Source organism: Haladaptatus sp. SPP-AMP-3 (genome assembly GCF_049568665.1).
GTDB lineage: Archaea > Halobacteriota > Halobacteria > Halobacteriales > Haladaptataceae > Haladaptatus > Haladaptatus paucihalophilus.
On sequence record NZ_CP145897.1, the window covers coordinates 111,904 to 167,032 of the forward strand.

General features: G+C 63.2%; 59 protein-coding genes (2 of these 59 running past the window's edge). 32 read left to right on the forward strand and 27 right to left on the reverse strand.

All coding sequences use genetic code 11. From position 1 onward, the window contains the following. On the forward strand, positions 1-166 hold the end of the coding sequence (locus V5735_RS00880) for a redox-regulated ATPase YchF (RefSeq protein WP_423744634.1). It extends 1,016 nt beyond the left edge of the window; the window shows 166 of its 1,182 coding nt (coding positions 1,017-1,182); its start codon lies off the left edge, out of view; it ends in the stop codon at positions 164-166. 49 nt (positions 167-215) lie between these two features. On the opposite strand, the gene V5735_RS00885 is transcribed toward V5735_RS00880, so the two are convergent. Then, complete coding sequence (locus tag V5735_RS00885) at positions 216-1,484, reverse strand: hypothetical protein (protein ID WP_423744635.1); 1,269 nt, start codon at positions 1,482-1,484, stop codon at positions 216-218. 131 nt (positions 1,485-1,615) lie between these two features. On the opposite strand from V5735_RS00885, the gene V5735_RS00890 reads away from it, so the two are divergent. Both V5735_RS00890 and V5735_RS00895 read left to right on the forward strand, forming a co-directional pair. Continuing rightward, a complete protein-coding gene (locus V5735_RS00890; RefSeq protein ID WP_423744636.1) occupies positions 1,616-2,284 on the forward strand; it encodes a helix-turn-helix domain-containing protein in 669 nt (222 codons plus the stop codon). A gap of 113 nt (positions 2,285-2,397) precedes the next feature. Next, positions 2,398-2,751 carry a dihydroneopterin aldolase family protein gene (locus V5735_RS00895; RefSeq protein ID WP_423744637.1) on the forward strand — a complete coding sequence of 118 codons (354 nt, stop codon included), beginning with the start codon at positions 2,398-2,400 and terminating at the stop codon, positions 2,749-2,751. Between the two features lie 89 nt (positions 2,752-2,840). On the opposite strand, the gene V5735_RS00900 is transcribed toward V5735_RS00895, so the two are convergent. The 4 genes from V5735_RS00900 to V5735_RS00915 all read right to left on the reverse strand — a co-directional run bounded on the left by V5735_RS00900 (position 2,841) and on the right by V5735_RS00915 (position 7,727). Continuing rightward, entirely contained in the window at positions 2,841-4,193 is a 1,353-nt protein-coding gene (locus V5735_RS00900) for a lysine N(6)-hydroxylase/L-ornithine N(5)-oxygenase family protein (protein ID WP_423744638.1), read from the reverse strand. A 133-nt stretch (positions 4,194-4,326) separates the two neighbouring features. Continuing rightward, the gene (locus V5735_RS00905; RefSeq protein WP_423744639.1) at positions 4,327-5,499 is read right to left on the reverse strand and encodes an aspartate kinase; all 1,173 of its coding nucleotides are present in this window, start codon (positions 5,497-5,499) and stop codon (positions 4,327-4,329) included. Between the two features lie 150 nt (positions 5,500-5,649). Continuing rightward, the gene (locus V5735_RS00910; RefSeq protein ID WP_264780801.1) at positions 5,650-6,246 is read right to left on the reverse strand and encodes an anthranilate synthase component II; all 597 of its coding nucleotides are present in this window, start codon (positions 6,244-6,246) and stop codon (positions 5,650-5,652) included. Next, positions 6,243-7,727, reverse strand: coding sequence for an anthranilate synthase component I family protein (locus tag V5735_RS00915; RefSeq protein WP_423744640.1), 1,485 nt, complete (start codon positions 7,725-7,727; stop codon positions 6,243-6,245). Before V5735_RS00915 ends, V5735_RS00910 begins: the two co-directional genes overlap by 4 nt. A gap of 324 nt (positions 7,728-8,051) precedes the next feature. On the opposite strand from V5735_RS00915, the gene V5735_RS00920 reads away from it, so the two are divergent. Beyond that, entirely contained in the window at positions 8,052-8,918 is an 867-nt protein-coding gene (locus V5735_RS00920; RefSeq protein WP_423744641.1) for an aminotransferase class IV, read from the forward strand. A 106-nt stretch (positions 8,919-9,024) separates the two neighbouring features. Then, positions 9,025-9,459, forward strand: coding sequence for a VOC family protein (locus V5735_RS00925; protein ID WP_073096498.1), 435 nt, complete (start codon positions 9,025-9,027; stop codon positions 9,457-9,459). A 60-nt stretch (positions 9,460-9,519) separates the two neighbouring features. Here the strand turns inward: V5735_RS00925 and V5735_RS00930 are convergent, their stop codons facing one another. Continuing rightward, positions 9,520-9,831, reverse strand: a complete 312-nt coding sequence (locus tag V5735_RS00930) for a Rieske (2Fe-2S) protein (RefSeq protein WP_423744642.1) — start codon at positions 9,829-9,831, stop codon at positions 9,520-9,522. 327 nt (positions 9,832-10,158) lie between these two features. Here V5735_RS00930 and V5735_RS00935 point away from each other — a divergent pair, with 327 nt between their 5' ends. Then, entirely contained in the window at positions 10,159-11,229 is a 1,071-nt protein-coding gene (locus V5735_RS00935) for an amidohydrolase family protein (protein WP_423744643.1), read from the forward strand. 48 nt (positions 11,230-11,277) lie between these two features. Here V5735_RS00935 and V5735_RS00940 read toward each other — a convergent pair whose 3' ends face one another. Both V5735_RS00940 and V5735_RS00945 read right to left on the reverse strand, forming a co-directional pair. Then, positions 11,278-12,171, reverse strand: coding sequence for a PhzF family phenazine biosynthesis protein (locus tag V5735_RS00940; RefSeq protein WP_423744644.1), 894 nt, complete (start codon positions 12,169-12,171; stop codon positions 11,278-11,280). A gap of 57 nt (positions 12,172-12,228) precedes the next feature. After that, on the reverse strand, positions 12,229-13,143 hold the full coding sequence (locus V5735_RS00945) for a DUF4268 domain-containing protein (RefSeq protein WP_423744645.1): 915 nt from the start codon (positions 13,141-13,143) through the stop codon (positions 12,229-12,231). Between the two features lie 164 nt (positions 13,144-13,307). Here V5735_RS00945 and V5735_RS00950 point away from each other — a divergent pair, with 164 nt between their 5' ends. The 6 genes from V5735_RS00950 to thiI all read left to right on the forward strand — a co-directional run bounded on the left by V5735_RS00950 (position 13,308) and on the right by thiI (position 20,442). Then, positions 13,308-14,768 carry a pyridoxal phosphate-dependent decarboxylase family protein gene (locus V5735_RS00950; protein ID WP_423744646.1) on the forward strand — a complete coding sequence of 487 codons (1,461 nt, stop codon included), beginning with the start codon at positions 13,308-13,310 and terminating at the stop codon, positions 14,766-14,768. 73 nt (positions 14,769-14,841) lie between these two features. Continuing rightward, a complete protein-coding gene (locus V5735_RS00955) occupies positions 14,842-16,341 on the forward strand; it encodes a class I adenylate-forming enzyme family protein (protein WP_423744647.1) in 1,500 nt (499 codons plus the stop codon). A gap of 94 nt (positions 16,342-16,435) precedes the next feature. Beyond that, complete coding sequence (locus tag V5735_RS00960) at positions 16,436-17,368, forward strand: complex I NDUFA9 subunit family protein (RefSeq protein ID WP_423744648.1); 933 nt, start codon at positions 16,436-16,438, stop codon at positions 17,366-17,368. Positions 17,369-17,416: 48 nt separating this feature from the next. Next, positions 17,417-17,956, forward strand: coding sequence for a class IV adenylate cyclase (gene cyaB, locus V5735_RS00965; RefSeq protein ID WP_423744649.1), 540 nt, complete (start codon positions 17,417-17,419; stop codon positions 17,954-17,956). 65 nt (positions 17,957-18,021) lie between these two features. After that, entirely contained in the window at positions 18,022-19,221 is a 1,200-nt protein-coding gene (locus tag V5735_RS00970) for a methionine adenosyltransferase (RefSeq protein ID WP_423744650.1), read from the forward strand. Between the two features lie 51 nt (positions 19,222-19,272). Next, complete coding sequence (gene thiI / locus V5735_RS00975) at positions 19,273-20,442, forward strand: tRNA uracil 4-sulfurtransferase ThiI (RefSeq protein ID WP_423744651.1); 1,170 nt, start codon at positions 19,273-19,275, stop codon at positions 20,440-20,442. Positions 20,443-20,664: 222 nt separating this feature from the next. Here thiI and V5735_RS00980 read toward each other — a convergent pair whose 3' ends face one another. Continuing rightward, on the reverse strand, positions 20,665-20,829 hold the full coding sequence (locus tag V5735_RS00980; protein ID WP_007980440.1) for an HEWD family protein: 165 nt from the start codon (positions 20,827-20,829) through the stop codon (positions 20,665-20,667). Positions 20,830-20,907: 78 nt separating this feature from the next. Between V5735_RS00980 and V5735_RS00985 the strand changes: the two genes are divergently transcribed. From V5735_RS00985 to V5735_RS00995, 3 genes are all read left to right on the forward strand, one after another. Next, positions 20,908-21,525, forward strand: a complete 618-nt coding sequence (locus V5735_RS00985) for a YbhB/YbcL family Raf kinase inhibitor-like protein (protein ID WP_423744652.1) — start codon at positions 20,908-20,910, stop codon at positions 21,523-21,525. 197 nt (positions 21,526-21,722) lie between these two features. Beyond that, positions 21,723-22,046 carry an EthD family reductase gene (locus tag V5735_RS00990; RefSeq protein WP_423744653.1) on the forward strand — a complete coding sequence of 108 codons (324 nt, stop codon included), beginning with the start codon at positions 21,723-21,725 and terminating at the stop codon, positions 22,044-22,046. A gap of 55 nt (positions 22,047-22,101) precedes the next feature. Beyond that, complete coding sequence (locus V5735_RS00995) at positions 22,102-22,590, forward strand: TspO/MBR family protein (RefSeq protein WP_423744654.1); 489 nt, start codon at positions 22,102-22,104, stop codon at positions 22,588-22,590. Between the two features lie 59 nt (positions 22,591-22,649). Here the strand turns inward: V5735_RS00995 and V5735_RS01000 are convergent, their stop codons facing one another. Further along, entirely contained in the window at positions 22,650-23,048 is a 399-nt protein-coding gene (locus V5735_RS01000) for a YlbF family regulator (RefSeq protein WP_423744655.1), read from the reverse strand. Positions 23,049-23,158: 110 nt separating this feature from the next. Here V5735_RS01000 and dph2 point away from each other — a divergent pair, with 110 nt between their 5' ends. After that, on the forward strand, positions 23,159-24,196 hold the full coding sequence (dph2, locus tag V5735_RS01005) for a diphthamide biosynthesis enzyme Dph2 (protein ID WP_423744656.1): 1,038 nt from the start codon (positions 23,159-23,161) through the stop codon (positions 24,194-24,196). 251 nt (positions 24,197-24,447) lie between these two features. On the opposite strand, the gene V5735_RS01010 is transcribed toward dph2, so the two are convergent. Next, positions 24,448-25,353: an esterase/lipase family protein gene (locus tag V5735_RS01010; protein WP_423744657.1), complete on the reverse strand. Its 906-nt coding sequence runs from the start codon at positions 25,351-25,353 to the stop codon at positions 24,448-24,450. Positions 25,354-25,438: 85 nt separating this feature from the next. After that, the gene (locus V5735_RS01015) at positions 25,439-26,383 is read right to left on the reverse strand and encodes a hypothetical protein (RefSeq protein WP_423744658.1); all 945 of its coding nucleotides are present in this window, start codon (positions 26,381-26,383) and stop codon (positions 25,439-25,441) included. A gap of 125 nt (positions 26,384-26,508) precedes the next feature. Here V5735_RS01015 and V5735_RS01020 point away from each other — a divergent pair, with 125 nt between their 5' ends. Then, on the forward strand, positions 26,509-26,901 hold the full coding sequence (locus V5735_RS01020; RefSeq protein WP_423744659.1) for a hypothetical protein: 393 nt from the start codon (positions 26,509-26,511) through the stop codon (positions 26,899-26,901). A gap of 58 nt (positions 26,902-26,959) precedes the next feature. After that, entirely contained in the window at positions 26,960-27,580 is a 621-nt protein-coding gene (locus V5735_RS01025) for an METTL5 family protein (RefSeq protein ID WP_423744660.1), read from the forward strand. A 17-nt stretch (positions 27,581-27,597) separates the two neighbouring features. Here the strand turns inward: V5735_RS01025 and V5735_RS01030 are convergent, their stop codons facing one another. Continuing rightward, a complete protein-coding gene (locus tag V5735_RS01030) occupies positions 27,598-29,232 on the reverse strand; it encodes a rhomboid family intramembrane serine protease (protein WP_423744661.1) in 1,635 nt (544 codons plus the stop codon). A 109-nt stretch (positions 29,233-29,341) separates the two neighbouring features. On the opposite strand from V5735_RS01030, the gene V5735_RS01035 reads away from it, so the two are divergent. Next, positions 29,342-29,731 (forward strand): MaoC/PaaZ C-terminal domain-containing protein, encoded by a 390-nt coding sequence (locus V5735_RS01035; protein WP_423744662.1) that lies wholly within the window; start codon positions 29,342-29,344, stop codon positions 29,729-29,731. Here V5735_RS01035 and V5735_RS01040 read toward each other — a convergent pair. Beyond that, on the reverse strand, positions 29,728-30,186 hold the full coding sequence (locus V5735_RS01040; protein ID WP_423744663.1) for a hypothetical protein: 459 nt from the start codon (positions 30,184-30,186) through the stop codon (positions 29,728-29,730). The two genes, V5735_RS01035 and V5735_RS01040, sit on opposite strands and share 4 nt — an antisense overlap. 192 nt (positions 30,187-30,378) lie before the next feature. Between V5735_RS01040 and V5735_RS01045 the strand changes: the two genes are divergently transcribed. Beyond that, the gene (locus V5735_RS01045; protein ID WP_423744664.1) at positions 30,379-31,380 is read left to right on the forward strand and encodes a DUF4397 domain-containing protein; all 1,002 of its coding nucleotides are present in this window, start codon (positions 30,379-30,381) and stop codon (positions 31,378-31,380) included. A 36-nt stretch (positions 31,381-31,416) separates the two neighbouring features. Here the strand turns inward: V5735_RS01045 and V5735_RS01050 are convergent, their stop codons facing one another. Next, entirely contained in the window at positions 31,417-31,896 is a 480-nt protein-coding gene (locus V5735_RS01050) for an acyl-CoA thioesterase (RefSeq protein WP_423744665.1), read from the reverse strand. Positions 31,897-31,982: 86 nt separating this feature from the next. Here V5735_RS01050 and V5735_RS01055 point away from each other — a divergent pair, with 86 nt between their 5' ends. The 8 genes from V5735_RS01055 to V5735_RS01090 all read left to right on the forward strand — a co-directional run bounded on the left by V5735_RS01055 (position 31,983) and on the right by V5735_RS01090 (position 39,285). Next, positions 31,983-33,656 carry a bacterio-opsin activator domain-containing protein gene (locus V5735_RS01055; RefSeq protein ID WP_423744666.1) on the forward strand — a complete coding sequence of 558 codons (1,674 nt, stop codon included), beginning with the start codon at positions 31,983-31,985 and terminating at the stop codon, positions 33,654-33,656. A gap of 46 nt (positions 33,657-33,702) precedes the next feature. Beyond that, positions 33,703-34,038, forward strand: coding sequence for an ArsR/SmtB family transcription factor (locus V5735_RS01060; RefSeq protein WP_423744667.1), 336 nt, complete (start codon positions 33,703-33,705; stop codon positions 34,036-34,038). Positions 34,039-34,123: 85 nt separating this feature from the next. Further along, the gene (locus tag V5735_RS01065; RefSeq protein WP_423744668.1) at positions 34,124-34,423 is read left to right on the forward strand and encodes a HalOD1 output domain-containing protein; all 300 of its coding nucleotides are present in this window, start codon (positions 34,124-34,126) and stop codon (positions 34,421-34,423) included. Between the two features lie 79 nt (positions 34,424-34,502). Next, a complete protein-coding gene (locus V5735_RS01070; RefSeq protein ID WP_423744669.1) occupies positions 34,503-36,221 on the forward strand; it encodes a TraB/GumN family protein in 1,719 nt (572 codons plus the stop codon). Next, the gene (locus V5735_RS01075; protein WP_423744670.1) at positions 36,218-36,835 is read left to right on the forward strand and encodes a metalloprotease; all 618 of its coding nucleotides are present in this window, start codon (positions 36,218-36,220) and stop codon (positions 36,833-36,835) included. The genes V5735_RS01070 and V5735_RS01075 overlap by 4 nt, the downstream gene beginning before the upstream one ends. 510 nt (positions 36,836-37,345) lie before the next feature. Next, complete coding sequence (gene purM, locus V5735_RS01080; RefSeq protein ID WP_423744671.1) at positions 37,346-38,320, forward strand: phosphoribosylformylglycinamidine cyclo-ligase; 975 nt, start codon at positions 37,346-37,348, stop codon at positions 38,318-38,320. Between the two features lie 54 nt (positions 38,321-38,374). Continuing rightward, a complete protein-coding gene (locus tag V5735_RS01085; protein WP_423744672.1) occupies positions 38,375-38,815 on the forward strand; it encodes a cytidine deaminase in 441 nt (146 codons plus the stop codon). Between the two features lie 53 nt (positions 38,816-38,868). Next, complete coding sequence (locus tag V5735_RS01090) at positions 38,869-39,285, forward strand: hypothetical protein (protein WP_423744673.1); 417 nt, start codon at positions 38,869-38,871, stop codon at positions 39,283-39,285. A 76-nt stretch (positions 39,286-39,361) separates the two neighbouring features. On the opposite strand, the gene V5735_RS01095 is transcribed toward V5735_RS01090, so the two are convergent. The 8 genes from V5735_RS01095 to V5735_RS01130 form a co-directional block, all read right to left on the reverse strand. Then, positions 39,362-39,856 carry a GNAT family N-acetyltransferase gene (locus V5735_RS01095; RefSeq protein WP_423744674.1) on the reverse strand — a complete coding sequence of 165 codons (495 nt, stop codon included), beginning with the start codon at positions 39,854-39,856 and terminating at the stop codon, positions 39,362-39,364. Positions 39,857-39,976: 120 nt separating this feature from the next. Beyond that, on the reverse strand, positions 39,977-40,552 hold the full coding sequence (locus tag V5735_RS01100; RefSeq protein ID WP_423744675.1) for a metal-dependent hydrolase: 576 nt from the start codon (positions 40,550-40,552) through the stop codon (positions 39,977-39,979). 102 nt (positions 40,553-40,654) lie between these two features. After that, entirely contained in the window at positions 40,655-41,194 is a 540-nt protein-coding gene (locus V5735_RS01105; RefSeq protein WP_423744676.1) for a CBS domain-containing protein, read from the reverse strand. Positions 41,195-41,238: 44 nt separating this feature from the next. Continuing rightward, positions 41,239-41,613 (reverse strand): DUF555 domain-containing protein, encoded by a 375-nt coding sequence (locus tag V5735_RS01110; RefSeq protein ID WP_069450198.1) that lies wholly within the window; start codon positions 41,611-41,613, stop codon positions 41,239-41,241. Positions 41,614-41,682: 69 nt separating this feature from the next. Continuing rightward, positions 41,683-42,168: a GNAT family N-acetyltransferase gene (locus V5735_RS01115; protein ID WP_423744677.1), complete on the reverse strand. Its 486-nt coding sequence runs from the start codon at positions 42,166-42,168 to the stop codon at positions 41,683-41,685. 84 nt (positions 42,169-42,252) lie between these two features. Beyond that, positions 42,253-42,525 carry a C2H2-type zinc finger protein gene (locus tag V5735_RS01120; protein ID WP_423744678.1) on the reverse strand — a complete coding sequence of 91 codons (273 nt, stop codon included), beginning with the start codon at positions 42,523-42,525 and terminating at the stop codon, positions 42,253-42,255. Next, complete coding sequence (locus V5735_RS01125) at positions 42,522-43,892, reverse strand: hypothetical protein (RefSeq protein WP_423744679.1); 1,371 nt, start codon at positions 43,890-43,892, stop codon at positions 42,522-42,524. The genes V5735_RS01120 and V5735_RS01125 overlap by 4 nt, the downstream gene beginning before the upstream one ends. A gap of 101 nt (positions 43,893-43,993) precedes the next feature. Further along, positions 43,994-44,527, reverse strand: coding sequence for an Rrf2 family transcriptional regulator (locus V5735_RS01130; RefSeq protein WP_423744680.1), 534 nt, complete (start codon positions 44,525-44,527; stop codon positions 43,994-43,996). A 148-nt stretch (positions 44,528-44,675) separates the two neighbouring features. Here V5735_RS01130 and rocF point away from each other — a divergent pair, with 148 nt between their 5' ends. Continuing rightward, positions 44,676-45,596, forward strand: a complete 921-nt coding sequence (rocF, locus tag V5735_RS01135) for an arginase (RefSeq protein WP_423744681.1) — start codon at positions 44,676-44,678, stop codon at positions 45,594-45,596. Between the two features lie 300 nt (positions 45,597-45,896). Here the strand turns inward: rocF and gyrA are convergent, their stop codons facing one another. From gyrA to V5735_RS01150, 3 genes are all read right to left on the reverse strand, one after another. After that, positions 45,897-48,389: a DNA gyrase subunit A gene (gene gyrA, locus V5735_RS01140; RefSeq protein WP_423744682.1), complete on the reverse strand. Its 2,493-nt coding sequence runs from the start codon at positions 48,387-48,389 to the stop codon at positions 45,897-45,899. Then, positions 48,386-50,302, reverse strand: a complete 1,917-nt coding sequence (gene gyrB, locus V5735_RS01145) for a DNA topoisomerase (ATP-hydrolyzing) subunit B (protein WP_423744683.1) — start codon at positions 50,300-50,302, stop codon at positions 48,386-48,388. The genes gyrA and gyrB overlap by 4 nt, the downstream gene beginning before the upstream one ends. Positions 50,303-50,402: 100 nt before the next feature. Further along, positions 50,403-51,071: a hypothetical protein gene (locus V5735_RS01150; protein ID WP_423744684.1), complete on the reverse strand. Its 669-nt coding sequence runs from the start codon at positions 51,069-51,071 to the stop codon at positions 50,403-50,405. A 230-nt stretch (positions 51,072-51,301) separates the two neighbouring features. Between V5735_RS01150 and V5735_RS01155 the strand changes: the two genes are divergently transcribed. From V5735_RS01155 to V5735_RS01165, 3 genes are all read left to right on the forward strand, one after another. Beyond that, complete coding sequence (locus V5735_RS01155; protein WP_423744685.1) at positions 51,302-53,719, forward strand: DNA topoisomerase VI subunit B; 2,418 nt, start codon at positions 51,302-51,304, stop codon at positions 53,717-53,719. Continuing rightward, a complete protein-coding gene (locus V5735_RS01160; RefSeq protein WP_264780769.1) occupies positions 53,716-54,810 on the forward strand; it encodes a DNA topoisomerase IV subunit A in 1,095 nt (364 codons plus the stop codon). The genes V5735_RS01155 and V5735_RS01160 overlap by 4 nt, the downstream gene beginning before the upstream one ends. A gap of 71 nt (positions 54,811-54,881) precedes the next feature. After that, a complete protein-coding gene (locus V5735_RS01165) occupies positions 54,882-55,091 on the forward strand; it encodes a hypothetical protein (RefSeq protein WP_423744686.1) in 210 nt (69 codons plus the stop codon). 6 nt (positions 55,092-55,097) lie between these two features. On the opposite strand, the gene V5735_RS01170 is transcribed toward V5735_RS01165, so the two are convergent. After that, positions 55,098-55,129: the final stretch of a zinc ribbon domain-containing protein gene (locus tag V5735_RS01170; protein ID WP_423744687.1), read on the reverse strand. Its footprint extends 823 nt past the window's final position; the window shows 32 of its 855 coding nt (coding positions 824-855); its start codon lies off the right edge, out of view; the stop codon is at positions 55,098-55,100.

Below are 55,129 nucleotides of genomic sequence, written 5' to 3' on the forward strand. Positions count from 1 at the left end.
CCTTCTCCAGCGCGGTTCGACGCCCCGCGACCTCGCCTACGCGGTCCACAGCGACATCGGCGACGGCTACCTCCACGCGGTGAACGCCAAAACGAAGCGCGACATCAGCGACGACTACGAACTCGAAGAAGGCGACGTGATTAAAATCGTCAGCACGGCGACGTAGTGCGACGCGAATCGCCGCGAAGGGGAGTTAGAACGGGTCGCGGACGGGTTCAGTCGGCGGCGGACTCGCCCGTCGAGCGAGGACGCTCGGACGCGTTTCCGCCGCGCCCGGAATCGGCGACCAGCGCCGTCCACAGTTCTCGGAGGAAGACGCCCCACGCGAGCGCGACGAGCGAGAACCCGCCGAGCGTGAGCGCGTCGGCGACGCCCGAAAACGGCGGCAGCGCCGTCAGCCAGATGGCAACCATCCCGACGTTCAGGGTGCCGAGTTCGACCCACGACGGAGAAATCGCCCGTTCGGCCGCCGCTTCGAGGTCGAAGGACCACGGTCGACCGTCGGCCGAGGCGGCGGCGACCGGAAGGAACGCCATCGCCAACTGGAGCATCCATCCGAACACCAATCCGTTGATGGCGGCGGTTTCGATGGGGGCACCCGGGACGACGGTCGGAAACAACAGCACCAGCGGCGCGAACGGGACCGGGACGACGAGCCAGAGGTACGCCCCGAGCACGTGGCCGATGCGAGCGTCCGGGCGGCAACCGCTCGCCCGTCTCGTGCCGACGACGTTCACGAGGAGCGCGACGGTCCCGACGACGTACACCGACAAGCCGCCGAACGTCAGGGCGTGGAACGCCAGCCACGGACCGGAGACGAGACCGATTGCGCCGAGCGTCAGCCCCCAGTACGTGACGGGGACGAGCGTCGGATAGCGGAGGGTCGTCCCGTCCAGCGCGGGGACGAGGTGTAACAGGGTCCCGGCGGCGACGAGAGCGAGAAAGCCCCACACGTTCGCGTGGACGTGCGCCTCGATGGAGCCGAAGTAGCCGCCCGGGCCGTGGACGTCGAGCAACATCCCGAACGCCATGGTGACGCCGACGACGAGGAACCACGGAGCCGTCCGGTAGAACCGGCCCAGCCGACCGCGCGGACGGGACGAAAGGCGGAATACCGTGACCGTGAGTGAGACCAGCGCGAGCAGCACGAAACTCCCGCCGACGACCGCAGTCGTCGTCGAACCGGCCGCCATTCCGACGAGGAGGGTCGGAAATCCGACGTTCAACAGCAGCCACTGCCGCCAGCGCGAGGCGTTCGTCGGGCGCGATTCAGTAGCCCCGACCGACGCGAGCAGCGACGGAAGGAGTCCGAACAGCGCCTGTGTCATCGCGCCGATGGTGACGAAGTGAATCAGCAACCAGCGGAGTCGAGGAAGCGTTTCGATGAGTCCCATCCCCGTCGTCAGCCGTCCGAGCAACGCCAGAAGGCCGACGGAGAGATAGAGACTCGCCATCGTGAGGAACGGATCGATTCGTTTTTGCATAGTTCTCCGTGCCGCCGCTACGCCGCCCGCTCCGGTATGGCTTGGCGCGAACCGGTCAGCGTCTCACGAACATGTTCGCACCATCGGTTTCCTTCCCGGCGACCCTCGTGTCCACCACCGACCGATTTCGTATGCCACACACCAAACTCATCGTGACGATACCGGAAGAGACGTGGATTCACGGCGTCTCGACCGCACACCCGGACGTCGAATTCACGGTCGTCGCCACGCTTGCGGGGGAGACGACGGGTATCGCCCTCCTCGAATGCACCGCTTCTAACGGGTCCGAGGTACTCGTCGATATCGAGCGGCGGGAGGACGTAACCGACCTCGACCTGCTCTGGACGCACGACGACGAACTGTTGTTGCAGGTCGAAACGGAAGCCCCCGTGCTTCTGACGCCGGTGTGGCGGACGGGTGTGCTTCCGCAAACACCGTTCGTGGTTCGGGACGGCGAGGTTACGTGGGAACTGACGACGACTTCCGGTCGGTTGTCCCGCCTCGGCGACCGTCTCGCTGACGCCGAGATTCGGTTCGACATCGAGTACGTCCGCACCTTCGGCACCGACTTCGCGAGCCATCTCCTCACCGACCGACAGCGACAACTTGTCCTCGCCGCCTTCGAACGCGGCTATTACGCGACGCCGCGAACGGCGACGCTCACCGAGGTCGCCGAATCGGTCGGCATCTCGAAAGCGACTGCGAGCGACACCCTCCACCGCGCGGAGGGACGCATCATCGACTGGTTCATCGGCGAACACGTCACGAACGACGGCGAGGGCAATCGGCCTCTCGACTAGTCCCACCCGACCGTTCGCCGATTTCACGGCGTTTCGCTCGATGCCGCGGCCGCACCGCATTTATTTTCCGTCCGAACCGAAGCTGTTTATTCTCCGCGAGGCGAGTGTCGAACGTGACCCCTTCAGAGCGCGAGCGAGCCTGTTTCGAGGCGGGTGTGGAAGTCGGAGCGTTGTATCACCAGTTCGTCGGGACGCCGGTCGGTCCGGAAACCACCGCGTCGCTCGAACGAGCCATCGAGGACGCCGGTGAGAACCGACCGAATTGCGGGTCGATAACGGTCGATATCCGTGACGACGAGTTGCTGGACGCCATCGAACACGACAACGGGTACACCGCGCTGGACGGCTCCCTGCTGGCGGTCGAGATGACGGTCCGTCGCGGCGAGACGACCGTCGATGCGACTATCGGGACGACGGACGACGATTCGCTGCTGCGCATCGTCGATATCGAATCCGCTCGCCGGTAAAAAACGCGCGTGCCGGTTCGGTCGGCGTCGCGCCGATGACGGTCGAACCACCGGATAATCGGTCGAACCACCGGACAGTCGAGCCGGTATCAGTCGGTCGAAAACGCCACTTTCTCTATCAGTTCGCTGTTCGGCGACTCCTCGACGAACTGCTCCACTCCGAAGCTCTGGAAGCGCGAGCCGTTCTCGACCGAGTATACTTCTTCCCCGACGATGCTGTTGATGATGACCGCGTTTCGATGCGAACAGAGGGACAGGTCGGCGACGTTGAACCCGTGGGCATCCATCCCATCGTTCTGGACGAACAATCGGCCCGCCAGCCCGTTCGTCTCGACTTCGAAATCGCGGTCGATGGAGAACCGCCCGCTCGCGTCCACCAACGCGTCCTCGACGGGTTCGAGGAAGGAAGGCACCGGACGATGGTAGCCGGTCGCTAGAACCACGACTTCGCTGTCGTGTCGGAACAGGCGGTCTTCCTCCCACTGGTGGCATCGAAGCCGATACCGACCCTTGGATTGCGACTCGATGCTCTGTACCGCCGTCTTCGATAGCATGCCGACATCGACGTCGTTCCGTATCGAACGGCGGTAGAGCGTATCGAAGATTGCGGCGCTGGTCCCCGGGGAAATTCCCTTGTACAACAGGTCCTGTTGGGCAACTCGCCCGTCGCTCACCTCTCGCGGGAGGTCGTAGAAGTAGTCCATGTAGTCGGGCGTTCGAAGTTCGCGGGTGAGCTTCGACGGGTCCACCGGATAGAACCCGTCCGAACGCGTCAGCCAATCGAGGCGGTAGCCGTGTTCCTCCTGTGCGCGCAACAGGTTAAGGAAAATCTCGGCCGAACTCTGGCCGGACCCGACGACGGTGATGGAGTCGGCTTCGAGACAGGCCGCCCGCCGCGAGAGGAATTGCGAGGAGTGGAACACGCCTTCGCCGAGTTCCCCGGAGAGTTCGTCGGGAACGTACGGGCGGGAACCGACGCCGAGGACGATGTTGTCGGCGCGGTACTCGTGTCGTTCTCCCGTCTCCGGGTTTCTCGCTCGAACGACGAACGCGCCGTCGTCATCTTCGGAAACGGTAGTGACTTCCCGGTCGAAACGACAGTTTTCGAGCCGCTCCGACACCCAGCGACAGTACTCGTTGTACTCCTTTCGGGGGATGTTGAACTGCTCGTAGTTAAAGAACTCCCAATACCGGTCCTTCGTCTTCAGATAGTTCAAAAAGCTGTATTGGCTCGTCGGGTCAACCGGACTGACCAGATCGCCGGTAAAGGAGTTCTGCAGGTCCGTTCCCGGGATGAGCATGTCCCGGTGCCAATCGAACTCCGAATCCCGCTCCAAGAAACGCGTTTTCAGACGTCGACCGGCGTCGTCGATGAGGGCAGCGAGACTGAGGTTGAGCGGCCCGATTCCAACCCCGATAACGTCGAAACTATCGGCAGCCATTGGCTAATATAAATAATTAACAGAATATAAAATCAATGGTTTTTAAAGAGATATAATTGGTGGGAAAAATGATCGCGGCCGTCGGCGCTCGTCCTCTCTGCGCGAACGTCGTTCATCCACGCGTTCTCGCGCTTTAGAGCAGGTCCTCGACGTGGTGACGGTCGTCCCAGTCCAGATACACCGTCATCGAAGTCGTCCCGATTTCGGCGTCGAATATCTCGATGGACGAATCCAACAGCGATGTCGCAACCCGCCGAACGGTGTCGAACGCAGCTCCGCGTTCGCCATCGACGACGTGAACGGCCGCGACGGTCTCCCTCGTCGAAACGCTCGAAAGGCCGTCGTGTTCCGTCACGAGACGGTGGACGGACTCGACCGCATCGTGCAGGTCGTCACGACGAACGTAGCACGTGACCGAATCCATATCCGCGAACGCGTTTTTGACCGCGATTCCGGCCGTCGAGAGCGTTTCGACGAGCGGTCCGTCGACGCGTGACCTCGACCGCGAAACGGTCCTGGATACGGTGATTCCGGCGAACGGCACGTCGCGGACGTTCAACACGGTCTCGAATTCGCCGTAGATGTCGGTTCCGTCGGCGAGTACGTCGTCGTGTTCGTAATGGACGACGCTGAGCTCGGTCGTCTCGGTCTTGTATTCGAGGGCGGCCGGTGCGACGACCTCCGCACTGCAGGTGGCCAAATCTCGGAGCTCTCCGACCGAGATTTCGTCGATCCGTTTCGTCCCGTCAACGGCCTTCGGATCGCCGGTGCGTATCCCGCGAACGTCGGTGACGAGGACGACTTTGTCCGCGTTCATGACGTTGCCGAGCAACGTCGCGGTCGTATCGCTTCCGCCCCTGTTCAGCGTCCGAACGTTCCCCTCGTCGTCCTCCGCGAGAAACCCCGTCACGACCGGGACGCACCCGCCCACCCGTTCGGGGAGCCGTTCTACGCCTCGTTTCGTTCGTTCGATGTCGATGCCGTCCCCGTCGTCCGGACGGACGAATATCGGCCAGTCGTCGTCCCCCGGTTCGACGAACGTGGCGTCCACGCCCGCCGCTGTGAGGTGCGATTTGAGCATCCGAACGCTCGTTCGCTCCCCCATGCTGACGACCTCGGCGCGGTCGAGATTCGACGAGTCGGGGGGCAAGCCGTTCAGGAGTTCGTCTGTCGTGTTTCCCATCGCGCTCGCGACGACGACGACCTCGTGTCCCGCTTCGACCAATCCGGCGACCGTCTTCGTAGCTCGGTCGATGCGACGCCGATTAGCGAGGCTCGTCCCGCCGAATTTCACCACTAACTTCATTGTTCGTCGTTCATGAATTCGTCTTCTCGGAACTCGGTTGGCGTTGTCCTATCGATTTTCGGCCGTTCGTGGACGCGACGGATGGCCGTCCGCTTCCGCCGGACTTCCGCCGGTCGCCTTCGAACGGTTCTCGCGGAAACCGCTCTCGTCCTACACGTCGGCGAAGGAATCCGTCCGACACTTTCGACAGAACGTTCGTATCAGCCGCTTCCCCGGCGGGGTCAGAACGCTCTCGGGATGGTACTGGATTCCGATGTGGGGTTTCGACTCGTGGCGGACGCTCATCACGACGCGCTCGTCTTCGTCTCCCTTGGTGTTCCCCGTCACCCGGAGCGAATCCGGGAGCGTCCCGCTCTGGACCGCGAGGGAGTGATATCGACCGACGCGGAAGGGGCTCGGCACGCCCTCGTAGATTCCCTTTCCGTCGTGGTTGATCTCCGACGATTTGCCGTGCACGACTTCCGGGGCGTGTCCGACCGTCGCCCCCTCCGCCGCACACAGCGCCTGATGGCCCAGACAGACGCCGAGTGCCGGTATCCGCGTCTCCTCGAAAATCGGGATGGAGACGCCCGCCTCTTGCGGCGTTCCGGGACCCGGGGACACGACGATTCCGTCGGGGTCGAGTTCGCGGATTTCGTCGATGGTTATCGCGTCGTTCCTGCGGACGACGATCTCTTCGGCGAACTCGCCGATGTACTGCACGAGGTTGTACGCGAACGAGTCGTAGTTGTCTATCACCAGAATCATCGGGCGTCACCCACTTCGAGTTCGAGGTCCGCGTCGTCGTCGAGCGCGTCGCTGACGGCGTTGATGAGCGCGCGGCCCTTGTCGAGCGTCTCGTAGAACTCCGCGACCGGCTCCGAATCGTGAACGATACCCGCCCCGACGCGGAGGTAGTACCGCCCCGACGTCCGAACGAGCGTCCGAATCGTCATGTTCAGCGTCGCTCGCTCGTCGAACCCGAGCACGCCGATAGCGCCGGTGTACGGCCCGCGGCGGGTGAACTCCACTTCGTCGATGATCTCCATCGTTCGCGGCTTCGGTGCGCCCGTGATGGTCCCACCGGGGAAGACGGCGGCGATGGAGTCGGGAATCGATTGGTCGTCTCGCCGGACGCCCTCGACCACCGAAACCGTGTGCATCACTTCCGAATAGCGGTCGATGCGCCTGAAATCCGTCACCTCCACGCTCCCGTACTCGGCGACTTTCCCGAGGTCGTTCCGTTCGAGGTCGACGAGCATGGTGTGTTCCGCGTGTTCCTTCTCGTTCGCTAGCAGGTCCGATTCGAGTTCCTCGTCCTCCTCCGCCGTCTCTCCGCGCGGTCGCGTTCCCGCGATGGGTTCCGTGACGAGACGACGGTCCTCACAATCCAAGAGCAACTCCGGACTCGTGCTGACCAGATCGACACCCGGGAATTCCAAAATCCCCGAGTACGGTGCGGGGTTCACTTCCCTGAGCGCGCTGAAGACGTTCGTCGGATGGACCGCGGCGGGTGCGGAGAGCCGCTGGGAGATGTTCGCTTGGAAGGTGTCCCCGTCTCGGATGTACCGTTTTACGGTTCGAATTCGGTCGCTGTACTCTTCCTGCCCGACCTCGTTTTGGAACGTTATCGGTCCATCGACGGGCGGGCGCTCGACCGACGGGTCGCCGTCCCGAATCCGCTCCACGTGCGCTTCGAGGCGGCTCCGGGCGTCTGCGTACACCGACGCGAAATCGTCGTCGGGGGCGACCCGCGGACAGCACGTGATTCGAAGTTCCGTCCCGTCGCCGTCACGCGGCTCTTTCCACGCCGAAACTAAATCGTACACGCCGAACTGGAGACGCGGGAGCGTCCTGTCGTCGTCCGTGGTGTCCGGGAGGTCCTCCAACTCCCGCGCGATGTCGTACGACAGCCATCCGAACGCGCCGCACGGATACGGGACGTCGCAGTCGCCGCGGACCAATCGCTCGCCGTTCAACAACTCCTCCAGTCGCTCGAAGCTGTCCGGTTCGTCGTCGGACTTCGTGAGCCAGTAGGCCGGTTCGATACCGAAATATCCCCATCCGTCCTGACCGCCGGTCGTCTCCAGATAGGCACCCTCCGAATCGAACCGCGCCTTTCGGTACGCGGTGTAGGGGTCGGCGACGGTTATTCGCACTTCGACCGGGATTCGAGCGTCTCCCTCCAAGCCGCTCGCGACCGATTCGAACTCGTCCTTCCGGGTGATTACGGATATTTCATCGACCATTTAGTACTTGCACCAATGAACGCTGTGTCGTCCATTAACTATCTTTCTGAGATTGTAAACCATAATTGTTTTAATATTTTGTTTTAATACCCAAGTATATTCTGTGAATTAATATGTGTATTAATCTCTCTGGAGAATGGATTATAGATTTCCCAAATTTATTCGGTGGATAAATATAGTGAAAAAACATAAGGGGAACCGGTAAGTTTCTTCGGCTGTGAGAGGGAATCGTCAACACACCGCTTTCGGACGGAACGCACCCATCGTTTCGGGACCGGTCGATCACGTTGCGGAACGACGTTCCGTACCATCGAAAATCTATCCATGAACGAATTGCAGTACTGCGTCGACGGGGAACTCGTTCCGGCATCCGAGGCAACCGTGTCCGTCACGGACAGGGGGTTCAAGTACGGGGACGCCGCCTTCGAGACGCTTCGGTCGTACGACGGCGTTCCGTTCGAGTGGGACCGACACTACGACCGCCTCCAGCGGACCTGTGACCTCCTGAACTTCGACCACGGATACGAACGGGGAGAGTTGCTGAACCACGTTCGGAGGACGTTGCGAGCCAACGGATTTTCGGAGGCGTACATCCGGCTCACCGTCACGCGAGGGGAGCACTCGGGGAAACTCGCCCCGCCGACCGACCCGTCCCCGACGCTCGTGATTCTGGTTTCGGAACTCCCACGGAGCGGGGTCGAAGGGACGTCCGTCTGGGACACGCCAGCGGAAGTCGAAATCGTCGATACCGTTCGAATCCCGGATTCGGCGGTCCCGGCGGCCGCCAAGACGCACAACTATCTCAACGGAATCATGGCTCGAAGCGGGTCGGAGGCGGACGAGACGCTCATGCTCGACGTGGACGGAAACCTCACCGAAGGGGCGACCAGCAACCTCTTTTTCTGTGACGACGGGGTACTCAAGACGCCCTCCCTCGACGGACCGGTGCTTCCGGGAATCACCCGAGACGTCGTGCTCGAACTGGCGAACGAACGCGACATCGCGGTGGAGAGAGACACGTATCGCCCGGACGACCTCTACCGTGCGGACGACGCGTTCGTGACGAACACCACGTGGGAAGTGCGGCCGGTCACCCGCGTCGGGGACCGTCGGTTCGACACCAGCGAGTTGACCCGCACGATTCGGGACGCGTTCGACGCTTGCGTGGAGTCGGCGTACGACGCTTCGTAAGCGACGCCGACGCGAACGCCGCCGTCTCATCGTCGCAGAATTATTCTACAGATTCAAAACAGAAAATAATAAAATAATTTAAACAGCAATAGTAGATATTTCAATCATGGTTGTAGGACCAGCGCACCATTACGGCGTAAACGTGTCCGACCTCGACCGGTCGATCGAATTTTACCGCGACGTACTGGGACTCGAGCTGCTTCGTGAGAAAAAGGAACTGAGCGAGCATCACGAGGACCTCCTCGGCGTCGAGGGGGCGAGCGGCGAGTTCGCCGTCATGGAAGGAAACGGAATCAAATTCGAAATGAAGTGCCTCGACGCCCCCGCGAACAAAAACATCAACGCGATGCGAGGGCCGCACGACGTCGGCGACGACCACTTCTGCTGGCAAGTCGACGATATCGACGCGAAGTACGAGGAGTTCCGCGAGAAGGGAGTCGAGTTCCTCGGCGAACCCGAATCGGTCGGCACCGTCCAATCGAGGGTCGCCTACTTCTACGACCCCGACGGCAACGTCATGGAACTCGTGGAACCCGAATAGGACGAACGGCCGAAGACGACCGACAGCTCGTTTCCGTTTCGAACCCCGGACCGAGCCGCACTACTCCTTCGAGAGGAACACCGTCCCGTCTTCGACGAATGCGGCGTAAGTTTCGACGCACAGGTCGCCCAAGTGTGAGTGTTCGCCCGTCGTGAGGTCGAACTCGAACCCGTGCCACGGGCAGAACACGGACGTCTCCTCGACCTTTCCGTCGCTCAGCGGTCCGCCTTGGTGCGGACACTTGTTCTCGACGGCGTAAAACTCGTCGTCCGACCGGAAAACAGCGATTTCGCGCCCGTCGAATTCGACCATCGTCCCCTCCCCCTCGGGAAATTCGGCGCGTCCTCCGACTTCGACTGCTGGCTCGACCATACGAATCCCTCCCGGAACTAGCACAAAAAAATTACGGATGGGAGAAAATACAGTTAAGAGAGTAAAGCAGCGATGGAAACGCTCGGTCGAATCCCTCGACGCCGTTCCGCCGAACCGTCCGCCTTCGACCCGCGAGCGCACGAACGGGAATCCCACCGCGTCTGTTCGCGGCAGTACCTCCGGACGAAACCCCCCGGCGCGACCCCGCACGCTTCGAACGGAGTATCGACCCGATTTTATTTCTTTTCTATATAAAATAACTTAATACTCTATTCAGTATTTATTTATCAAAAGAACTATTGGTTTTGTTCCCAAGGTGTAGATATCATGGCCGGTTACGACGTAGACGACGTTACCGTGTACGACATGGAGGTGCATTCGCTGACGAGGTACAACCACCTCTTCGAGTATTTGGACGAAGACCTCAGGGAGCGGGAGGAGTCGGGGTACATGGCTCATCCCGAGATGGGGCCGATGCCGTGGGACGGGTGGGACCGTTCCGCCGGGGGACGAATCAAGTGGTCGCCGCATCCGATAACGCATCCCGACGACTACGATGAAAAGCGCGAGGAGTTCGGAATCGACGTCACCGTCTTCTCGCCGGGACAGTTCAAACTGACGCAGATTCCGAACGTCCCGAAGCGCATCCAGTATCTGTGGGCTATCAACGAGCACATCACCCGACTGTACGCCGACCCGCAGGAGGACAACTACGCGAAACTCCTGATAATCCCGGAACACCCCGAGGAGAGCGCCAAGGTGATAGAGGAGTACGGGGGCGACCCGGGCATCGTCGGGCTGTTCATCGTCGATGTTGGACCGAAACACCCCCTCGGCCACAAGCGGTTCGAACCGATATACGAAGCGGCGGAGAAGCACGATTTGGCGATCTACCTCCACAGCGGGAGCGGGTTGTACCCGGCGTTCCCGATGCCGGGGCTGAACATGGAGACATTCATGGGGTACCACACGCTCGCTCATCCGATGGCGAAGATGTGGCACGCGACGAGCATCATCTCGCGGGGCATCCCGGAACGGTACGACGTCGATTGGTGTTTCTTGGAGGCGGGTATCTCGTGGATTCAGTTCCTCCGGACGCGCATGGACCGGGAGTATCTGGAGCGGCCCTCGGACGCGCCGGAACTCACGAAACTCCCGAGCGAGTACCTGAGCGACTTCTACTACGGCGTTCAGCCGCTCGAAGAACAGCCGAGAAAGCCCGACGACCTCCAGTACATCATCGACATGAACGGGTTGGAGGACCAACTCATCCTGACCACGGACTATCCCCACATGGACTTCGACGCGCCGTCCTCGGTGCTCGAACACGACGGTCTCACCGACGTGCAGAAACGGAAGATAATCCACGACAATCCCGAGTCGCTCCTCGGATTCTGAGCGACATCGGGTTCACCGCGGAGCATCGACGAGTCGGGGGACGGAGCGCTACAGCAATCGACCGTCGGCGACGTTCGAAACCCGTCCGCCGACCCGGGCGACGATACCGTCGTTCGTCCGCTCGGCGCGGAGATGCAGCGTCGATGGGCGGTCCATCTCGTACCCTTGCTCGGCTGTGAATCGAACCCCGGCGCGTGACGCCCGTTCACGCGATAGGTACCCCGCGAGGCTCGTGTTCGCCGACCCGGTCGCCGGGTCCTCCGGAATGCCTTGGGACTCCACGAACACGCGAACGTGCAGGTCGTTTTCGGGGTCGCACGTCTCCGTGGCGAACACCAACACCGCGTTGACACCGAGTCCCTCGACCACGTGTTCGTAGTACGGTTCCCGGTTCGTGGCCGCACGACGTACGGCGTCGAGGCTCCGGAGCGGGAGCAGTAACTGCGGTAGCCCGGTGGAAACGACCTGACAGGGGAGGAACGGCGCGATATCGTCGTGGCCGACGCCAACCACGTCGGCGGCGATTCCCGGGTCGAGGGTGTCGCGGAACGATACCTTCCGCGGTTCGAGCCAGAAGACCGTTCCGTCGCCGTCGCGCTCGGTCGTCACGGTGACGGGACCGTCCGGCAGGGAGAGCGTGACCGCATCCGGGTCGCCGTCGGCGATAACGTCTCGAATCACCGCCGCCGTCCCGAGCGTCGCGTGACCGGCGAACGGCACTTCGGCTTCGGGTGTGAACATGCGAACGCCGTATCCGTCACCGGTCGGCGAGTCGTCGGTCACGAACGCCGTTTCGGAGTAGTCGATCTCCCGCGCGATGCGTTGCATCTCGTCGGGTGACAGCCGGTCGGCGTGCCGGACGACCGCGAGTTGATTTCCGGTGTAGCGCCCCCGCGAAAACACGTCGACGATGTGGAACGGCGTCGGGAGCTCGTCGGACATGCTATCGTCGGCTCCGTTCCGAATCGAATTCGCCCGGTGAAGCGACCATGAAAAATCCTACAATCCCCGGATGCGCTCGTGAAACACGTCGTAGAACCGCTCGCCCGCGTCCAGCATCCACGTTTGATACTCGGACCACGACCCCTCCACGAACAGGTCGCCGTCGCGCCGGAGGGTTATCCGCGCGCGGTTGCCCTCGCCCTTCGCCTCGTCCGGCGACAGCCAGATGAGGTCCTCCCCGATGTCGCGTTCGATGGCATCACGGTCGTCCGCGAGCGCCTGAAACCCGTCCGGGTCGTCACGAACCACGAGTTGAGTCAACAGGACGGACGTGTAGCTGTTGATGGCGAACTGAAGCTTGTATCCGATTTCACCCATCGAATTGTTGTACCAGTTGTTCGGCTGTGGCTCGCACGACTCCAAACGGGTCGTTCGCCCTTCGATTCGGTCGCGGAGTTCGGCCCAGTAGCGGAGTTGGAGTAGTTGCTTTTCCGTGAGGCTCCGTTCCGACCGGGTGGACCACCCCGACGGTTCAACGAGCACGTCGGGCCGACCCGCCGAACCTCGGTCGGCGTCGTCGCCTTCGGACGCGTCGAACGACACGGCGAACAGGTCGGCGTGCGTCGCTTCGTTCAGCCACCGAAGTAGCGCCACGTGGTCGTCGTCGAACGCCGTTCCGACCAACACGAGGAAGTCCGGGTCGAGCTTCGACGCGGACGCCAGCGTCCGGTCCCATCGCTGCTCGCCACCGACCGCCTCGATGGCGACGGTTCGATTGGCCGTTGTCGTTGCGATGGCGTCGAAGGACAGCGCGTCGTCCACCGTGGCCGAAACGGTGTCGAAATCGAATCCGAGTTCGCGGTCGAACCCGGCCGTCCCGTCGGAGCGTACCGCTTCGGCGAGGCGGGACGAAGTTTCGGTGCTGTCGTGAGGGGTGGCACCATCGGGACCTGTTGTGCCGGTGTCAGTCATATATTTTCGCTACCGACGCTACACGTATATTTTTAATTGTTTTAATATTACTTTGAGAAGAGTGCATTTATAGCAGTATACTCCCAGTCGCTCCGGAGGGTGCGCCTCGAGGGGATCGAATCCGTACGCAAATATTTTTAATTTTCGGATGAGTGTAGGATATAATGGCTGATTTTACTCTCCCGTCGGACGGCGACGACCGTTCGTCCGGGGACCGACCGCTCGAACTCACCCGTGCGGAGAAAGAGGAGATGGTTCGAGAGACGGAAGTCCGCGTGCTGGACCATCTCGACCGGTTGCCTGACGGACCCGCGTCCAACGTCGACGGTGCACACGAGAAGGCGAACGAACTGCGCGAACCGCTCCCCGAGGCGTCGACGCCGTACGACGAACTCCTCGATACGCTGTTCGAGGACGCCATCTCCCACTCCATCACCAACTCCCACCCGGGATACATGGCGTACACCGCGGGAGGCGGCCTCTTTCACGCGGCGCTCGCCGACTTCATCGCCGACGCGACCAACCGATACGTCGGGACGTGGTTCGCCGCCCCGGCGCTCGTCGCCATCGAAACGAACGTCGTCGAATGGTTCTGCGAAATGATGGGCTACCCCGACGGCTCCTTCGGCCTGCTCACGTCCGGCGGGTCGATGGCGAACCTGATAGCCACGATAACCGCCAGACGAGAACGCCTCTCGGAGGATTTCCTCGACGGCGTGATATACACCAGCGACCAGTCGCACCACTCGGTGACGAAGGCCGCGGTTCTCGCCGGTTTCCCGTCGGAGAACATCCGTTCGATTCCGACGGGCGACGAGTTCCGAATCGACATGGACGCCCTCGAATCGGCGGTCGAGGGGGACCGAGCCGCCGGAAAGGAGCCGTTCCTCGTCGTCGGAAACGCGGGGACGACGAACACGGGCGCGGTGGACGACCTCGATGCGCTCGCCGACCTTTGCGACCGGGAATCCCTCTGGCTCCACGCCGATGGAGCCTACGGCGGATTCTTCGCCCTGACCGAGACGGGGAAAACGCAACTCGCCGGACTGGACCGCTGTGACTCCATCACCGTCGACCCGCACAAAGGTCTCTTCCTCCCGTACGGGACCGGCGCGCTCCTGATGCGGGACGGTGGGGCGTTGGCCCGCGCACACGCCGTGGAGGCGGACTACATCCCCGACTGGGACCCCGACTCCGGGACGGTGGACTTCAGCCAACTGGGACCGGAGCTATCGAGGGACTTCCGCGGTCTTCGCGTCTGGCTGCCGTTGAAGTTGCACGGCGTCGACCCCTTCCGCGCCGCGCTCGCGGAAAAAATGGAACTCGCGGAACGGGCCACCGACTGTCTCCGCGACCTCGAACCCGTCGAGATAGTCGCGGAACCCCAACTGTCCACGCTCGCGTTCCGGGTCGAACCGTCGGGCGTCGAGGGCGACGCGCTCGACGAACTCAACGAACGGGTGTTGGAGAAGGTCAACGCCCGCGGCCGCGTTCACCTCTCGGGAACGACGCTCGACGGCCGTTTTTCCGTCCGCATCTGCGTGCTCTCGTTCCGAGTCCATCGGGAGAACGTCGCCGACTGTCTGGAGGACATCGAGGCGGCCGTTTCGGAAGTCACGAAGTGAACCGCGTGCGGGCTCACGACGGATACATGAACGTCGTAGAGATTTTATATTATAGATTATATAAATTAAAACGATGTGGAACGTTAGTGAGCTGTTTCGAAACACGGTGAAGCGGACGCCCGACCGAACCGCCGTCGTCGACCCGATAACCGACCGACGGTTCACCTACGCCGACGTGGACGAGCGGGTCGAACGGCTCGCCGCCGGGTTTCGAGCGTTCGACATCGAGAAGGGGGAGAGAATCGGACTCGCCCTCCCGAACATGCCGGAACACGTCTTTTTGTTCCTCGCGGTGCAGCGAGTCGGTGCCGTCGCCGTCCCCTTCAACTTCCACAGCAGCGACGAGACGTTGCGATACTTCGTTTCGGACGCCGACCTGTCGATGTTGGTGTTCGGTGGGCCAATCGCGGAGCAGGTGCTCGACCTCCGGGACGAACTGGACTGCGAGACGTTCGTCACGACCGCCGACGTCTCCGCTCCCGACGTGAACGGCTACGAACGATTGGTCCGTGACGTTGACGAGCGGGTTTCGGTATCGATACTGCCGGACGACGGCAGCGTCATCCAGTACAGTTCCGGGACGACCGGAGACCCGAAGGGAATCGAGATTACGCACCGAGGCGGCGTCGAGAGGGTCTTTCTGAACGTCCACAGTCAGCGGATGTACGACGGGGAGACCGTCCTCGGCAGGATTCACCTCTTTCACACACTCGGCGTTCACGGGATGTTGCTGTCCACGGTGCTGACGGGCGGCACGTACATTCCGGTACCCGAATTCGACCGCGAGCAGTATCGGCGGATAATCGCGGAGGAGAACGTCACCGTCCTCCACGAAGCGCCCGTGATGTACGAGCGGTTGCTCGGTTCGGAGGGCGGGGACGACACCGACGGGGGCCGCGACGTGTTCGATTCCGTGGAAATAATCAGCTTCTCCGGCGCGCCGATGAGCGAGGACCTGCTCGACGCAACCAAGCGCATCATCGACCCCGACTACATCTACAACACGTACGGGATGACGGAGATATTCCCGCCGTACACGAAGGTGAACCTCCGACACCGGGACGACCCGCGGACGTTCGGGTACGCGGGGGTGGACGGGATGCGAATCGTCGAAATCGACGAACACGACCCGGCGGCGACGGTCGAGGCGGGACGCGAGGGCGAACTCGTCGTCCACCGCGATTGTCCCGGCGCGTTCGAGGGGTATCTGCGCGACTACGAGAACGCCGAAGACGCGTTCGAAGGCGACTGGTACTTCACCGGCGACGCCTGCATCGAGACCGAGGACGGCTGTTTCGCCATGACCGGCAGGCTACGCGACCTGATAAAATACGTCGGGGAGAACATCTACCCGGAGAACGTCGAGACGGTGCTCGCGGACCATCCCGCCGTCGAGGAAACCGCCGTCGTCGGTATCGACGACGACGAGTGGGGGGAGGTACCGAAGGCGTTCGTCGTCGCGGACGGCGACCTCACGGCGGCCGACCTCGACGACCACTGCGTCCGAAGCGACGCGCTCGAAGAGTACAAGCGACCCCGCGAGTACGAGTTCGTCGGCGAACTCCCGGAGTGACGACCGGGTATCACGACCCCCGCGTTCGCGAACGACGACCCGTGGCGAACACGTCAGGGAGTGTCGTCAAGGCCCTGACCGGCGAAGGAGAAGTATGCGAGTACTCATCGTCGGCGGCAGCGGGTTCGTCGGAACGGCGCTCACGGAGGAACTGTACGGGCGGGGACACGACGTGACGGTGCTTTCGCGCTCGCCGGGGGAGTCCGACCTCCCGTCCGGGGTCGAGACGGTCGCGGGCGACGTAACCGACTACGAAAGCATCGACGGTGCGTTTTTGGGGCGGGACGCCGTGGTCAACCTCGTCGCGCTCTCGCCGCTGTTCAAGCCGCCGAGCGGCGCGAGCCACGAGTCGGTTCACCTCGGCGGGACGGAAAACGTCGTTCGGGCGGCCGAAGAGCACGGCGTCCCGAAACTCGTCCAGATGAGCGCGTTGGGTGCCGACCCGGACGGAACGACCGCCTACATCCGGGCGAAGGGCGAAGCCGAGGAAGTCGTCCGCGACTCGTCGTTGGAGTGGGTCATCGTCCGCCCGTCGGTCGTCTTCGGCGACGGCGGCGAGTTCGTCTCGTTCACGAAGGTGCTCACCACGCCGTACGTGACGGGACTGCCGGGCGGCGGGAAGACGCGGTTCCAGCCGATTTGGGTGGGCGACCTCGCGCCGATACTGGCCGACTGCGTGGAGGACGACGACCATCTCGGACGCGCCTACGACCTCGGCGGACCCGAGGTGCTCACCCTCGCCGACGTGGCGAAACTCGCCTATCGCGCCGACGGGAAGTCGGTCGCCGTCCTGCCGATTCCGATGCCGCTCGCCGGAATCGGGCTGACGGTCGCGGACGCGATTCCGTTCGTTCCCATGGGTTCGGACCAGTATCGGTCGCTGAAGTTCGACAACACGGTGTCGGAAAACGACGTTCGGACGTTCGACCGCGAGGCGGGCGACTTGCGAACTCTCGCCGACTATCTCGGCGTCGCGGGTGGAGCGAACGGAGCGGAACGGGATACTGCGGCGACGCGAGCGGCGTGATTTCGCCGACACGGTGTGCTTTTGACTCCCGCCCCCTTCGTCCCGAGCATGTACGAAGTCGAAGTGAAGGTCCGGGCCGACCACGAGACGGTCCGGGAACGCCTTCGCGAACTCGACGCCCGCTCGCTCGGCACGGTGACCCAGGAGGATTTCTACTACGACGCTCCCCACCGTGACTTCGCGGAGACCGACGAAGCGCTCCGCATCCGCCGGGAAGCGGACGACGACGACGCGGTGGAGGTCGTGACCTACAAGGGGCCGTTGGTCGAGCAGGAATCGAAGACGCGCAAAGAACACGAGACCGTTGTCGGCAACGGGGAAACCGTGGACCAACTGCTCTCCGCGCTCGGGTTCGAGTCGGCGGCCACCGTCCACAAGGAACGCGAACGCTACGAACTGGATAGCTACGTCGTCAGCCTCGACACGGTGACGGGTCTCGGCGAGTTCGTCGAGGTCGAAACCGAGACGAACGAATCGGGGGTCGAACCCGCCCGCGTGGGCGCTTACGAGGTCCTTCACGAACTCGGTCTCGACCCCGACGACCAGATACGAACGTCGTACCTCGGACTGCTACTCGAAGATGAGTAATGGTAATATCCGCGGTCGAAAGCGTTTCCGCAAGTTATAGAATCCGTGACTGCGAATCCGATATAATGACCGAGCGGAACATTCAGGTGGAACCTATCGACCGACGGGCGGTCGAAGATCAGGACATCGAAATCGTCGAACGAAAGGGAATCGGCCACCCCGACTCCATCTGTGACGGTATCGCGGAAGCAGTCTCTAGCGCGCTCTCGCAGACGTATCTCGACCGCGTGGGCAAAGTCCTCCACTACAACACCGACGAGACGCAACTCGTCGCCGGGAGTTCGAACCCGCGATTCGGCGGCGGCGAACTGATCGAACCCATCTACATCCTCATCGTCGGCCGCGCGACCAAGGAGTACGACGGAACGAAAATCCCGACCGACACCGTGGCGCTCGACGCCGCGCGCGACTACCTCCACGAGAACATCCCCGAACTCGACGTCGGCCGTGACGTCATCATCGACGTGAAACTCGGCGAGGGAAGCGGCGACCTCCAGGACGTCTTCTCCGAGGAGGGCGCGACGGTCCCGATGGCGAACGACACGAGTTTCGGCGTCGGCCACGCCCCCCTTTCCGAGACCGAGCAAATCGTGCTGAACGCCGAACGACGGCTCAACGGCGAGTTCGCGGCGGACAACCCCGCGCTCGGCCCCGACGTGAAAATAATGGGCAAGCGCGAGCGCGACACCATCGACGTGACCGTCGCCGCCGCGATGGTGGACAAATACGTCGAAAACCGCGAGGAGTACGACGCGATGGTCGAGGCGGTCCGCGATTACACCCATCAGGTCGCGAGCGAGTACACCGACCGCGAGGTGAACGTCTACGTCAACACCGCCGACGACGAGGAGAGCATCTACCTCACGACGACCGGTACCAGCGCCGAGATGGGCGACGACGGGTCCGTCGGCCGCGGTAACCGCGCGAACGGTCTCATCACGCCGAACCGCTCGATGAGCATGGAAGCCACGAGCGGCAAGAACCCCGTCAACCACATCGGGAAGATTTACAACCTGCTGAGCACGGAAATCGCCGAAACCGTCGTCGCCGAAGTGGACGGCATCCGCGACATGCGGGTTCGCCTCCTCTCGCAAATCGGCCGCCCCATCGACGAACCGCACGTGGCGGACGCCCACGTCGTCACCGAGGAAGGCGTCGAACTGAGCGACATCGAACCCGAAATCGTGGACATCGTGAACGAGGAACTGGCGGACGTATCGAGCATCACGAAGCGCGCCATCGACGGCGACGTGACGACCTTCTAACGCCGACGCGCCTTCGACAGTCGTTTATCTCGCCGCTTGTTATGCCCGGCTATGCATCCGTCGGGAGCCGATACCGTCCTCGTCCGGCACGGCGACGTGGGCGTGAAAAGCGGGAAAGTGCAGACCGAGATGGAGCGACGGCTCCGCGACAACATCGCCGCGATACTCGCGGACCGCGGTATCGACGCCGAGGTCGAACGACGCTGGTCGCGCCTCCTCGTCCACGCGACCGAGGAGACCGTCGAGGAAGCGACGACCGCGGCGGCCGACACCTTCGGCGTCCAATCCGCGAGCGCCGCCGCCGTCGTCTCGCCGGAACAGGCGGTCATCGAAGAGACGTTGGCCGATGCCGCCCGCGGGCACTACCACGAGGGGACCTTCGCCGTCCGCGCCCGTCGCTCCTCGAAGGACCACCCGTTCACCAGCGCGGAGTTGGAACGCGAGGGCGGCACCGCCGTCTGGAACGCCGTCGAGAACCCCGAGGTCGACCTGGACGACCCCGACATCACCTTCTCCGTCGAGGTGCGCGACGACGAGGCCTTCGTCTTCCTCGAAAAGCGCGACGGGCCGGGCGGACTCCCGCTCGGAACCCAGACGAAACTCGTCTCGCTCGTCAGCGGCGGCATCGACTCTCCCGTCGCCACGTGGGAGGTCATGAAGCGCGGCAGTCCCGTGGTTCCCGTCTACCTCGATCTGGGTGATTACGGCGGCATCGACCACCGCGCCCGCGCCGTCGAAACGGTTCGAAAGCTCGCCAAATACGCCCCTGAACAGGACATGCGCGTTCGAAAGGTCCCGACGGGCGAGGCGATGGCCCTCCTCGCCGAGGAGGTCGGTCCCGCTCGAATGCTCGTCTTCCGCCGGTTCATGTACCGCGTCGCCGAGCACATCGCCCGCGAGGAGTCCGCCCACGGCATCGTCACCGGCGAAGCCATCGGGCAGAAGTCCAGCCAGACCGCCCGGAATCTCGGCGTGGTCGGCACGGCCACGACCATGCCCATCCACCGACCCCTCCTCACGATGGACAAAAGCGACATCGTGGCCCGCGCCCGCCGCATCGACACCTACACCGACTCAACGATTCCCGCTGGCTGTAACCGCCTCGCGCCCGACTACCCCGAGACCAACGCCACCCACGAAATCGCCCAGAACGCCGAACCCGACGGCCTGTTCGAACTGGCCAAAGCGGCCGCCGAAAACGTCGAACTCATCGACCTCTGACCGACGAACGCGAGGAAGATGGACAGGTCGATATCGGTTCTCCCCGTGGTAGTTCGGTCGAGACGGACGTACCGAAGTTCTCGAACGCCTCCGCCCGCTACGACGTGAGACTGGTTTTGTAGTGATTGTACTCGCGACGAGAAAGTCCCTGAAAGCCCCCGCCCGCTCGCGGTCGAATCCCATCCTACTCCCTCTCTTCCCCCGCTTTTCTTCGACCCTGATTCAATTTCGAATCGGGTTGTGCGAGCCGTTGATGTCCCACTCGTGGATGCAGAAGGGTCTGCCTTCCTCGCCAGCGATTCGCCAGTTGTGCGTCGAATCGTCCCACGAATCCTCGCGTCCGCACTCGACGCACTGCCGTCGTTCGGGTCGGTTGAGTTCCGCCATCGAACCGAGGGAAGGACGCCCACGTACTTAAACCGACGGCAACAGGGCATTTTACCCCGCGCCGCGAAACGCCACGTAATGCTCCGACGACGAACCTTCCTCGCAGGATTGGGTGGGGGAGGCGTCGCTCTGGCGGGGTGTGCGGGCGTTCGGCGCGACGGCGACGGACGAAGCGACCGCCCGACGGAAACGGAATCGACGCAAACGACAGAACGGAGCGACACCATGGCCGAATTCACGACACCCGCGTTCGAGGACGGTGCCAGGGTTCCGACCGAGTTCACCTGCAGCGGCAGGGACGTCTCGCCGCCGCTCGAAATCGGGTCGATGCCGGATGACGCGAACTCGCTCGCCGTCGTCGTTGACGACCCGGACGCGCCGAGCGGGACGTTCACCCACTGGTTGCTGTGGAACCTCCCACCGGGGACGACGACGGTACCGAAAAACGTGCCACAACGGCGGACGGTCGGGTCGCTCGACGGCGCGCGGCAGGGAACCAACGGATTCGGCGAAATCGGCTACCGCGGCCCCTGCCCGCCGACGGGCGACGGACCGCACACCTACCGGTTCACGCTGTACCTTCTCGAACGCGAGCTACGGCTCGACGCGGGGGCGGAACGGGACGCGCTGTTCAGCGCGATGGACGGGAATCGACTCGGCCGGTCGCGGTTCACGGCGGCGTTCGGGCGAAGCTAACGGACGACCGTCGATGCAGGATTCGAGAATCCGTTCGACTTGCCCGACGAGGCGTTTCAGGTGTCCACCCTTTCGGAGAACGCACTTGCGGGCGTCGGCGGAACGCTCACCTACCCGACTCCGTTTCGGGAGTGACGGCGGAATTTCCGCGGAGCAGTCGATACAACGAAGTCGTCGGGGAACCGACTTCGAGTACCATGATGAAGATGGTCGATCTGCTGGTGCGCAAGGACGGCATGACCCACGAGGAGTTCGAGGAGTACTGGCTCGAAGAGCACTCCGAACTCGCCAAGGAACTGCCCGGCCTGAGGAAGTACGTCACCTCCGTCTCGAAGGACCCCGAGAAGGCGGGCTACGACGGCGTGCTCGAACTCTACTTCGACTCGACCGCCGACATGAAGGCCGCCTTCGACTCAGAGACGGGAAAGGAGGTCATGGCCGACGCCGCCGAGTTCATCGACACGGAACAGGGACCGACGCTCATCCTCGACGAGACGGTCCAGTTGGACGACCTCGACTAGCCGAACCCACGTAGTTCGGCGAAAGGAACACCCTTTTTCGTGTCGTAGCGACCCCATGGAGATAGCACAGCGTTCGTCGTTCTCGCTCCGCGACGTGCCCGCCCTGCTCGTCTGTATCGTCGTCTGTGAACTAGCGGGAATTATCCCGTCGTTTCTGACAGCGAACGACGTGGCGACGTGGTACACGACCCTGCAAAAGCCCGCCTTCACGCCGCCGAGTTGGGTGTTCGGCCCGGTCTGGACGACGCTCTATCTGTTGATGGGTGTCGCGCTCTATCTGGTCTGGCGGCAGGGGGACAATCGGTTCGCGCTCGCCGTCTTCGCGGTGCAACTCGTCCTGAACGCCGGGTGGACGCTCGTCTTCTTCGGCATGCGCTGGCCCGCTGGCGGACTCGCGGTCATCCTCGCCCTCCTCGCCGCCATCGTCGCAACGATGGTCGCCTTCGCCCGAATCGACCGACGGGCGACCCTCCTGCTCGTGCCGTACCTCTGCTGGGTCGGCTTCGCCACCCTGTTGAACTACGAACTCTGGCGGCTGAACTGAGTGTGGTCACTCGCCGTGAGTGCGTCGCAGGAGCAGAAAACGGGGATACGGGTGTCCGACTACTCGTCCTGACAGCAACCGCCAGCCTGCTGGCCGAAATCGACGGCGAGCGGCTCGGAAACGGCGCGGTTCAGGTCCTCCAGTCGCGCCGTGAGTTCGTCCTGTGCGTCGAGATACTCCGACATGACCGGTAGGGAGTGGAGTTCCTGCTGGGCCTTCTGAACTTTCGCCACGTCGTCTTGGGTCGCTTCGCCCGTCTGCCGCGCGAGCATGAACTCCTGTCGGAGCTGTTCGAACTCCTTGATCTGCTCCTGCGCTTCCTCGTCGGCCTCGACTGCCGCCTTCGTCTCCTCGAATCGCTGGTAGACGGGGGTTTCCACGATTGCCTCGCCGAGTTCCGTCGCCAGTCGTTCGATGTCGGACTGCTCCGCGGTCTCCGTCGTCGTGTCGACGCTCATGTAACGGGATTCGGGCTGAAGGACTTTAGGCCTGCCGAATCCCGAAATCGAGCGGGTCGGGAAAGCCGAGAACGTCGGGGTTAAAAGTTCTCGCCCGCAATGAGGGGGTAATGAGCAACGAAAGCGAGTACAGCGAGGGGGACCTCAGGAACACGGGGATGTCCCTCAAGCACGACCGGGAGTGGGACTACGAACTCGACCGCATCATCGAAGCGGTCGAGGAGCGCGACGCCGAGAAGGTGGGGTTGCAGTTCCCCGAGGGACTCAAACGCCGCGGCCCGCAGGTGGCCGACGACCTGCGCGAACTGCTCCCCGATGACGTGACGATTCTCCTCTCCGGCCAACCCTGCTACGGAGCCTGTGACTTGGACACCTACCTGATGAAGCGAACCGACGTGTTCGTCCACTTCGGACACTCGCCGATGAAGAACACGGACAAAGTCATCTACGTCCCCCTGTTCTCCAACGTCGATGTGTTCCCCATCATGGAAGAATCGCTGGAGGAACTCGAAGTCGGCGACGTCGGCCTCGTGACGACCGCCCAGCACATGAACCACTTCGAGAAGATGCGCGAGTGGTTGGAAGAGCGCGGTTTCGACGTCCACACCCGACGGGGCGACGACCGACTGACCCACGAGGGGCAGGTCTTGGGATGTAACTACGCTTCCGCCGACATCGACGCCGACCAAGTGCTCTACGTCGGCGGCGGGAAGTTCCACCCGCTCGGACTGGCGATGGAACACCCCGACAAGACCGTCGTCATCGCCGACCCCGTGAACAACGTCGTCACCGTGGCGGACACCGAAAAGTTCCTCAAACAGCGCTACGGCGCGGTCCACCGCGCGATGGACGCCGAGAAGTGGGGCGTCATCTTCTGCACCAAAATCGGACAGGGCCGCTGGGACGTCGCACAGGACATCCTCGACGGCAACGATAACGCCTACCTCATCACGATGGACGAGGTGACGCCCGACCGACTGCGCAACTTCGACATGGACGCCTTCGTCAACACCGGGTGCCCGCGCATCACGACCGACGACGGCCCGCGGTTCCACAAACCCATGCTCACGCCCGGCGAGTACGAAATCGCCGTCGGCAACGAACCGCTCGACTCCCTCGAATTCGACACCTTCCACGGTACGTGGTGACTCTTTCGGTCGTTTTCCGCGATTTTTCTCTCTGACTTTCGTTCGCTTTTTCGCTCCGTTCAGGAGAACCGCGAGGGACTGTCGTCGCTCACTGGAACTGCGTTGGAACTCGTTCCGACCTGTTCCAGTTCGTTTCACTCACTGGAACTGCGCGGGAGCTTTGCTCCCGCTGGCTCTCGTTCGTTCCTCCGTCACTCACGAAAACTCCGGAAGACGCTTTGCGTCTTCCGTGCTCTGACTCGCGTCGCTCGTCAGAACTCCCCAACAACCTCCGCCATACACCCATCCCCGGGTTCGTGGTACGAGAAGTGGTCGGGGACGTAATCGACGTTGTGGTCCTCGTAGTTCGCGGGCGGCGTCCCCTCACAGCCCTCCTCGCCGACGGCGGCGTCGAATTCGCCGGTCGAGTACGCCCAGTTGAGCACGTTGTCGTCCGATTTCCAGAAGTTGTCGAACTGGGTGACGACGTTGGCGATTGCGGGACCGTATTCGCCATCGACCGCCACGGCATCATTGTCGGCGGCACCGCCGAGCAGGGTGGCCGACGCGACGTAATCGCGGTAGCCGAGCGAGTCCAGCGCTTTGATGGTCGCCGGGACGACCCGCCCGCCGAGCGAGTGGCCGATGAGACGCACGTCGGCACCGGTCCGGGTGCGATAGTCGGTGATGAAGTTGGCCAGTTTCGCGCCGTTTCGCTCCGCGATGTCCGTCGCGGGCCACCACTGGTCGAGGCGGGTGTCCGAGTCGTAGCTGAACCCGATAATGGGGTGGGTGTAGCCGTTGTTCCGGAGCGAGGTCTTGACCGTCTCGAAGTGGTCCGGTGCCTCGTCCGATGCGACCAACCATCCGTGGACCGAGACGACCACCTCGTCGGGATTCGCGCTTCCGTAACCCGGGATGTTTCCCACGGTGTCGTAATCCCACTTCGTGTGTCCGTCCGTTAACTCCTCCTCGTACAGCCAGTTGATGTCGAAGTGACCGCGCGTGGTCGCACGAGGGAAGTTCGCCGGACCGGTGATGTCCCCGTCGTCGCCCTCGAACCCGGCGACGCTTCCGGTGAACCCGGCCACTCCGACCGCCGCGGTGGCGGTTCCTTTCAGCATCGTTCGACGGTTCATTCCGGCCCGTTCGTTTTTCTTGTCGGTGTCGTGTGGCATGAATACACATACCGAATGGGAGAATTTAATTCTGTCGGAAAAATAGTTATTATTTCCCGAATCGGTGAGTCGCCGAATTCGTCCCTCAGCCCGAGCGCTCGATTCGGTACGTCTGCCCCTCGTATTCGATAACCTGCGGTTCCGATGCGTAAATCGCCGTCCGATTTACGTCGAGGGTGACGCGGCGGACGCCGGGTTCGAACGACGCCAGCAGGTTTCGAAGCGCGGACCGGACGACCTGTTCAGGGAGCAGTCGCTTCGCGTCCGTCGTCGGGGTTTCGACCCGGGTAGCGACCATGGTTCTCCGTTTCTTGTCACCGACTCGAACGTGCTTCTCGTCTCCATCTCGACTCACTACTTCGAGGTCGGCGGTCGGCGCGAGTTCGAGGTCGTCGCCGTTCAGTTCGAACCGGGCGGTGACGTCGATTGCGTTCTCGTAGCCTCCCTTTTGGAACCACCCGTCGATACCGAAGGCGTAGGTGCCGCCGCCGAGTCCCACGAGCGCGATGTCGTCGGTTCCCTGCGAACGGGCGCTCGCGGCATCGAGGTCGGAGTTATCGACGGTGAGATTCCACGCGTGCGAATCCCCTGATTCGAGCATCATCGCGGGTTCGGGGACGATTTGGGGCGCGATGTGGAACCACTCGCCGTCCACGTGCTTCCACACGGACCACCCGTAGTAGTTCGTCGTGAACGTCGCACCCGTCTCGTTTCGGAGGGTGAACGAAACCGTCGCTTTCGGAAGGTCGACCCGCGTTTTCGACGGGACCATCTGCAACGTCGTCCCGTCGGCGGCGTCCACGGAGCAGACGACCCGCGAATCGCCGAACGACGGGCAGTGGTTCTCGTCAGGGATTTCGAGGGTCGGCGAGGCGGGCGTTCCGGTGAGGGTGTTCGGATGCTCGGTCGTCGTTGTCGTTCCGTTCGTCGCGTTCGACGCGGCGGGGTCCGACCCGCCGGGTGTCGATTCGGAGAGACATCCGGCGAGGAGGGCGGACCCGACGCACGCGAGAGCACGTCGTCGGTTCATGATATCACATCTCCCCTCGCTCAGTAAGTACTTTCAGGTGACTGAAACGGTCGTTTGACCCATTCCAATTACTGCCAAACATACACAAACCTTTTTGTATTCCCAGTAGGTATTGTGTGGTAGCCATGAGCGCCACTCGTCCCTCGACCATCGAAACCGCCATCGAACGCTGCCGACCTGCGGACAAGACCCCCGTAACGCTCGATGCGGCCGTGCTTCCGTCCGGCCGCGACGACCTGCGCGACCTCCAAGTCGAACTCGCCGCGAAGGAGTACGTTCCCGCCGGTGTGACGGTCGACGCCTGCTTCGACGCCGACTGTTCGTTCGCCACGCAGGACGAAGCGGACCGCATCCGCGAGTACATCCGAACCGCTTCGTTCCTCGGCGCGGGAACCGTCACCGTCGAGTTCGACACCGTGGCAGACGAATCGAAAGTCCGTCCGTCCCTCGCCGCGCTGAAGGAGCGCGCCCGCCGCGAGGGCGTCACGCTCGAACTGGACGGCCCGCTGGCGCTGTAACTCGGCCCTCGAATTCCGAATCCTGCTTCTTACGTCGCCCCGTCACGTTCGCCCGACCATGGGGAAACGCGCGCTGGAACGACGCCTCTCCGCCGTCGCCGAGTTCGAGGACCCGCGGGTCGAACTGGAACAGTACCCGACACCGGCGGACCTCGCGGCCCACCTCGTCCACCTCGCCGACGTGCACGGCGACGTCGCGGGCGAAACCGTCGTCGACCTCGGAACGGGCACCGGCATGCTCGCCATCGGCGCAGCGACGCGCTCGCCCGTCCGGGTCGTCGGACTCGACCGCGACCCGGCGGCGTTGCGCCAAGCGACGGAGAACGAACGCCGGGTGGAACCGGCGCGTTCCGTCGACTGGATGCTCGGCGACGCGACTGAGGCACCGCTGTGTCCCGACGACCCCGTGACCGTCCTGATGAACCCGCCGTTCGGGGCACAACGGGGCAACGAACACGCGGACAGGGAATTCCTCGAAACGACCGCCGCCGTCGCCGACGTGTCCTACTCGATTCACAACGAGGGGAGCATGGCGTTCGTCGAGTCGTTCGCTGCCGACGCGGACGCCGCGGTGACGCACGCCTTCCGCGCCGAGCTACCGCTCTCGCGGCAGTTCGAGTTTCAACGAAACGAGCGGACGGTGCTCGACGCCGAGGTCTTCAGAATCGAGTGGCGCTAGTTTCCGTATCGGTGGCGCTAGTGGCGGTACTGTTCCTTCGCAGCGACTTGGACCCGCGTGTCGTTGATGGACGCCATGATGCGGCGTTTCTCGCGGGTGAACCGGATGCCGTCCACCGTGACCGTCGCGTTCCGCGTCGGCATCGGCGCGGTACCGACGGTGGTGTTGTTCCGCGAGAGTCGAAGCGCGAACCGTCCCTTTTGCGCGACGATGGAGACGTTGTTCCCGGCGAGGACGGGACTCGCGGTCGCCGGTCCCGACGAGAAGGCGCGTTTCCACTGGCCGTCCGCCGGGCGAAGCCACACCTGATACGCCGTCCCGCCGCCGGTGGCGCTCCAGCCGGTGCGCTTTATCCCCACCGCCTTCGACCAGCCGACGCCGCCGACTCTAACCGTCGCTCCGCCGGAGTACGCGAGTTGTCCCTTCGACACCTCCCGCGACCATATCTCCCGGTCCGGGTTGACGACGATGACGCCGCTCGTGTTCACCTGCGTCGTCTCGCCGCCGACCGACACGTCCACGACGGACACCTTGCGGTTCGGCACGTCCTCCGCGTACGTCACCGTGTATCCCCGCACCGACACGCCGGAGAGCGCGTTCTGACCGCCGTGTTGAACCGACGTGAGGTTGATGGGCACGGCGACGCCCGCCATGGCGATGAGCGGAATCAACAGGAGGACCGACCCCACCTGTCGAGCCCTCGGGGAGAACGCGTTTCGGTCGGTCGTGCGGACGGCGAGCGCGACCAGCGTCGCCAGCGCGAGCACGAAGATGACGCCGAGGCCGCGAAAGAGGACGAACGTCTCCATCCCGCGGTACCACCACAACGCCCACAGCGACGACGAGACGAGGACGATGACGCCGCCCGCCCACGTCCTGAACGCGCTCGGTTGGACGTCACGCGTCCGGAGGAGGTAGACGCCCGCGACCGCGCCGAGGAAAAAGCCCAACGTGTGGCCCTGCACGGCGATGCCGAACCACCACGGGCGCGAGAAGTGCGTCGTCGCTTCGCCGATGGTTTGAGGACTCCGAAACGCCACGTACAGCGTCTGAATCACGTCTTGGGCGGAGAGGGCGACGACCGTCCCGAGCGGATAGCGAACGAGGGCGAACCCGGCGAAGGCGAAGAAGACGCCGGAAAACCCGATGACCGGTCCCCACGAAAACAGGCCCGTACAGAGCGCGATGACGACGACGCCGAGCGGGAACAACACGAACGCCCTCACCCACGGGTTCGTTCGCCACGAGGAAAACGAGGTTTCGCCCCGCTCCGGAGGGAAGTGCCCGAAGTAGTACTCCGCCAACGGCGCGACGGCGAGCGTGCTGGTCATGTTGCCGAGGAGGTGGCTGGGGCCGACGTGCGAAAACGGTCCGGCGAGCATACCGAGCGGGTAGAGGTACGACCACGACGCGAACGCCACCGTGACGGGGTTGTACCAGTGGTTCCAGCCGTCCTGTACGAACAGGTAGATACCGACGACGCCGGTGACGCAAACGAGGGTGCCCCACGGGACGCCGAACAACAACCGCCTCCGGACGACCGTTCCCCACCGTCCCCGCGGACGGTCCAATCCCCAGACGATGAGCGCGGATACCAACAGGCCGAGCGACATTCCGAGTTGCATCGGCCACCCGTCGAGCGGCGACACCATACCCGGAGTGTGTGACCCCGATACCATAAAACGAACACGTCTCGATTTTTTGCCCCTCGCGTCGAACGCCCGGAGAAAACGTTAGGAGGGTTCGTGGTAACGGATAGGCATGACAACCACGCCGACGGAAGGCGAGACGAGGTCCTTCTCGCGGACGTTCACGGCCGAGGACGTCGCTTCGTTCGCCGACCTCTCGGGCGACCGCGGGAGCCACCACGTCGAGGAGGAAGAACCGATAGTACACGGCCTGTTGACGGCGACGCTCCCCACGAAAATCGGCGGCGACATGGATTTCGTCGCCCGGACGATGAGCTTCGAGTTCCGCCGCCCGGTGTACGTCGGCGAGGAGATAACGTGTGAAACGACGGTCGAGAGCGTCACCACGCGCCCCGAGCGTCACGAGATGGTGGTCTCGTTTTCCTGTACGAACGAGTCGGATACGGTCGTCCTCGCCGGAAATATCGATGGCGTGATATTTCAGGAGTCGGCCGAAGATTAGAAATCGGGCAGGTCGTCGGGTGCGTCGAACTCCGCTTCCCAGTCCACGTAGTCCGCTTCGAGTACGTCACAGACCACCTGTCCGAGTTCGGTTAGGGAGGCGTTGATGGACGAGACGGCGTTCCACGAGTCGATGTCCGGATGGATATCCCTGACCTTCCAGTCCTCGGGGATGCCCGGCGCGTGGTAGCCCACGCGGTCCGCGAAGTCGTCCCAGAAGAAGTCGAACTCGGCGAACAGGTCCAGATCGACCGCGGTTTCGAACTCTCGCTCGTCCAACTCGGTGTTCGCGGCCCACCGGTCGAACGACTCCTCCCACGCGCCCTCGTGGAGGAACGCCTCCAGTTCGTCGCGGTGGTAGTCGTTCTCCGCCGTAACCGACACGTCGTCGTACTCCTGCACATCCGCCTCCGGACGAAGCGTCGGCGGGTCCGGGGTCGGCACGTCGAGTCCCATGGCCTCGGATAGAACGGGATGTCGGATAAGCGTTCCTTCGACCGTCGAGGGGCGGACGCCACCGCCGCGTTAGGCGAGGGTTTCGACGCGACGATTTCGCCAGAAACGGGAGTTACCGGCCTCGAAAACAGCCATTACGCGGATGGACGGTGTGGGCGCTTTATCCTCGTAGTAGCCGACGATGCCACTGGAATGAGGGAAACAACACGCACACTCGGAGTCGGATTGGTCGCACTGCTGGTCACACTCAGCGTCGGCTTCGCTGGCATGGGAGCGATGGCCGAAGGTAACCAGAGCGGCGACGCACAGGTCCGCATCGCGCACATGTCGCCCGACGCGCCGCCGGTCGACGTTCTCGTGGACAACGAGACAGTGGTCTCCAACCTGTCCTACGGGAACGTCACCGACTACACCAGCCTGTCGGCAGGGGAACACAACGTCACGATTACGGCCGCTGACGACCCGAGCACGGTCGTCTTCTCGGACAACGTGACGTTCGACGCCGACACGAACTACACCGTCGCGGCGACCGGCCTGATTTCCGGAAGCGGTGACACCGCCTTCGAACCGGTCGTCTACGAGGACAACTTCACCGCGCCCGACCAGGGCAACGCCTCGGTGCGCCTCGTTCACGTCTCGCCCGACGCTGGGCCGGTGGACGTGACGGTTGCGGAGACCAACACCACGCTGTTCGATAACGTCTCGTTCCGCAACGCGACCGCGTACAAGCAGGTCCCGGCGGGCGACTACACGCTCGAAGTTCGCCCGGCGACCGCGAACGATTCCGGCGAGGTGCTGAAGACGTTCAACGTGTCGCTCTCCGACCGCACCGTCTACTCGGCGTTCGCGGCGGGCTACGCCAACAACAGCAGCGTCCCGGCCGGAAGCCCCGACAGGCCGCTCGACCTCATCCTCGTGACCGACTTCACGGCGGCCGCGAACGAGACGACGACCGCCGCCCCCGCGACGACGACGGCGAACGAGACCAGCACGACGATGGCCGAGACGACGACCGGAGAACAGATGACGACCACGACGACGGCGACGAACGAGACGACCACCGAACAGATGACGACGACAACGACGGCGATGAACGAGACGACCACGACGATGAACGAAACGACGACTGGAGAACAGATGACGACTACGACGGCGATGAACGAGACGACGACGGCGAACGAGACCAGCACGTAGACCGACGGTCGATTTTTCGAGACGGTTTTTTCGCGGTCAGTCGATTCGGTCAACCACGTTCTGGAGCTGCTGGAGACGCTCCTCGCGGGCCGAATCGCGGAGCGCCTGCTGATTTTCGTCCGGGCAGTCGAGATCCGGGACTGGCGTCGGGGTGCCGTCTTCGTCCAGCGCGACGAACGTGAAAAACGAGGTCGTCGTCTCGCGTTCCTCGCCCTTCCGCGGGTCCTCTGCCCGGACGTTTACCTTCACGTCGATGCTGGTCCGGCCGGTTTCGAAGACGAACGCCTCCACCACGGCCACCTCGCCGCGGTCGATGGGCGAGATGAAGTCCACGTGGTCCATCGACGCCGTGACGCACTGATTCCCACAGAATCGCATCGCCGCGATGGCCCCGCAGATGTCCATCCAGTGCAACACCACTCCCCCGAGCGCCCGACCGAGGTTGTTCGTGTCGTTCGGCAACAGCAGTTCGGTCATCTCTGTGTACGAATCCATCAGGGTTGCCGTGTCTGCCATACCCGGGCTTTCTCGGGCGGCGTATTTAGTTGGCCGCGGTTCCCGGCGCGCCAGAGTTATCCACCTCGCTAGCGGCTAGTATCGCAATGAGCGAGGAGCGGAAGGAGGGGGAAAAGGGTGGGGTGGGAGCGGAAGAGGGAGGAGCGGAAGCGGAAGAGGGGCGAAGGGCGGATGAAACCCGACTATTGGCGACCGAAAAGGTCGTCGCCGCCATCGGGGACGGAATCTACCAACTCGACCCGGCCGGTCGTTTCGTTTCGGTCAACGACGCCACGGTCGAGGCCACCGGCTACGACCGCGCGGACCTGCTCGGCGAACACGCCTCGCTTCTCGTCGATGAACCGTACGTGGCGCGGGTCGAAGACGAAATCGCGGACTTGCTGGCGAACGATCCGGACGGGGTTCGGGCGATGGAGGCTCCGATCCGAAACGCGGACGGGGAGCGGGTCCCCTGTGAACTCCGATTTTCCGTGGTGCTCTCCGACGGCGAATTCGAGGGGACCGTCGGCGTCGTCCGCGACATCTCGTGGGAAAAGCGACGGGACGCGGCACTGCGAGCACAGCGAGACGAACTCGAACAGCTCCGCCACATCAACGCCGTCGTTCGGAGCATCGACCGCGCCGTCGTCCGTGCGGACACCGCTGACGAGATCGAGCGAACGGTCTGTGACCGCATCGCCGACGCCGACCCCTATCGATTCGCGCTCGTGGCCCGCTTCGACCGGGAGTTGGAGACGTTGACGGTGGTGTCGCGGGCGGGTATCGACGAGGAGGACGCAGATCGACTCCGGCGGATGGACTTCGACGCGTCTGACGGACCGGCCATCGAGGCGATTCGAAATCGGTCGGTGTGGGTGGTACAGGATGCCGACCGCGGCGACGAGTGGGGCGTTTCGGATTCCGACGCCGGTCGCTGGTCGATGGCGTTCGTTCCGTTCCGGTACGACGATTCGATTCACGGCGTCCTCGGCGTCTACGCCGACCGTCCGTTCGCGTTCGAGGGACCCGAACGCGAGGTTCTGGAGGAACTCGGGCGGATGGTCGGTTACGCCCTCTCCGCGGTCAAAACGCGACAAGCGCTCGTCTCGGAACGGACCATCGAACTGACCTTCCGGTTCTCGGAGGACGACTATCCGTTTACCGCGCTCACGAAACAGGTCGGTGGGAAATCCCGGTTCGAAGACGCCGTACTGCACCCGGACGGCTCGCTCCTGTTGTACGTCTCGACGGAGGGAAGCGACCCCGAGCGAGTGCTCGAATTCCTCGATGAGTTCGAGGGCGTCACGCACTTTCGAGCCATCACCCAGCGAGAGGACGAGTGCCTACTGGAGGTCCGCTACGCCGGTCCGATGGCGTTTTCCACGCTCGCGAATCACGGCGGTATCATCCGTTCGGCGGTTGCGGAGGAGGGGGTTGCGCACGTCACCGTCGACATTCCGGAGACGGGAGACGTGCGCGAGGTGGTCAGCGCCATGACGGGCGTGTTCGAGGACGCGGAACTCGTCTCCCGACAGACGGTCGAACAACCGACCGAAACGCGCGCCCGCTTCCGCGATACGCTCGACGACCGTCTCACCGAACGCCAGCTAACCGTACTTACGACCGCCTATCGGGCCGGATACTACGACTGGCCGCGCGGAAGTACCGGCGAGGAACTCGCCGAATCGCTGGACATCGCGCCGCCGACCCTGCACAAGCACCTCCGAATCGCGGAACGAAAGGTTCTCGCGACCATCTTCGACGAGCCGGAGCGAGACTAATCGTTTAGCCCTCCCACTCAATGCTCCTCGGTGTCTGGGTTCTGGTATGACAATCGAGACAATTCCGAGGGACGGTATCCGATGGAACGACGCTACGACTCCCTCGCTGAACGCCATCTTCAAGGTGCTCTCGGTGCCGACTCGACGGGAGGCCTTGGTCGTCATCCGCTCGGAAGACGAGCCGATTCCGGTATCGGAGCTCGCCGACCGACTCGACGGAGAAACGGACCGGATGCGAATCGCGCTCGTACACGTTCACCTCCCGATGCTCGACGAGGCGGGACTCGTGGCGTGGGACACCGAACGCGAGTCGGTCGAATTCGGCGATTTCCCCGACGCGTACGAGGATTTGTTCGAGGTCGTCGACAGCTCCGTCCGATGAAACCCTGCTCGTATTTCTGACCCCATATAAAAACTCAATCATTAAACGCACAGTAGCATGTGCGTTCGAATCGTCGAATCGATTCATGAACGACCCCGTGTTACCAGGTACGCCCGAACCGGTCGCGTCGGCACAGTACTCGTGGGGCGGCGAAATGACGCTCGTCCAAACCATCGTCGAGACGCTCTCGTCGGCGAGCGGTCGTGCCCCCGAAGAACTGCCACCCCTCCATCACGTCGTCGACGTGGACGCCCTCGAAACCATTTTCGGTCCCCGCGGCGACGGTCAACTCCGCCCCGTCACGGGCGAAATATCGTTCGTCGTCGAGAACCACGAAGTCGTCGTGAAGAGCCACGGCCGTGTTCTCGTTCGCCGGGCGGATTAATTCGATTCGCAACCGGAACGGGTAGAAAAATTGCCTTGTCATCGATACTGGTAAAAATGGAGGGAGAGTATCGTCACTGATGACCGACCAGCACCCGCCGTCATCCGGTGGCGGCGAGGGAAACGTACGAGTCGTCGGAACGGCCCACGTCTCGGAAACGAGCGTCGAGAGAGTCGAAGAAGCCATCGAGGAGGATCAACCGGAAATCGTCGCCGTCGAACTCGACGAGGGACGATACCGGCAGATGCAGGGGGAAGTGGCTGACGACCTCGACCCGTCCGACCTCCTTCACGGAAACACCGTCTTCCAGTTCTTGGCGTATTGGATGCTGTCGTACGTGCAAGCACGCATGGGCGAGGAGTTCGACATCCAACCCGGCGCGGACATGAAGGCCGCCATCGACGCCGCCGAACGACACGGCAGCGGCGTGGCGCTGGTGGACCGCGACATTCAGATGACGATTCAACGCTTCTGGGCGCGGATGAGCGTCCGCGAGAAGTTACGGATGGTGGGTAGTCTCGCCCTCGGCGTCACCGACCCGCTCACCATCGGCCTCATCGGCGGTGCCGTCTTCGGCGTCTTCTTCGCCATGATATTCGGCATCTTCCTCTCGCCGCTCCTCGGGTTGAACGCGACGCTCACCCTCGGGGCGGGAAGCGGTGCGCTCCAACTCGTCGGCGGCTTCGCGGGCGGTGCCTTCGCCGGACTCGTGCTCGGCAGCCTCGCCCTCTCCGTCGGCCTGACGAGGCGCATCGACATAGCGCTCGGCGGCGGCCTGGTTCTCGGAATCGTCGGCGGCCTCGCGGTCGGCACCGGTGTCTTCGGCGTCGTCAGCGCCGGGACGCTCGTCGGAATCGGCGGGGTCATGCTCCGAATCCTCACTTCGCTCGTCGTCGGCGTCGGCATCGGCATGGTGCTCGGCGTGCTCGGCGGGGTTCTCCTCGGAAGCGGAACGGTCGAGGAAGAGGAGTTGGACGAGGAGTTCGACATCGAGGACCTCACCGACGGCGACGTGGTTACGGCGATGATGGAGGAGTTCCGTCGATTCTCGCCCGGCGGTGCGGAGGCGCTCATCGACGAACGCGACGCCTTCATCGCGCACAAACTCGTCGCGCTCCGCGAAGCGGGCCACGACGTCATCGCCGTGGTCGGCGCGGGCCACCGCGCCGGAATCGAGAGCTACCTCGCCAACCCGAGCACCCTTCCGCCGATGGAGTCGCTCGTCGGCACCGAGAAGGGAAAGCGCTTGTCGCTTTTCAAATTCTTCGGCTACTTCATCATGGTCGCCTTCTTCGCCTTCTTCATCCTGCTGGCGATGGCGGGCGTTCGAAATACGTTTCTCATTCAAGTGTTCGCGGCGTGGTTCCTGTTCAACGGCGTCTTCGCGTTCGGACTGGCGAAACTCGCGGGCGCACACTGGGGCAGCGCCCTCGTCGGCGGTGCAATCGCGTGGCTGACGAGCATCAACCCGCTGCTCGCGCCCGGGTGGTTCGCGGGCTACATGGAGCTGAAATACACGCAGGTCAACATCGCCGACATCGCCACGCTCAACGACATCATGAGCGACGAGGAGTTGCCCCTCGCCGACATCATGGCCCGAATGCTCGACGTTCCCCTCTTTCGGCTCATCGCCGTCGTCGCCATGACGAACATCGGGAGCATGATAGCGACGTTCCTGTTCCCCTTCGTCGTCCTGCCGTTCCTCGGTCCCCAAATCGGCGGCGTCGATGAAATCACGCGGCTGATGGTCGAGGGTGCCCACAACAGCGCCGACCTCATCTGGGGTGCGCTGACGTGAACATCCGCTTCAGCGCGCGCGAACTCCGCGACCTGCTGGTCGCGTGGGGCGCGCTCGGCCTCGCCTTCACCCTCTTTCTCCAGCCCGGATTCGGGCAGTCGCTCCTCCAGCCCGGCATGGGATTCTCGTCGGCGACGTTCGTCGGAGCGTTGGTCGTCTCGCTGTTCACGGCGGGTATCGGCTTCCTCCTCCACGAGTTGGCACACAAGGTGGTGGCGATTCGGTTCGGACAACTCGCCGAGTTCCGCGCCGATTACAGTATGTTGTTGCTCGCCATCGTCGGCGGACTCGCCGGGTTCCTCTTCGCGGCACCCGGCGCGGTGTATCATCGGGGGATGGTGACAGAGCGTGAAAACGGCCTCATCGCGCTGGCCGGACCCATGACGAACGTCGTCCTCGGCGTTCTGTTCTTCCCGCTCATCTTCGCCGGACCGTCCGTCGTCACGGAAATCGGCTACCGCGGCGCGCAGATTAACTTCCTCCTCGCGGGGTTCAACATGCTCCCGTGGGGACCGCTGGACGGCAAGAAAGTCCAGCAGTGGAGCACGACCGCGTTCCTCGCCACCGTCGTCCCGTGCGTACTGCTCGCGCTGTACGCGCTGTTGGTGCTGTAAAACCGCGCGAACACGTAGCATCCCGCTTTCGAACGTCGTCCGGGACACTCACGAGCGTTCGGTTCGTCGGAACGATTTCCGTTCTCGTGCGTCTGCAGGTAGAAGCGCTGATGAGACCGTACTCCACGGCAGGTATTTCTTCGGGCACCACGGCAGCGAATCGTATCGTGTAGCCCGGTCGTTCCCTGGCGTGCGCTGGCAGAACGGCGCGGCCGACTGCTGGCCGCGCCGTTCCGACATATCCGCGCGGGCGGTGTGGAGAGCGCGGATATCCCGCACAGCGGTCACATGAACGGACGTGAGTGTGACCACGGAAGTCGCACGCCCGCGAACGAAGTGAGCAGGAACGTCTTCCGGCGACCGCGAGCGTGACGGGGGCTTTCGAGGGCTGCTTCACCGAGACTTCATTTCGTTCAAACACAACACGACGTAGCGAGCGGTTTCCTCTAGAACGCGACCGTCGAACGGGACAACGGCAAACCTTTACTCACCCGGAACACGCGTTTCACCATGACCGAGGAAGAGGAACTGACGTATTCCGACGCGGGGGTAGACATCGACGCGAGCGAAGCGGCGACGGCGGCCCTCGTCGGTGCCGTTTCGGACATCGACAACACGACCGACTACGCGGGACTGCTCGACATCGGCGACCAGTACCTCGCCCTGGCGACGGACGGGGTGGGGACGAAACTGCTCGTCGCGGAGGCGCTCGGCGACTACTCGACGGTGGGCATCGACTGCATCGCCATGAACGCGAACGACCTCGTGGCGAGCGGCGTCGAACCCGTCGCCTTCGTGGACTACCTCGCCGTGGACGAACCCACCGAGGAGTTCTCTGAGCAGGTCGGCGAGGGACTTGCAGCCGGTGCGGAGGAAGCGGGCATCGCCCTCGTCGGCGGCGAAACGGCCGTCATGCCGGAGGTCATCTCGGGGCTGGACCTCGCGGGTGCGTGCGCCGGACTCGCGCCGAAAGACGCCATCTTCCCCGGCGAGGCCGAGGTGGGCGACGTTCTCGTCGGCTTCGAATCCAGCGGGATTCACTCGAACGGCCTCACGCTGGCCCGCAAGGCTGCGACGAAGGACCACGACTACGGCGATGCGTTCCCGCTCGGCGAGGGAACCGTCGGCGAGGCGCTGCTCGAACCGACGCGCCTCTACACCTACCTGCTTCCCGCGCTCCGCGAGCGGGACGTGCACGCCGCGGCGCACGTGACGGGCGGCGGGTGGAAGAACCTGCTCCGCATGGGCGAGCACCGCTACGAAATCGACGACCCGTTCCCCGCACAGCCGGTCTTCGACTTCGTGCAGGACGGCGGCAACGTCTCCGACGAGGAGATGCACCGCACGTTCAACATGGGCACCGGATTCGTCGTCGCTCTCCCCGAGGACGACGCCGAATCGCTCGCCGAAGAGACGGACGGACGGATTATCGGCACCGTCGCGGAGGGCGAAACGGTGGCGATTCGCGGGTTGAGATTGGACTAACGTTCGGGATATCTCTACCCGAACGCATATCTGACATGTCCCTGTGATTTTGGTATGGACGACATCTCTATCGAAACTCACCCGTTGACCGACGTCGACGAGCGACTCATCGAACGCGCCAGAGAAGCGACTGAAACCGCCTTTGACGCCGAAAAGTGGGGCGGTGCGCACGTCGTCGGTGCCGCACTCCGAACCGAGTCCGGGGAAGTGTACACCGGAGTTAGCATGCCCGCGAGCGTCGGCCGCGTCTCGATGTGTGCCGAACCGGTCGCACTCGGGAGCGCCATCGCGGACGGCGAAACCGCGTTTACCACCTCGGTCGCTGTTCGTCATCCACTTCCCGACGAGGACCGCAATTTCGAAGTCGTCCCGGCCTGTGGCGTTTGCCGGGAATTGCTTGCGGACTACGGCACCGACATGGAAATCATCGTCCCATACGACGGTGAACTCCGGAAGGCCGGTGCCCTCGCCTTGCTTCCGACGCGAAATTGGTAGCTCACACTCATCGTTCCAGAATACTTATTTAAACAGAGAGTGGTGTTCTCGCCATGTCCGGTCTGACCCGTCGCGCCCTGCTCGGTTCCGCCGGTATGTTCGCCGCCGCGGGGTGCGTGTTCGAGTCCAAGACGAGTTCGTTCGACCCGGACCACACCATCTGGCTCGAAAACGGGTTCGACGAGAAGCAGACGGCTCACGTCTGGGTGGTACGGAAGGCGGGTGACGAAACCGTCTTCGAAGTCACCCGTCAGGTCGGACCGGCCGACACCGCCGAGCTGTACAACCTCGAACGGGCCGGGCCGACGGACGTGGAGACGTTCCGCGTGTGCGCCCAACTCCTCGACGCCAGTTCGAGCGACACGGGGTACAAGCAGTGTACGACGGTCGAAACGAACGAGTGTTACGGAAATATCCACATACAGATACAGAAGGACGGGTCGGTCGGAATCACCTACGCCATCTGTTGATTCCGCCTGTTGACTTCGCCACTCGTGTCCCACCGTCGTTCACCATTCCACCATCTCACATCACCATTTCCCCGTATCACACCTCCTTTACGTACATGTAGCCCGCCGTGTCGACCCGCTCGTCGTAGAACTTCTCGTCGCGCCGGTAGCCCGCCGATTCGTAGAACGCGATGGCGCGTTCGTTTTCGGCCATGACGCCGAGTTGGATTCGCTCGCCGCCGCGCCGTTCGACGGTTCGTTCGACGCGGGCGAGTAGCCGTCCGCCGATACCCTCGCGCCACCGACCGGGGAGGACGTAGATGCGACCTAAATCGAACGTGGCGGACCCCTCGACTGGATTCGCGCCGACGAAACCCACGACCCCGACGTCGCCGTCCACGGCGACGTCGAGGATGGACGCCTCGGTTTCGATGAGCGAGCGAAACGTCTCCGCATCGTAGTAGCGTTCGAGGAAGTCGTCGGTCGCCTCCGTCCCGATGATGGGCGCGTGAGCCGAGTGCCACGCCCGCTCCGCGACGTGTCGTATCTCCTCCGTATCCCTCGATTCCGCCGAGCGAATCTCGATTCCCATGGCAGGAAATCGGCGACTTCGCGGAAAAAACTGTCGCGGAAGGAGAAACACCGCCGCTCGGTTCGGTCCGATTTCGCGTGTTTCAGCGTTCGCCCGTCGGCGAACGCGGCGTCGGAACGCTCATCGAACGACGCGCCGAACCGTCGTCAGCAGTTCGCGAGCGACCGGAAAGTCGTCGTACGCCCAGAGCAGAAGCGTACACGCCGAAATCACGCCGACGAGGGCGAAGTACGACGTGAAGTCGTGGTGGACGAGGTGGGACCGATACTCGCCGAGGAACTGCCGTACCGTTCCGGTGAAACCCGGACTCTCGTCGGGCGGGAGCACGACCACCGGCCAGAGAACGTGTTCGACGCCGTACCAGATTCCGTCGTTCATGTGTTCGAGCGCGTCGCCGACGTTGTGCGAGAGAAAGCCGAGGCCGAACGCGAGACCCAATCGCGGACGCGACGAACGCCGCGCGACGGCGTGGGCGACGGCGACGACGAGCAGACTGACGAACACCGAATGGCCGAGGGCGTAGCCGTTCCGGAAGACGCCGTACTGCCAACTCAACGGTTTGTCGATGAGGTCGGGAACGACCGACGCGACGGCGGCGACGACGACGGCGGCCCCGCCCGGCGGTTCGTGATGACGAACGTGAACGTATATCGAATAGCAGAGGTACGCGAAAATCGCGGATTCCCACGGCCACATGCGTCGCTCTACGACGTCGCTCGGAATATGTCTGTGGTGAAAAACGGTATCGTCCGACACGGAAAAGGAAGACCGCGACCGACCCGACACCCCGTTTCGTCGTTAGGACAGCCGTGCGGCGATGTCGGCTTCGGTGACGATGCCGATGGTTTCGCCCTCTTCCGTCACCATCACGGCCTTGTAGTGGTCCAAGAGGTTGCTGATTTCGTTGAGCGTCGCCGACTTCGAAACGGTCGGGAAGCTCTCGTCCATGAACTCGCGGACCGCCTCGTCGCGGGCGTCTTCGCTGACGTGAACGAGGTCGCTCTCGCTTATCGAGCCGACCGGGACGCCCTCTTTGATGACCGGGAGTTGGGAGTAACCCGCTTCCTGCATCTTCTGGACCGCTTCGCTCACGGTGTCGGTGGGTGCGACGTTGACGACGGACTTGTGCAGGAGGTCGTGCGCCCGCACGATGTCGCCTTCCGATTCTTCCAGCGCGTTCACGATTCGCCGAAGCGTCGAAAGCCGCGGGTCCACGTCGTCGCCCTCGATTCTCGCGATGAGGGGCTGTGAGACGCCCGCCCGCTCCGCGAGTTCGCTCTGTGTGAGCCCCAAATCGGTTCGGTGTTCCCGAAGGTCTTGGGGTGTCGGGAGTTCCATGCGTAGAAATTACCAATGGTTATGGTATAAATCGTTCGGACTGTTCAGGCGTCGCCGAAGTCTATCTCCTCGTCCTCGTCGAATTCGATAGTTTCGACGACGGAAAGCGGGACGTCGCGGAGCGCGCCGCCGACTTCGCTCTTGGCGATACGCTGGGCGTGTTCCTCTCCCTCGGCGTTGAACACCTTCATTTCGAGGACGAGGCCGACGAGCGCGGTGTGGGCCGCGATGAACGCCGAATCGAACGGTTCGCCGCAGGCCGGACACCCCGTCGCGCCGACTTCGACTTCGACGTAGTCCATGTTCTTCTGGTTCAGCCGTTTCCCGGCTTCGCTGACCGCAACGCCAATCGCGTCGTCGATGTCGCCGACATCGCGTACCAACCATGCCGCCTCCATCGCAACGAGGTAATTGCTCATACTCGAACCAGACACCGGAGGGTTTCGTGTCTTTTGGTTTGCGGGCCGAAAACCGACGGTTCGGTGTTTTCATTCGACCGATATGTCCCGCCGCATCTCCACGCACGCGAGTTCGACGCCGCCGGTCACCTCGTGCGTCACCGTCGAAATCCGCTCGTAGCCGTGTCCCTCGTAGAAGGGAACCGCGTTCAACGAGGCGTGGAGGCTCAGCGAATCGACCCCCGCGTCACGCGCCACCGATTCGAGGTGCGAAAGGAGCGCCGAACCGACCCCGTTCCGCGCGTAGTCGGGGTGGACGTACACCGCCGAAACTACGCCGGAATCCAGTTCGACGCGGCCGAATCCGGCGAGTTCGCCGTTTCCTTCGGCCACGGCGACCGACTCCGATTCGTTCCGTATCGACTCCAGATACGGCGCGCTCCCGAACGGGTGTTCCGCCCAGCGTTCGACCTGCTCCTCGTGATACCGTTCCGTACCGAACGCCCGGATCGACGCACAGCGAAGGTCGAGAATCGGCTTGGCATCGGCTTCCGTCGCGCGACGAATCGAGGGCATGGAATGCGAGACGACGGAGTGAACCCTAACGGTATCGGCGAAAACGGTGGTCGCTCATCGGCACCCGACCGGCGGCCGACGGAACTAGGAGACGCCGATGATGGCGTAGATGAACAGGAACCCGAAGTACAGCAGGACGAGGACGCCGAGCGCCTTGAGACGGAAGTGTTTGAGTTCCGCTGTCTCGGTTTCGTAGGCGTCGTAAAACGCTTCCACCTCGTCTTCGGGCAGTTCGTCCCCGTGCTCTAACCCGCGGTGGAGGACGAGGTACTCCTCTTTCCGAAACGGGTGGCCGCAGTAGGCACACTCGTGGGGCGATTCGCCGGACGGAACGCTGTAGTCTGTCGTCGTGGTCATGGTGGTGTGAGCGTCGGTTGCGAGACTATCCACATGCTCGTCATCGTGTACAGTATCATTACGGCGACGAGCGGATACTGACTCCGTATCGCCTGTAATCGGCTCGGAAACACGTCGTACGCCGTGGCGTGAGCCACCCATACCGCGAGGAGGTGACCGAGCAAGACGAACGCCATGTTGACGGCTCCGAACCACGCAGGCAGAACGATATAGACGGCCTGTGGCGGGTCGAACGGACTCGACAGCACGCCCAGCAGGGTCGGCGACAGCGAGAGGAAGTAGCTTACGTAGTGGGCGAGGTGGTAGCCGATCGCGATGGGCAACAACGAGGGCGCGAAGCGACGGGCGATGGTGGCAGGTGTGAGATAGGTGTCCGCGGTGCCGCGGGAAAGTCGCGTTGCGAGTCGGTACGCGCCGAGGAAGAGGCCGTATCCGCCGAGCAGTGCCGTGAGGTACGCGGCGGTCAACGGGATTCCGGCGTCGGCAACGGGTCGCGCGACGTCCGACCAGAGCGGGGTCGAGACGAAGCCGTCGTAGGTCGTCACCCAGAGGATGGCGATGACGAACCCCACTTCGTCGAACCCGGTGACGAGTTTCGTCTCGGTCAGGCGCGCACCCGGCAGTTGGAACTCGAAGCCGGTTTCGGTGCGCCGGAACGGAGCGACCCGGCCGTAGTAACGAAACACGCGGGCGATGGGGTCCACCGTCCCGAACCAGCGGTCGGTGCCGTACCACAGGGTCCCCGCGATGGTGACGACGCTGTAGAGGACGATGATGTCCGCCAGCATGTCGGGTTTGTCGGCGAGCGGGCTGATGACTTCGAGCCAGACGAGCGCGAGCAATCCGGCGACGCTGGGCCACGCGCCCAGTTTCTCGGGATACCTCGCGTCGCGGGACGGCAGGAACTCCCCGACCGTTCGCCACGGGTTGAACGCGGGCCACGTGTTGCCGACGACGTACACCGATATCGTGTACGCCGCCCACCACCCGACCCAGACGGCGAGGATGGCGAGGTTTTCTCGGGGGGTTTTCGGACCGAACCATCCGGCGGCGACGATGCCGACGAGGGCGACGATGCCGACGACCTTCGTCACGGTGCGGAGTTCGTCGGCCGACCGCGACGTGAACCGCTGCCACTGGTGTATCGTTCGGATGAACGACCGGTCGGTGACGAAACTGGCGAGCAGGAACGACGCGCTCACCACGCCGCCGCCGGTGAGAATGAACAGCCAGAGCGGGACCGAGAGGGATTTCGAGGACCCCTGCAAACTTGCACCGTGCGCCAGTGCGTGGCCGGACAGGGAAACCAGAAGCCACAGCACGGCGACCAGACGGGTCGAATACCGAATTGTCGTTCGGCGGTGCATCGGTGGCACTAGGGGCGTCCGCGGATAATAGTTTCCGAAAGCGAACGGCAGGCGTCAGAGCGGAGAGAGCGAAAAAGTGAAACGTCGAATCCGACCCGTCTCTAGTGGTTCGGCTCTTCGGTCGGCGCTTCCATCCGGTTTATCTTCAGGATGAGGATGTTCCGAGTGTCGTCCTTGCCGTCGACGGCCCCTTCCACGACGAGTTTCGAGAGGGGCGTCGGACCGACTTTCACCTCGTCGCCCTCGTGGAAGTCACGGACGGAGCCGCGGAGGTGAATCTCGGCGCGGCAGAGTTCGGGGTGGTGAACGCTCGTGAGGTCTATCTCCTCGATGTTGCTCTGTTCGACCGGTTCGCCGTCGTGTTCGAGGGGAACCTCGGCGGCCGTGTCCAAATTCTGGATGTCGAGCGCTTCGAACGCCGTCGCGGTCGGTTTGTACCCGCCCTTCGGACCGGGGACACCCTCCACGAGCTGGAGCGCTTTGAGGCTCTGCATCTGGTTTCGAATCGTACCGGGGTTGCGGTCAACCTCTTCGGCGATGTCCTCGCCCTTGACTGCATCCTCGGTTTCGCGGTGCAAGTTTACCAATGCCGTCAGTATCGTCTCCTGACTAGGCGTCAACTCAATACTAGACATTACTCGAATCTTGGTAATTGATTTCCTTAAATCCGCCGAATATGGTGGGAGAATCGCGGTACCTTACCCGTCGGAACTCCGTCCTTAAATAGAGTTCCATCCGGTCGAAAGGGAGCTTTTGAAACCCCCCCGACCCGTCCGTTCGATCATGACGAAACCCGTCCAGATAATCGGGGCACCGGTCGACTACGGCGCGAACCGACGTGGTGTGGACATGGGACCATCCGCGATTCGCTACGCGGGGCTGGCCGAAGAGCTTGCCAATGCCGGTGTGACCGCCATCGACTCCGGCGACCTGACCGTGCCGCGAGCCGAAGAACGCGACCCGGAAACCGAGGAGCCGAGGGAGGGCAAAGCCAAGTTCCTCCGCGAGACGGCGGACGTGTGTTCCCGCCTCGCCGACGAGGTGGCGGACGCCATCGACGACGACGCCTTCCCGCTCGTCCTCGGCGGCGACCACTCCATCGCCATGGGAACGCTCGGCGGTGCGGCCCGCGACGCCGAAATCGGTGCCATCTGGTTCGACGCGCACAGCGACTTCAACACCCCGAAGACCTCCCCGAGCGGGAACGTCCACGGCATGCCGCTCGCGGGCGCGCTCGGCATCGACGACTTCGCGGATACCGACTGGGCGAACGCCCCCGGCTTGCGCGCCGAGAACGTCGTCCTCGTCGGCCTCCGGAGCGTGGACGACACCGAAGTCGACGCCATCCGAGAGAGCGGCGTCACCACCTACACCATGTCCGACGTCGACGAACACGGCATCACCGAAATCGTCGAGGAGGCCCTCGACATCGCCACTGACGGCGTGGACGGCATCCACGTCAGCTTCGACATGGACTGGCTCGACCCCAAGGAAGCGCCCGGCGTCGGGACGCCGGTCCGCGGCGGCGTCAGCTACCGCGAAGCCCACTCGGCCCTCGAGACCGTGGCGACGCGAAACGAGGCGGACGGCATCCTCCGGTCGCTCGAATTCGTGGAAGTGAACCCGATTCTGGACGAACACAACGAGACCGCCACGCTCGCCACCGAACTCGCCGCGAGCGCGCTGGGGAAGCGCATCCTATAGCACCTTTTGCCGCGAGAGCGCGGCAGAGCCGCTCTCTCTGGCAAAATCTGCACCAAAAGCCTCCTCTTTCATTTCGATGGCAGACGCGCCGCGCGTCTGCCATCTCCATTCAGTCGTCGGCCCGGAAAAATCTCCGATTTTCCGGCGAGAATGCTAGCGACGAGCGGTTGCGTCGATTTCGTAGCCTTGGTGGCTGTGAAGATTCCGATTTCGGCGGCCGCGAAAATTCCGCTAATTCGGTGGTCGTGCTGACGAACGACCCGAATCCTGAGAAAATGTGTCCGAAAAATCAGGGAGTCGCTACTCGTCCGCGACCGGTTCCGATTCCTCGGCCGTCTCGACGTCGTCCGGGATCGCTTCCGCGGCTTCGGCGGGGATCACGTCCACGCTCGCCACGCGGTCGTCCTCGTCTACGTCCATCACGGTGACGCCCATGGTGTTCCGGCCGACCTCCGAGATGTCTTCCGCCCGGATGCGCATTATCTGGCCGCGCTCGCTCATCAGGACGAGGTGGTCGTCCTGGATGACGGTCTTTATCTCGGTGACGTGGCCGTTTCGGTCGCCCGTCTTGATGTCGATGAGTCCCTTCCCGTTGCGGGACTGGGAACGGTACTCGGTGAGTTTCGTCCGCTTTCCGTACCCGCGCCGGGTGACGGTGAGGAGGTCGTCAACGTCGCCGTTCGCCGCGACCATGCCGACGACTTCGTCGTCGTCCAGTCGAATGCCGTGAACGCCGCGGGCGCTCCGACCCATCTCGCGGGCCTCCGTCTCGTCGAAACGGATCGTCATCCCGTTCTTGGTGGAGACGAGCAGGTCCTTCGTGCCGTCCGTCACCTTCACGTCCACGAGTTTGTCGCCGTCTTCGAGTCGGGCGGCGATGATGCCGGTCGAGAGGATGTTCTCGAACTCCTTCGCGGCGGTCCGCTTGACGTATCCCTGCTGGGTGACCATGCTCAGCGACTCGTCCTCCTCGAACTCGTCCGTCGTGATGACGGCGGTGATGTCCTCGCCCTTGTCCAAATCGAGGATGTTGACGGCCGACTTGCCGCGCGCCGTGCGCGACATCTCGGGTATCTCGTAGGTCTTCAGGCGATAGACCTGTCCGTGGTTCGTGAAGCAAAGCAGGTAGTCGTGCGTGTTCGCGCGGAACACCTTCGAAACCGTGTCGTCCTCCTTCACGTCCGCGCCGATGATACCCTTGCCGCCGCGCCCCTGCGCGTCGAACTGTTCGATGGGCATGCGCTTGACGTAATCCTGCTCGGTGACGACGACGAACACGTCCTCCTCGGCGATGAGGTCCTCGCGGGTGACTTCCGAGGTGTCCTCCACGATTTTCGTCCGCCGTTCGTCGGCGTACTTCTCCTTCATCTCCAGCAGTTCCTCCTTGATGACGCCCAGCAGTTCCGACTCGTCGCCGAGGATGGTTTCGAGGCGTTCGATGCGCGCCGTCACGTCCTCGTATTCGGCCTCGATTTCCTCGGATTCGAGCGATGTGAGACTCCCGAGTTGCATCCGAACGATGTGTTCGGCCTGCTTCTCGGAGAAGTCGAACGTTCCTTGGAGCCCCGACCGAGCGCCGTCGCGGTCGTCGGCGTTGCGGATGAGTTCGACCACGTCGTCGATGTTGTCGAGCGCGCGCAGTCGGCCTTCGAGGATGTGCGCCCGTTCTTCCGCCTCGTCGAGTTCGAACTCGCTTCGTCGCCGAACGACGTCGCGGCGGTGGTCCAAGTAGTGCTGAAGCAGTTCCTTCAGAGTCAGGACTTTCGGTTGGCCGTCGACCAGCGCCAGCGAGATGATGCTGAACGTCCGTTCGAGGCGGTGGTTCAGCAGTTGGTTCTCGACGACCTCCGGAATCGCGTTCTGCTTGAGTTCCACCACGACGCGAATCCCGTCGCGGTCGGATTCGTCGCGCAGGTCGCGGATTCCCTCGATGGTGCCGTCGTTGACGTGGTCGGCGATTCGTTGGATGAGCCGCGCCTTGTTCGTCTGGAACGGCAGTTCGGTGATGACGATGCGGTCGTCCTGCACCTCGTACTCGGCGCGGACGCGGAGGCGTCCCCGGCCGGTTTTGTACGCCTGGTGGATGGCGTTTCGTCCGACGATGTTCGCGCCGGTCGGGAAGTCCGGTCCCTTGACGTACTCCATCAGGTCCTCGACCGTCGCGTCCGGGTTATCGATGAGTTCGACCGTCGCGTCGATGACCTCTCCCAGGTTGTGCGGCGGGATGTTCGTGGACATCCCGACCGCGATACCGGACGACCCGTTGATGAGGAGGTTCGGCACCGCCGACGGGAGGACTTCCGGCTCCTCCAATCGCCCGTCGTAGTTGGGCTTGAAGTCCACCGTGTCCATCTCGATGTCGGCGAGCATCTCCTCGGACAGCGAGTCCATCCGCGCCTCGGTGTATCGCATCGCCGCTGGCGGGTCGCCGTCCACGCTGCCGAAGTTCCCCTGTCCGTCGATGAGGGGATAGCGCATGGAGAACGTCTGTGCCATCCGGGCGAGCGCGTCGTAAATCGACTGGTCGCCGTGCGGATGGAAGTCGCCCATGGTGTCCCCGACGATGTTCGAGGACTTGCGGTGACTCGCGTTGCTCGTCACGCCCGACCGGTGCATCGCGTAGAGGATGCGCTTGTGCACGGGCTTCAACCCGTCGCGCACGTCCGGGAGCGCGCGACCCGCGATGACGGACATCGCGTAGTCGATGTAGCTCTGTTCCATCTCGTCCTCGACGCGGACGCTCTTTACCTTCTCCGCGACTTCGTCGGGGAGGTCTGATGTGTCTGAACTCATATATCGACCCACTCCGCTTCGGTGGCGTGGTCCTGAATGAACTGTTTGCGCGGCCCGACGGCGTCACCCATCAGCACCGAGAACATCTTGTCCGCCGCCGCGGCGTCCTCGATGGTTATCTGCTTCAGGATGCGGTTTTCGGGGTTCATCGTCGTCTGCCACAGTTGCTCCGGGTTCATCTCGCCGAGTCCCTTGAACCGCTGGACTTGCGAGGGGTTGCCGTCGCACTTCTCCTCGATGATTTCGTCGCGTTCCTCCTCGGTCATCGCGTCGTACGTCTTGCCGCGGTAGCGGACGCGGTACAGCGGCGGTTGGGCGGCGTACACGTAGCCCGCCTCCAACAGCGGTCGCATGTACCGGTAGAGGAGCGTCAGATAGAGCGTTCGGATGTGCGCTCCGTCCACGTCCGCGTCGGTCATGATGATGATTTTGTGATAGCGCGCGTCGTCGATGTCGAACTCCTCGCCGACGCCGGTGCCGATGGCGGTGATGAAGTTTCGAATCTTCTCGTTCTCCAGCACGCGGTCGAGACGGTGTTTCTCGACGTTCAGCACCTTGCCGAACAGCGGCAGGATGGCCTGGAACTCGCGGTCGCGAGCCTGCTTCGCGGACCCACCCGCCGAGTCGCCCTCGACCACGAACAGTTCGGACTTCGTGGGGTCGCGCGACTGGCAGTCGGCGAGTTTGCCCGGGAGCGCGCTCGATTCGAGCGCGCTCTTCCGGCGCGTGAGTTCCTCCGCCTTCTTCGCGGCTTTCCGGGCCTTCGCGGCCTCGACTGCCTTGCTGATGATGGCCCGTGCGGTGTCCGGGTGTTCCTCGAAGTAGACCGACAGTCCCTCGTGAACCGCGCTTTCGACGATACCGCGGACTTCGCTGTTTCCGAGTTTCGTCTTGGTCTGCCCCTCGAACTGCGGGTCCGGGTGTTTCACCGAGATGACCGCGGTCAACCCCTCGCGGATGTCCTCGCCGCGGAGGTTCTCGTCGAGGTCGCCCAGCATGTCGTTGTCGTTCGCGTAGTCGTTGACGACGCGGGTGAGGGCGGTCTTGAACCCGGTCAGGTGGGTACCACCTTCGCGGGTGTTGATGTTGTTGGCGAAGGCGTGAATCGAGCCCTGCAGCTCGTCGGTGGCCTGCATCGCCACTTCGACTTGGATGTTATCGTCCTCGTCCTCGAAGTAGATGACCTCGTTGTGGAGAGCGGTTTTCGTCTCGTTCAGATATTCGACGAACTCCCGGATGCCGCCGCCGTAGTGGAACGTATCGCCCTTCTCCTCGTCGCGCTCGTCGGCGAGCGTGATTTCGACGCCGGAATTGAGGAAGGCGAGTTCTCGCAGGCGGTTTTCGAGCGTGGAGTAGGTGAACTCCGTCGTCTCGAAGATTTCCGTGTCGGGCCAGAACCGCTGGTATGTGCCGGTTCCCTCGTCGTCGCGCATGTCTCGAACGCGCTCCATCTCCCCCGCCGGGTTGCCGCGCTCGAACGTCTGTCGCCAGACGGCACCGTCGCGTTTCACCTCGACTTCGAACTCCTCCGAGAGAGCGTTCACCACGGAGATACCGACGCCGTGGAGACCGCCGGACACTTGGTAGGACTTGTTGTCGAACTTCCCGCCAGCGTGGAGGACGGTCAGGATGACCTCCAGTGCGGGCATGTCGTACTCCTCGTGACGGTCTACGGGAATCCCGCGTCCGTCGTCCGCGATGCTCACGGAGTTATCTTCGTGAATCGTTACGTCGATACTGTCACAGTAACCGGCTAACGCCTCGTCGATGGAGTTGTCCACCACTTCGTAGACGAGGTGATGTAACCCACGAGAGTCGGTAGAACCGATATACATTGCCGGTCGTTTTTGAACGGCCTCGAGCCCTTCGAGAACCTGTATCTGCCCGGCGCTATACTCATTTCCGTCGCTCATAAATTCTGATTTTTAGTAGGGAGGCACCACTGATAAAGGTCACGCACGCGCGCGCGGTGCGAATTAAAATCATCCACCCGCTCTTTTTCATGTCACCTCGTCAGGAGAGAGAAAGATCGAACCGCCACGTCGATTCCGAGTCGTTTCGCCGAAACGCGCGAGCGAACTCGTACGTCCCGGCGGGGAAACAGGACGCGTTCTCCGGGTGGTTCCACAGTCGATACGTTTCCCGCCGCGTTTCGCCACCCGCGAGAGAAATCGACCGTTCCGCGTCCGGCATTCCCCTCGCAAGCGTCCGCGCGTCGGGCTGCCAACAGCCGTCGGTCCGGTTCCAGCCTTCCCCCTCGCCGACCAGCAACAGACGAGCGTCGCCGTTCGATTTCGACCCCGTGACGACGTTCAATCCACGCGGGAGCGTGTACGAGAGCGTGACCGACGCCGACGTTCGATTGCGGAGCGAGAACACCACTTCCGCGGTGTGGTCGGCGGTTATTTCCGACTTCGAGAGGTCGATTGCGGCGGAGACGTCGCCCGCTTCGAGCGTCCCCGCGTCCGAGACCGTGACCGTTCGGTTCGGGCCGTCCTCCGACCCGGATTCGGTCGCGGTTCGCGTTTCGGCGGTCGTGCGCGTTCCGGTCGCGGTTCGCGTTTCGGCGGTCGTCCCCGTCGATTCGCTCGAGGACGAATCGGTATCGGACGACCCGCCGAGACAGCCCGCGAGCGTGCTCACGCCGGACAATCCCGCGGCGAGGAATCGTCGTCGGTTCATGTTTCGACCATCGTGTTCGGGAAGGAAAGCGACACCGATGACTCAAACGACGATTTGAGATACTTCGAAGAAAACCAACCGACGCACGGCGGTTCGAGCGGGAGAAATCTCGGTGTCGAAATCGGCAAAAGGGGAATTCGGGATGGAGACGGCGCGTCGGCTTCACTTTCACTTTCACTCCACCCCATCGGCGCAGTTTTAACGTCCCCGACGATAAATACGTCCGAAGAATGCCTTCGATGCAGTCTACGCTCGGCGACGAGGGGATCGCCGAAGAGTTGGCCGAAAGCCAGCGACAGATCTCCATCGCCGAGTTCTTTGAGAAGAACAAGCATATGCTCGGCTTCGACAGCGGCGCCCGGGGGTTGGTCACCGCCGTCAAGGAGGCGGTCGACAACGCCCTCGACGCCTCCGAGGAAGCCCGATTGAAGCCGTTCGTCCGCGTGAAAATCGAGGAAGTCGGCGACTACTATCGCCTCATCGTCGAGGATGAGGGGCCGGGGATTACCCGCGAGCAGATTCCGAAAGTGTTCGGGAAACTGCTCTACGGGTCGCGGTTCCACAAGCGCGAGCAGTCGCGCGGGCAGCAGGGTATCGGCATCTCCGCCGCCGTCCTCTACTCCCAGCTGACGAGCGGGAAGCCCGCCAAAATCACGAGCAAGCCGAAGGGAAGCGACCGACAGCGCTACTTCGAACTCATCATCGACACCGACGAGAACGAGCCCGAGATTCAGTCCGAATCCGACACGCCGCCGGTCGGCAGGGAACTCGTCGGGACCCACGGCACGCGCATCGAACTCGAAATGGAGGCGAACATGCGCGCCCGCCAGCAGCTCATCCGGTACATCAAACACACCGCCGTCGTCAACCCGCACGCGAAAATCGTCTTCGAGGAACCGGGAATGGAAGACGGCGAAGAGATGGTGTTCGAACGGGCCGACGGCGCGAGCCTCCCCGCCGAAACCGAGGAGATTCGCCCGCACCCGCACGGCGTCGAGCTCGGGACGCTCCTGAAGATGCTCGGGAGCACCGACTCGCACAGTATTTCCGGGTTCCTGCAGGAGGAGTTCACCCGCGTCGGAAAGAAGACGTCCGAGAACGTCATCGAGAACTTCCGCGACCGGCACTTCGGCCGGGAAGCCGCGTGGCGAGCGCCCCAAGCACACGAGAAGGTCGACATCGAGTCGGCCGTCGAGGACGCGGTGGCGAACAAGGGTGCCGAGGCGACCGACGCCTTCGCGGCCGCGGTCGCGGAGAAGGCCGCCGAGAGCGACCGAATCTCGCACCACCAACTGCGGGCGATCATCGCCGTCGCCGCCGACGAAATCGAGGCGGAGTTCGGAACCTCGTTCGGCGCGACGGTGCAGGAAAACGCCCTCGATGCGGCGTGGGCCGCGGTCACCGACGACCGCGTGACGGACCTGTACGAACTCGTGGACGACGCGACGAGCGTCCGGAAAGACGACGAGACGGTTCGCGCCCTCGCGGAGCGAATCGCCGCGAAGTTCGAGAACGAGGACGGCCGCGACCGCGCGACCGAAAAACGGCTCGAAGAATACGTCGGCCGTGCGGCCGACATGACCGAGGAGCGCGAGGACGCGACCATCGGAGAGACGGCCCGCGAGAACGTCGCCGATGCCATCTGGGACTCGATGGTGACGGTTCCCGACGACGTGCCGAAGGTCCGCGAAGTGGGGGACAGCCGCGATATCGCGAGCGAACTCCTCGACGCGATGAAGGAGACGGACATCATCTCGCCGCCGACCAACTGCCTGTCGCCCATCACCGCCGACCTCGTGGAGGCCGGACTCCGAAAGGAGTACGACGCGGACTTCTACGCGGCCGCGACCCGCGACGCCGACGTTCACGGCGGTGACCCGTTCATCGTGGAGGCCGGAATCGCCTACGGCGGCGACCTACAGGCCGAGGGGTCCGCCGAACTGCTCCGCTTTGCGAACCGCGTCCCGCTGGTCTACCAGCGCGGCGCCTGCGCGACGACGGACGTGGTGAAATCCATCGGCTGGCGCAACTACAACCTCGACCAACCCGGCGGCCGCGGCGTCCCGAACGGCCCGGTCGTCATCATGGTCCACGTGGCGTCCACGAACGTCCCGTTCACGAGCGAGTCGAAGGACGCAATCGCGAACGTCCCCGAAATCGAAGACGAAATCGAACTTGCGATTCGGGAGGCGGCCCGCGAACTCAAATCCTACCTCAACAAGCGCCAGTCGCTCAAGAAGCGCCAGAAGAAACAGAACGTCATCGCCACAATCTTGCCCGAAATGGCCGAGAAGCTCTCGGCCGTGACTGGCCGCGAGGACCTCGAAATCGGCGACTCGCTGGCGCGCATCATGAACAACGTGTTGGTCGAGCGCGAGGTCGAGGGGGACACCGTGAAACTCGTCGTGGAGAACCACGGTTCGACGAACGAATCGCCGAAACTGACGGACATCGTGGCGACCAAGCCCGAGAACCTGTCCGACGGCGCGAGCGCCGTCGAGATGGACGGCGAGTGGTTTGTGACGTGGGAACCCACCGTCGGGAGCGGTGAGGAATCCGTTCTCGAATATCACGTCGCCGAAGAGGTATCGTTCGACGCCGTGACCGTCGAAGGAATCGAAGACGAACGACTGACCAACAACACATGAGCGCAGACAACGACAACGCAGACGCCCAAGCGAAACTCATCGACCTCGCCGCGGAGTTCTACGACCAGTTCGCGGGCGGGCAGATTCCCGAGATGTCCATCCCGACCCGGACGAAGAGCAACATCGAGTACGACGAGGACGCGAACGTGTGGGTGTACGGCGACCGGAAGAGTACCCGGAGCGCGAACAGCGTCCGCGGGGCCAGAAAGCTACTGAAAGCGGTGTACACCATCGACTTCCTCACGAATCAGTTGGAGGAAGACCGCTCTTCTACCCTTCGTGAGTTGTACTACCTCTCGGAGTCGTGGGACGCCGACGAAGCGCAGTTTTCCACCCAAGACGAGTCGAATCAGCTCATCGAGGACTTGGAAATCGTCTCGGAGGTCACCCGCGAGGACTTCCACATGCGACCGGAGGAGTCCGGCGCGAAGGTGATGGGTCCGCTGCTCCTCCGGGAGCAGACCAACCGGGGCGACCGGGAGATTCACTGCCAGGACGACGTGGGACAGGGCGGGTATCAGATTCCGAACAACCCGGACACCATCGAGTTCCTCGACAACGACGCGGATTTCGTCCTCTGTGTCGAGACGGGTGGGATGCGCGACCGACTCGTCGAGAACGGGTTCGACGAGGAGTACAACACCATCATCGTCCACCTCGGCGGCCAACCCGCGCGGGCGACCCGCCGCCTGACGAAGCGACTGCACGAGGAACTCGACCTGCCGGTCACGGTCTTCACCGACGGTGACCCGTGGAGTTACCGCATCTACGGGTCCGTCGCCTACGGGTCCATCAAGAGCGCGCACCTGAGCGATTACCTCGCCACGCCCGAGGCGAAGTTCATCGGCATCCAGCCGAAGGACATCGTGGAGTACGACCTCCCGACCGACCCGCTGAGCGATTCCGACAAGAACGCGCTCGAAAGCGAACTCGAAGACCCTCGCTATCAGACCGACTACTGGGAAGAGCAGATAGAACTCCAACTCGATATCGAGAAGAAGTCCGAACAGCAGGCGCTCGCCTCCCACGGACTCGACTTCGTGACCGACACCTACCTCCCCGAGCGGCTCTCGGACATGGGTATCATCTGAACCGACGGTCGCTTTTTCCGGATTCCCCCGTCGAGAGAATTCTTTCGCGTGACGAGTAGATAGTCTCATCAATGGTCGGTTCGTACGAAACGCGCATGCCGAATGGGCTGAACCTGAAACTGACCGGCGTCGGCGCGATGATTTGCGGTGTGGTCTGGGTGTTGACCACGTATTCGGTACGGGTCTCGAACCCGTTTCTGGCTCGACTCGCGGGCGTGGTCGGTGTCGGCCTCGCCGCGCTTGCAGTCGTCGATGCGCTGGACGGCGGCCTGTCGGACTGACCCCGCTCAGACGAATTCGGTTTCGGCGGTCCCGGTAG

What these genes read in the sequence shown, in the direction of transcription:
- V5735_RS01165 (WP_423744686.1), top strand. Translation starts at nt 54,882, where the DNA reads ATGGTCGGTTCGTACGAAACGCGCATGCCGAATGGGCTGAACCTGAAA.
- V5735_RS01090 (WP_423744673.1), top strand. Translation starts at nt 38,869, where the DNA reads ATGTCCGGTCTGACCCGTCGCGCCCTGCTCGGTTCCGCCGGTATGTTC.
- V5735_RS01060 (WP_423744667.1), top strand. Translation starts at nt 33,703, where the DNA reads ATGACAATCGAGACAATTCCGAGGGACGGTATCCGATGGAACGACGCT.
- gyrA (WP_423744682.1), bottom strand. Translation starts at nt 48,389, where the DNA reads ATGAGTTCAGACACATCAGACCTCCCCGACGAAGTCGCGGAGAAGGTA.
- V5735_RS01045 (WP_423744664.1), top strand. Translation starts at nt 30,379, where the DNA reads ATGAGGGAAACAACACGCACACTCGGAGTCGGATTGGTCGCACTGCTG.
- V5735_RS01025 (WP_423744660.1), top strand. Translation starts at nt 26,960, where the DNA reads ATGGGGAAACGCGCGCTGGAACGACGCCTCTCCGCCGTCGCCGAGTTC.
- V5735_RS00915 (WP_423744640.1), bottom strand. Translation starts at nt 7,727, where the DNA reads ATGGTCGATGAAATATCCGTAATCACCCGGAAGGACGAGTTCGAATCG.
- V5735_RS01020 (WP_423744659.1), top strand. Translation starts at nt 26,509, where the DNA reads ATGAGCGCCACTCGTCCCTCGACCATCGAAACCGCCATCGAACGCTGC.
- V5735_RS00930 (WP_423744642.1), bottom strand. Translation starts at nt 9,831, where the DNA reads ATGGTCGAGCCAGCAGTCGAAGTCGGAGGACGCGCCGAATTTCCCGAG.
- V5735_RS00935 (WP_423744643.1), top strand. Translation starts at nt 10,159, where the DNA reads ATGGCCGGTTACGACGTAGACGACGTTACCGTGTACGACATGGAGGTG.
- V5735_RS01150 (WP_423744684.1), bottom strand. Translation starts at nt 51,071, where the DNA reads ATGAACCGACGACGATTCCTCGCCGCGGGATTGTCCGGCGTGAGCACG.
- V5735_RS00890 (WP_423744636.1), top strand. Translation starts at nt 1,616, where the DNA reads ATGCCACACACCAAACTCATCGTGACGATACCGGAAGAGACGTGGATT.
- V5735_RS00920 (WP_423744641.1), top strand. Translation starts at nt 8,052, where the DNA reads ATGAACGAATTGCAGTACTGCGTCGACGGGGAACTCGTTCCGGCATCC.
- V5735_RS01115 (WP_423744677.1), bottom strand. Translation starts at nt 42,168, where the DNA reads ATGCCCTCGATTCGTCGCGCGACGGAAGCCGATGCCAAGCCGATTCTC.
- V5735_RS00980 (WP_007980440.1), bottom strand. Translation starts at nt 20,829, where the DNA reads ATGGCGGAACTCAACCGACCCGAACGACGGCAGTGCGTCGAGTGCGGA.
- V5735_RS01070 (WP_423744669.1), top strand. Translation starts at nt 34,503, where the DNA reads ATGACCGACCAGCACCCGCCGTCATCCGGTGGCGGCGAGGGAAACGTA.
- V5735_RS01035 (WP_423744662.1), top strand. Translation starts at nt 29,342, where the DNA reads ATGACAACCACGCCGACGGAAGGCGAGACGAGGTCCTTCTCGCGGACG.
- V5735_RS01155 (WP_423744685.1), top strand. Translation starts at nt 51,302, where the DNA reads ATGCCTTCGATGCAGTCTACGCTCGGCGACGAGGGGATCGCCGAAGAG.
- V5735_RS01010 (WP_423744657.1), bottom strand. Translation starts at nt 25,353, where the DNA reads ATGCCACACGACACCGACAAGAAAAACGAACGGGCCGGAATGAACCGT.
- V5735_RS01095 (WP_423744674.1), bottom strand. Translation starts at nt 39,856, where the DNA reads ATGGGAATCGAGATTCGCTCGGCGGAATCGAGGGATACGGAGGAGATA.
- V5735_RS00885 (WP_423744635.1), bottom strand. Translation starts at nt 1,484, where the DNA reads ATGCAAAAACGAATCGATCCGTTCCTCACGATGGCGAGTCTCTATCTC.
- V5735_RS00905 (WP_423744639.1), bottom strand. Translation starts at nt 5,499, where the DNA reads ATGAAGTTAGTGGTGAAATTCGGCGGGACGAGCCTCGCTAATCGGCGT.
- V5735_RS00950 (WP_423744646.1), top strand. Translation starts at nt 13,308, where the DNA reads ATGGCTGATTTTACTCTCCCGTCGGACGGCGACGACCGTTCGTCCGGG.
- V5735_RS01040 (WP_423744663.1), bottom strand. Translation starts at nt 30,186, where the DNA reads ATGGGACTCGACGTGCCGACCCCGGACCCGCCGACGCTTCGTCCGGAG.
- V5735_RS00970 (WP_423744650.1), top strand. Translation starts at nt 18,022, where the DNA reads ATGACCGAGCGGAACATTCAGGTGGAACCTATCGACCGACGGGCGGTC.
- purM (WP_423744671.1), top strand. Translation starts at nt 37,346, where the DNA reads ATGACCGAGGAAGAGGAACTGACGTATTCCGACGCGGGGGTAGACATC.
- V5735_RS01065 (WP_423744668.1), top strand. Translation starts at nt 34,124, where the DNA reads ATGAACGACCCCGTGTTACCAGGTACGCCCGAACCGGTCGCGTCGGCA.
- V5735_RS00990 (WP_423744653.1), top strand. Translation starts at nt 21,723, where the DNA reads ATGATGAAGATGGTCGATCTGCTGGTGCGCAAGGACGGCATGACCCAC.
- V5735_RS01055 (WP_423744666.1), top strand. Translation starts at nt 31,983, where the DNA reads ATGAGCGAGGAGCGGAAGGAGGGGGAAAAGGGTGGGGTGGGAGCGGAA.
- V5735_RS00960 (WP_423744648.1), top strand. Translation starts at nt 16,436, where the DNA reads ATGCGAGTACTCATCGTCGGCGGCAGCGGGTTCGTCGGAACGGCGCTC.
- V5735_RS00985 (WP_423744652.1), top strand. Translation starts at nt 20,908, where the DNA reads ATGCTCCGACGACGAACCTTCCTCGCAGGATTGGGTGGGGGAGGCGTC.
- V5735_RS01130 (WP_423744680.1), bottom strand. Translation starts at nt 44,527, where the DNA reads ATGTCTAGTATTGAGTTGACGCCTAGTCAGGAGACGATACTGACGGCA.
- V5735_RS01085 (WP_423744672.1), top strand. Translation starts at nt 38,375, where the DNA reads ATGGACGACATCTCTATCGAAACTCACCCGTTGACCGACGTCGACGAG.
- V5735_RS01050 (WP_423744665.1), bottom strand. Translation starts at nt 31,896, where the DNA reads ATGGCAGACACGGCAACCCTGATGGATTCGTACACAGAGATGACCGAA.
- V5735_RS01125 (WP_423744679.1), bottom strand. Translation starts at nt 43,892, where the DNA reads ATGCACCGCCGAACGACAATTCGGTATTCGACCCGTCTGGTCGCCGTG.
- V5735_RS01015 (WP_423744658.1), bottom strand. Translation starts at nt 26,383, where the DNA reads ATGAACCGACGACGTGCTCTCGCGTGCGTCGGGTCCGCCCTCCTCGCC.
- cyaB (WP_423744649.1), top strand. Translation starts at nt 17,417, where the DNA reads ATGTACGAAGTCGAAGTGAAGGTCCGGGCCGACCACGAGACGGTCCGG.
- V5735_RS01110 (WP_069450198.1), bottom strand. Translation starts at nt 41,613, where the DNA reads ATGAGCAATTACCTCGTTGCGATGGAGGCGGCATGGTTGGTACGCGAT.
- V5735_RS00910 (WP_264780801.1), bottom strand. Translation starts at nt 6,246, where the DNA reads ATGATTCTGGTGATAGACAACTACGACTCGTTCGCGTACAACCTCGTG.
- V5735_RS00945 (WP_423744645.1), bottom strand. Translation starts at nt 13,143, where the DNA reads ATGACTGACACCGGCACAACAGGTCCCGATGGTGCCACCCCTCACGAC.
- V5735_RS00940 (WP_423744644.1), bottom strand. Translation starts at nt 12,171, where the DNA reads ATGTCCGACGAGCTCCCGACGCCGTTCCACATCGTCGACGTGTTTTCG.
- V5735_RS01120 (WP_423744678.1), bottom strand. Translation starts at nt 42,525, where the DNA reads ATGACCACGACGACAGACTACAGCGTTCCGTCCGGCGAATCGCCCCAC.
- V5735_RS00900 (WP_423744638.1), bottom strand. Translation starts at nt 4,193, where the DNA reads ATGGCTGCCGATAGTTTCGACGTTATCGGGGTTGGAATCGGGCCGCTC.
- rocF (WP_423744681.1), top strand. Translation starts at nt 44,676, where the DNA reads ATGACGAAACCCGTCCAGATAATCGGGGCACCGGTCGACTACGGCGCG.
- V5735_RS01030 (WP_423744661.1), bottom strand. Translation starts at nt 29,232, where the DNA reads ATGGTGTCGCCGCTCGACGGGTGGCCGATGCAACTCGGAATGTCGCTC.
- dph2 (WP_423744656.1), top strand. Translation starts at nt 23,159, where the DNA reads ATGAGCAACGAAAGCGAGTACAGCGAGGGGGACCTCAGGAACACGGGG.
- V5735_RS01160 (WP_264780769.1), top strand. Translation starts at nt 53,716, where the DNA reads ATGAGCGCAGACAACGACAACGCAGACGCCCAAGCGAAACTCATCGAC.
- V5735_RS00955 (WP_423744647.1), top strand. Translation starts at nt 14,842, where the DNA reads ATGTGGAACGTTAGTGAGCTGTTTCGAAACACGGTGAAGCGGACGCCC.
- gyrB (WP_423744683.1), bottom strand. Translation starts at nt 50,302, where the DNA reads ATGAGCGACGGAAATGAGTATAGCGCCGGGCAGATACAGGTTCTCGAA.
- V5735_RS00995 (WP_423744654.1), top strand. Translation starts at nt 22,102, where the DNA reads ATGGAGATAGCACAGCGTTCGTCGTTCTCGCTCCGCGACGTGCCCGCC.
- V5735_RS00925 (WP_073096498.1), top strand. Translation starts at nt 9,025, where the DNA reads ATGGTTGTAGGACCAGCGCACCATTACGGCGTAAACGTGTCCGACCTC.
- V5735_RS01000 (WP_423744655.1), bottom strand. Translation starts at nt 23,048, where the DNA reads ATGAGCGTCGACACGACGACGGAGACCGCGGAGCAGTCCGACATCGAA.
- V5735_RS01100 (WP_423744675.1), bottom strand. Translation starts at nt 40,552, where the DNA reads ATGTGGCCGTGGGAATCCGCGATTTTCGCGTACCTCTGCTATTCGATA.
- V5735_RS01105 (WP_423744676.1), bottom strand. Translation starts at nt 41,194, where the DNA reads ATGGAACTCCCGACACCCCAAGACCTTCGGGAACACCGAACCGATTTG.
- thiI (WP_423744651.1), top strand. Translation starts at nt 19,273, where the DNA reads ATGCATCCGTCGGGAGCCGATACCGTCCTCGTCCGGCACGGCGACGTG.